Raw genomic sequence first — 56541 nt, 5'->3', positions numbered from 1 at the left:
GTATGGGAGCTGTCTGGCGGTCAAAAGCAGCGGGTGGGCCTGGCCCGCGCGCTGGCTGCCGACCCTCGCGTATTGCTGATGGATGAGCCCTTCGGTGCCCTCGATGCGTTCACCCGTGAGCAGATGCAGGAACTGTTGCTGCAAGTGTGCCGACGTACCGACAAGCCGGTATTTCTGATTACCCACGACATCGAAGAAGCGGTGTTTCTTGCCACTGACCTGATTTTGCTGGCGCCCAACCCCGGCCGCATTGTTGAGCGTCTGAGCCTGGATTTTGGCCAGCGCTACAACGCCGGCGAATCGGCACGTTCGATCAAGTCCGACCCTCGCTTTATTGAAACCCGTGAGCACGTGCTTGATCGCGTGTTTTCACAACGCGGTGCCGCCCAGCGGCAGGAGCGCGCATGAGCAGTTATGAAGCAGTCGCCGCCAACCCGGTTGCCGCGGCCCACACCCCACGCCCGGTCAAGCGCAGCCTGAGCACACGCTGGATCAGCGTGCTGACCCTCGTCACCCTGATCGCCGTATGGTGGGCCGTTACCGCTGCCGGGCTGATTGAACCCCTGTTTCTGCCGCCGCCCTCTGCCGTGTTGCAAAAAGGCTGGCTGCTGGCGACCACCGGCTATATGGATTCCACCCTGTGGCAGCACCTGGGCGCGAGCTTGAGCCGTATCGGCCTGGGTCTGGGCTTTGCGATTCTGACAGCAGTGCCGGTGGGCATCGCCATTGGCCACAACCGCATTGCGCGGGGGATTTTCGATCCGCTGATCGAGTTCTATCGCCCAATCCCGCCATTGGCCTATTTGCCACTGATCGTGATCTGGTGCGGTATTGGCGAGCTGTCGAAAGTGCTGCTGATTTACCTGGCGATTTTCGCCCCGATCGCGATTGCCACCGCCACCGGCGTGCGTACCGTTGACCCGGCCAAGGTCCGTGCTGCGCAGTCGTTGGGTGCGACGCGCTGGCAGTTGATTCGCCATGTGATTTTGCCGAGCGCCTTGCCGGATATCTTGACCGGTGTGCGTATCGGTCTGGGCGTGGGCTGGTCGACGCTGGTGGCCGCCGAACTGATCGCCGCCACCAGTGGCCTGGGTTTTATGGTGCAGTCCGCCGCGCAGTTCCTGGTGACCGATGTGGTGGTACTGGGGATTCTGGTGATAGCCATCATCGCCTTTGCCATGGAAATGGGCCTGCGCGCCCTGCAACGCAAGCTGGTGCCGTGGCACGGCCAGGCTCACTAACAACAGAACTCGACGCTGATTAATCGGCGCGCTGATTAAGAGAGAGATCATGAGCCTGACCATTACCCCGATTAGCTCTGCCCTGGGCGCCCAGATTGAGGGTGTCGACCTGACTCAACCGCTGAGCCTTGAGCACCGTGATGCCATCGAGCAAGCCTTGCTTGAGCATCATGTGGTGTTTTTCAAGAACCAGTCGATTACACCGCAGCAGCAGGCCCGTTTTGCCGCCAATTTTGGCGACCTGCATATTCACCCGATCTACCCCAACGTGCCTGGCCAGCCGGAAGTGCTGGTGCTGGACACCGCCGTGACCGACGTGCGTGACAACGCGGTATGGCACACCGACGTGACCTTTTTGCCAACCCCGGCCATGGGCGCGGTATTGAGTGCCAAGCAACTGCCGGCTTTTGGTGGTGACACTTTGTGGGCAGCCGGTATTGCCGCTTTTGAAGGGTTGTCGAAACCGTTGCAGGTGCTGCTCGATGGACTGACCGCAACCCACGATTTCACCAAGTCATTCCCGCTGGAGCGCTTTGGTTCGACCCCGGAAGATTTGGCACGCTGGGAACAGACCCGAAAAAATAACCCGCCGCTGTCGCACCCGGTTATCCGCACCCACCCGGTAAGCGGGCGCAAGTCGTTGTTCGTCAACGAAGGTTTCACCACGCGCATCAATGAACTGTCTGAAGCAGAGAGCGAAGCGATCCTGAAGTTGCTGTTTGCCCATGCCACCCGCCCGGAATACACCATTCGCTGGCGCTGGCAGGAGAACGATGTGGCGTTTTGGGATAACCGCGTAACCCAGCATTACGCCGTGGACGATTACCGTCCGAACCGCCGTGTGATGCACCGTGCAACGATTTTGGGTGATGCTCCGTTCTGATGGGCGCGGGATGACGTGTAGCCGCTGACGAGCGCAGCGGCATGAACACTGCAACTGTGGGAGCGAGCCTGCTCGCGAAGGTCGTTCGCGAGCAGGCTCGCTCCCACAATAGGGCTTGACCTGCAACAGAGTATCTACAGGTTTACCGTCGGGCTCTTGCGTTTCGGCAAAAACGGCGGCAAATACAACCCCAGATAAGCATCCACCACGCGCATGCCTTCTTCGGCCATACGCGGGGTGATGCTGTCGTGCAGCTGGATGGAGCGTGCATACACGCGGTCGCCCAGCTCCATCGCCAGGGCAAACACGTCCACGTCCTGTGGCAGTGCTGGCAATTCAAAGTGGCGCATAAACAGCGCGTGCATCAATTGCCCCAGCTCAAGGTCGTGCTGGCGGTCGGCTTGTGTGACTTCGGTAAGGCCATGCTGGGCGAGAATTAACTGCCGGGCGGCTGCATCTTCGTTGTAGATCGTCAGCATTCGGTGTTCAACAATGTGCGAAAGATCACGCCAGTCTTTCAACGCATCATGCTCGATCGGCGCCTGCAGACAGGCGCGGAAGGCTGCGTGAATATCACCGGTCAGCGCCTCAAGGAGCGCGGGTACGCCCGCGAAAAAGTGATAGACCGACGACGGCGGGATTTGTGCGTGCTCTGCCACGTTGTAAATCGACAGGCTGGATACGCCCTGCGCCGTCAGCAGCCTGCGGGCAGCGTCAAGTATCGTGTCGATGCGGCCCTGGCTGCGAGCGCGTGGCTTTCGGGGTGTGGCGCGGCTGGACATCAGCGTCTCCTCAAGGGCAGCCGGCATTGTAGACCTGTGAGCATGAAAAAACGCCGCGGGCTGTAAGGCCGGCGGCGTTTTTCGTGGACTGCAATCGCTTACACGGTATGCAAGTACCAGTTGTATTCGAGATCGGAGATGGAGTGTTCAAACTCTTCCAGCTCGCTCTCTTTACAGGCGACAAAAATATCGATGTATTTCGGGTCGATATATTTGGCCATGACTTCGCTGTCATCCAGCTCACGCAATGCATCGCGCAGGTTGTTCGGCAGGCTTTGCTCGTTTTGCTCGTAGCTGTTGCCTTCGACGGGTGCGCCCGGTTCGATCTTGTTGGTCAGACCGTGGTGAACACCGGCCAGCACAGAGGCCATCAACAGATACGGGTTGGCATCGGCACCGGCAACCCGGTGTTCGATCCGTACCGAGTCGGCCGAGCCGGTCGGAACGCGAATGGCCACGGTACGGTTGTCCAGGCCCCAGCACGGCGAGTTGGGCACATAGAACTGTGCGCCGAAACGACGGTAGGAGTTCACGTTGGGGCAAAGGAACGCCATCTGTGCCGGTAGGGTCTCGAGCACACCGCCGATCGCGTGACGCAATGCGGCGTTCTGCTCGGGATCCTCGCTGGCAAAAATATTTTTGCCGTCTTTGTCCAGAATCGAAATATGAACGTGTAGCCCGTTGCCCGCCTGGCCCGGATAAGGCTTGGCCATGAATGTGGTGTCCATCTCATGGTCGTAGGCGATGTTTTTGATCAGACGCTTGAGCAGTACCGCGTAGTCGCAGGCCTTGATGGGGTCGGCAACGTGGTGCAGGTTCACTTCGAACTGCGCCGGGGCACTTTCTTTAACGATGGCGTCAGCCGGGATGCCTTGCTCTTTGGCACCTTCCAGAATGTCCTGGAGGCAGTCGACGTATTCATCGAGGTCGTCGATCAGGTAAACCTGAGTCGAATGCGGGCGTTTGCCGGAGATCGGCGAACGTGGTGGCTGCGGGCGACCGTTAACGTTCTCCTGGTCGATCAGGTAGAACTCCAGCTCGAAAGCGGCACAAATGGTCAGGCCCAGCTCGTCAAATTTGGTAACAACTTGACGCAGTACTTCGCGAGGGTCGGCGAAGAAAGGTTCACCTTCAAGTTCGTGCATCGTCATCAGCAGTTGCGCGGTAGGGCGCTTTTGCCAGGGTTCGTTGCACAGGGTGTCGGGGATGGGATAACAGATTCTGTCTGCGTCACCGATATCCAGACCCAGGCCGGTGCTTTCCACCGTTGAGCCATTGATATCCAGTGCAAACAGAGAGGCAGGCAGGTTGATGCCTTTCTCGTAAACCTTGTGCAGGCTGGTGCGTTCGATGCGCTTGCCGCGCACCACACCATTCATATCCGCAATGAGAAGGTCTACGTACAGAACCTCAGGATGATCCTTAAGGAACGCGTTCGCTTCGTTAAGCTGAACGGCACGCGGGGGTACCGACATGATGCAACACCTTTGTTGTTAAAAATATCAATCATTGAGCGCTACGGGATTCAGTCAACCCGAACGGCATACCGAAGTCAAGCAGCCTCTTTTTTGCCCTGAAAAAGCGCCGGAAGGCCATTTTTGACGCTTTTTGGGGCGTATTTGTTCTGTTTTGACGGGTGGCGCCCGCAGGCTTGAGCGGGCCGTGTTGTATTTTTTACGGGGGTGTTGTGTAAAAAAATGAACAAGGCTAAGCTCGATTCAAACCCATAACAGCAATAATACCGGGGTGTTACATGTCACGCCTGCCGTTAATCGGCGTCACCGCCTGCACCAAGCAGATCGGTTTGCATCCTTATCACATCACTGGCGATAAGTACGTGCGAGCAGTTGCAGTGGCCGCCAAAGGCTTGCCCCTGATCATTCCGTCACTGGCGGAACTGATTGATCCGACCGATATTATTGACGGTCTGGACGGCCTGCTCTTTACCGGGTCGCCTTCCAATATTGAACCCCACTTGTATCACGGCCCCGCCAGCGCACCAGACACGCTGCATGATCCCGAGCGTGATCGCACCACCCTTCCGCTGATTCGTGCTGCATTGGCAGCGGGCGTTCCGGTGCTCGGCATTTGCCGCGGCTTTCAGGAGTTGAATGTAGCTCTGGGTGGCTCACTTCACCAGAAATTGCATGAAGTCGAAGGTTTTATCGAACATCGCGAAGACCCCAGTGCCCCTGTTGAGGTGCAATATGCACCGAGCCACGCCATGCACGTCCAGCCGGGCGGAGTGTTGGCAGCTTTGGGCTTGCCCACTGAGTTCGAGGTCAACTCGATTCATACCCAGGGTATCGATCGCCTGGCCCCCGGTTTACGCGCAGAAGCCCTTGCACCGGACGGTCTGGTCGAAGCCGTGTCGGTCAAAGACGGCAAGGCTTTTGCTTTGGCGGTTCAGTGGCACCCCGAATGGCAGGTAAGCTCCAACCCGATTTACCTCGCCATCTTCCAGGCATTTGGAGATGCCTGCAGACGGCGCGCAACACAACGCGACGCAGATGCGTCAGTAAACGCCTGACTTATTCAAGTCAGGACACTCAGCCCAGAGGCATTTATGAGTAACAACCTCGACCAGCTCACCGATTGGTTGAAAGACCACAAGATCACAGAAGTCGAATGCATGATCGCCGACCTTACCGGGATTACTCGCGGCAAGATCTCGCCGACCAACAAGTTCATTGCCGAAAAGGGCATGCGCCTGCCCGAGAGCGTATTGCTGCAAACCGTAACGGGCGACTATGTCGAAGACGACATTTATTACGAACTCCTCGATCCGGCCGACATCGACATGGTCTGCCGTCCCGATCAGAACGCAGTCTTTGTGGTGCCGTGGGCGATTGAGCCAACTGCTCAGGTGATTCACGACACCTACGACAAGCAGGGCAACCCGATCGAGCTGTCGCCGCGCAACGTGCTTAAAAAGGTCCTCAAACTCTACGCCGACCACGGCTGGCAGCCGATTGTGGCGCCGGAGATGGAGTTTTACCTGACCAAGCGCAGTGACGACCCGGATTACCCGTTGCAGCCGCCTGTGGGCCGCTCCGGCCGCCCGGAAACCGGTCGTCAGTCCTTCTCCATTGAAGCGGCCAACGAATTCGACCCGTTGTTCGAAGACGTATACGACTGGTGCGAACTGCAAAAGCTGGATCTGGACACGTTGATCCACGAAGACGGCACGGCGCAGATGGAAATCAACTTCCGTCACGGCGACGCACTGTCCCTGGCCGACCAGATTCTGGTGTTCAAGCGCACCATGCGCGAAGCCGCGCTCAAGCACGATGTCGCCGCCACGTTCATGGCCAAACCCATGACCGGCGAGCCTGGCAGTGCCATGCACTTGCACCAGAGCATCATCGATATCAACACCGGCAAAAACATCTTCTCCAATGAAGATGGAACCATGAGCGACCTGTTCCTTAACCATATCGGCGGGCTGCAGAAGTTCATTCCAGAGCTGTTGCCGCTGTTTGCTCCGAATGTGAACTCGTTCCGCCGTTTCTTGCCTGATACCTCGGCGCCGGTAAACGTGGAGTGGGGCGAGGAGAACCGTACCGTGGGTTTGCGCGTACCGGATGCCGGGCCGCAGAACCGTCGTGTCGAAAACCGCCTGCCGGGCGCCGATGCCAACCCGTACCTGGCCATTGCCGCCAGCCTGCTGTGTGGCTACATCGGCATGGTCGAAGGTATCAACCCGAGTGCGCCGGTAGTGGGCCGTGGGTACGAGCGCCGCAACCTGCGCTTGCCGTTGACCATTGAAGACGCCCTGGAGCGTATGGAAAACAGCAAGACGGTCGAGAAGTACCTGGGCACCAAGTTCATCACCGGCTACGTGGCAGTCAAACGTGCCGAACATGAAAACTTCAAGCGCGTCATCAGTTCGTGGGAGCGGGAATTCCTGCTGTTCGCCGTCTGACACGCTGGAGGGGCGAGCCAGGAAGGCGCCGCCCCTCCTCTACTGACTAAAGGAGAGCCGTATGACCAACAAGAACCCGCAAACCCTCGAATGGCAACAACTGAGCAACGATCACCACCTGGCACCGTTCAGTGACTTCAAACAGTTGAAAGAAGTCGGCCCACGCATCATCACTCACGCCAAGGGCGTGTACCTGTGGGACAGCGAAGGCCACAAGATTCTCGACGGCATGGCCGGCCTGTGGTGTGTTGCCATCGGCTATGGCCGTGACGAGCTGGCTGAAGCGGCCAGCAAGCAAATGCGTGAACTGCCGTACTACAACCTGTTTTTCATGACCGCCCACCCGCCGGTCCTTGAACTGTCCAAAGCCATCGCCGAGATCGCACCTGAAGGCATGAACCATGTGTTCTTCACCGGCTCAGGCTCTGAGGGCAACGACACCATGCTGCGCATGGTTCGCCATTACTGGGCGATCAAGGGCCAGTCGAATAAAAAGACCATCATCAGCCGCAAAAACGGCTACCACGGTTCTACAGTGGCCGGTGCCAGCCTGGGCGGCATGACCTACATGCACGAACAGGGCGATTTGCCGATTCCGGGCATTACCCACATCCCGCAACCGTACTGGTTCGGAGAAGGGGGCGATATGTCCCCGGAAGAGTTCGGTATCTGGGCAGCCAACCAGCTCGAAGAAAAAATCCTCGAACTGGGCGTCGACACTGTCGGTGCCTTTATTGCCGAGCCGATCCAGGGCGCGGGCGGTGTGATCGTGCCGCCAGCCACCTACTGGCCACGCATCAAGGAAATCCTGGCCAAGTACGACATCCTGTTCGTGGCCGATGAAGTGATTTGTGGTTTTGGTCGCACCGGCGAGTGGTTCGGCAGTGATTTCTACGACCTCAAGCCGGACATGATGACCATCGCCAAGGGCCTGACCTCGGGCTACATCCCGATGGGCGGCCTGATCGTGCGCGACGAAGTGGTGGCGGTGCTGAATGAGGGCGGCGATTTCAACCACGGCTTCACCTACTCGGGTCACCCGGTAGCCGCCGCCGTGGCACTGGAAAACATCCGCATCCTGCGCGAAGAAAAAATTGTCGAGAAGGTGCATGCCGAAACGGCACCGTATTTGCAAAAGCGTCTGCGTGAACTGAACGATCACCCGTTGGTGGGCGAAGTGCGTGGTGTGGGCATGCTGGGTGCCATTGAGCTGGTACAGGACAAAGCCACACGCAAGCGTTACGAAGGCCGTGGTGTCGGCATGATCTGCCGGCAGTTCTGTTTTGATAACGGTCTGATCATGCGTGCCGTGGGTGACACCATGATCATCTCGCCGCCATTGGTGATCAGCAAGGACGAGATCGACGAGCTGGTGACCAAGGCGCGTAAGTGCCTGGATCTGACCTTGGAAACTTTGCAAGGTTAACTGCTAGGCTTTGAGCGCAGGAGAACTGCTGTTTTAAAGCAGGCAATTGCGCTCAGAGCCTTAAGAATCAAGGCTCTTCCCTTGAAAGCCTGCCCCGGATCTTGCCAGACTAGCCGCCGGCTTTAGTCACCTTGAGATCAGGTCGCTGAATCGGTGGTTTAAAAGAACAATTGGAGCATTACAGATGAAGGCATCAGGTTTTAAAAAAGCTGGCAAGACCCTTCTCGCCCTCTCCTTGATGGGTGTGATGGCCGGGGCAGCTCAAGCAGCAGACAAGGTTCTGCACATCTACAACTGGTCCGATTACATCGCACCGGACACGGTTAAAAAATTCGAAGATCAGACCGGTATCAAGGTGGTCTACGACGTGTTCGACAGCAACGAGACCCTTGAGGCCAAGCTGCTGGCGGGCAAGTCCGGCTACGACATCGTCGTGCCTTCCAACAATTTCCTGGCCAAGCAGATCAAGGCCGGGGTTTACCAGGAGCTGGACAAGTCCAAGCTGCCCAACTGGAAAAACCTCGACCCGGCGTTGCTCAAGGCCGTTGGCGATGCCAGCGACAAAGACAACAAACATGCGTTCCCGTACATGTGGGGCACCATCGGCATCGGCTACAACCCGGAGAAGGTCAAGGCCGCGCTGGGCGTGGACACCATCGATTCCTGGGACGTGCTGTTCAAGCCGGAGAACGCTGCCAAGCTTAAAAGCTGCGGCATAAGCTTCCTCGACTCGCCGACCGAAATGATCCCGGCCGCCCTGCACTACCTGGGCTACCCGACCGATTCGCAAGACAAGAAACAACTGGCTGAAGCCGAAGCGCTGTTCCTAAAGATTCGCCCTTCGGTCGGCTACTTCCATTCCTCCAAGTACATCTCCGACCTGGCCAACGGCAACATCTGCGTGGCCGTGGGTTACTCGGGTGACCTTGAGCAGTCCATTTCCCGCGCCAAAGAGGCCGGTGACAAGGTCAAGCTCAAGTACGCGATCCCTAAAGAAGGTGCCGGCAGCTTCTATGACATGGTCGCCATTCCCAAGGATGCCGAGAACGTCGACGCCGCCTATGCCTGGATGAATTATCTGATGCAGCCTGAAGTGATGGCCGAAATCACCAACAGCGTGCGTTTCCCCAACGGTAACAAGGCTGCAACGCCGCTGGTGAATAAAGATATCTCGGGCGACCCGAGCATTTACCCGTCCGATGAAGTGAAGGCCAAGCTCTACGCCATCAGCGATTTGCCACCGACCACCCTGCGGTTGCTGACGCGCAGCTGGACCAAAATCAAGTCCGGTAAATAACGCCTCGCCCCTTGTAGCCGCTGCCGAAGGCTGCGATTGAGACCGGAGGGCTGATGCCTTCCGGTTTCACAAAAACCGGCGCAATGGTCGGAAAAACAAGGTGTTAGGGCAATTATTCGCGGAAAACTTTGCTGTGCAGGTTTATCGAGGGTAAGTTGCGCGCCGGTTTTGTCTTTGGCGGTTCGACTGCCGTATGACGCGGGCAACTCAGGCCCAACTATTTAGAGGACCATCACGTGTCTATATCTCTGTTTCGCAAGACCTTGCTGGTCGGAGCTGGTTTGACGCTTGCCGTCAGCGTACAAGCGGCACCCACGGTGCACATTTACAACTGGTCGGACTATATCGCGCCGAACACGCTGGCTGATTTTGAAGCCGCGACCGGCATCAAGCCGATTTATGATGTCTTTGATTCCAACGAAACCCTGGAAGGCAAACTGCTGGCCGGGCGTACCGGTTATGACGTGGTCGTTCCGTCTAACCACTTCCTGGGCAAGCAGATCAAGGCGGGTGCGTTCCAGAAGCTCGACCTTGCGCAGTTGCCGAATTATTCCAACCTCGACCCGGCCCTGCTCAAGCGCCTGCAGGCCAATGACCCGGGCAATCAATATGCCGTGCCTTACCTGTGGGGCACCAACGGCATTGGCTACAACGTCGATAAAGTCAAAGAAGTGCTGGGCGTCGACAGTATCGACTCCTGGGATGCGGTGTTCAAACCCGAGAACATGAAGAAGCTCACCAAGTGCGGCGTGGCTTTCCTGGATTCGGCGGATGAAATGCTGCCTACCGTACTCAACTACCTGGGCCTGGATGCCAACAGCACCAACCCCAAGGACTACAAGAAAGCTGAAGAAGTCCTGATGTCGGTGCGTCCATACGTCACCTACTTCCACTCTTCCAAATACATCTCCGACCTGGCCAACGGCAACATCTGCGTTGCGATTGGTTTTTCCGGTGATGTATTCCAGGCCAAGGCGCGTGCCGAGGATGCAAAAAAAGGCGTGAACATCGCCTATATCGTGCCCAAGGAAGGCGGCGCCCTGTGGTTTGACATGCTGGCCATCCCCAAGGATTCCAGCAACGTCAAGGAGGCCCACACATTCATCAACTACCTGCTCAAGCCTGAAGTGATCGCTCAGGTCAGTGACTATGTCGGTTATGCCAACCCTAACCCGGCGGCCGACAAGGTGATGGATGAGTCCATTCGTACCGACGAAGCGGTTTACCCAACCCAGGCGGTGCTGGACAAGACATACGTCTCAACCGAGCTGCCCCCGAAAATACAGCGTCTGATGACGCGTACGTGGACCAAGGTCAAGACGGGCAAGTAATCTCGCCAGACCACCTATCCAAGGCCCGGCCATCAAGGCCGGGCTGCTAAATTTGTTGGGAGTTACGTAATGGCTGTTGCCTCCGGCGCCTATAAGAAAGCCCTCGAGGGCGACCAGACACCTAAGCAGGTGCTGGTCAAAATCGACCGGGTCACGAAGAAATTCGACGAGACGATTGCCGTGGACGATGTGTCCCTGGAAATCAACAAGGGCGAAATCTTCGCCCTGCTCGGCGGATCGGGATCGGGCAAATCCACTTTGCTGCGCATGCTCGCCGGTTTCGAGCGCCCAACAGAGGGTCGTATCTTCCTTGACGGTGTTGATATCACCGACCTGCCGCCCTATGAGCGGCCGATCAATATGATGTTCCAGTCCTATGCCCTGTTCCCGCATATGACCGTGGCGCAGAACATCGCCTTCGGCCTCAAGCAGGACAAGATGTCGACCGCCGAGATCGATGCCCGCGTGGGCGAGATGCTCAAGCTGGTCCACATGAGCCAGTACGCCAAGCGCAAGCCCCATCAGTTGTCCGGTGGCCAGCGCCAGCGTGTTGCCCTGGCCCGTTCGCTGGCCAAGCGCCCGAAGTTGCTGCTGCTGGATGAGCCAATGGGCGCATTGGACAAAAAACTGCGTTCGCAGATGCAGCTGGAACTGGTTGAGATCATCGAGCGCGTGGGCGTGACCTGCGTGATGGTGACCCACGACCAGGAAGAGGCCATGACCATGGCCCAGCGTATTGCGATCATGCATTTGGGCTGGATTGCCCAGATCGGCAGCCCGATCGACATTTACGAAACCCCGGTCAGCCGCCTGGTGTGTGAATTTATCGGCAACGTCAACCTGTTCGACGGTGAAGTGGTCGATGACGCCGAAGGCTATGCGCGGATCAAGTGCCCAGAGCTGGAGAACGACATCTACGTCGGTCACGGCGTGAGCACCTCGGTGGAAGACAAGCACACCACCTACGCGATTCGCCCGGAAAAAATGCTCGTTACCACCGAAAAGCCGACCTGCGAATACAACTGGTCGCGCGGTAAGGTGCATGACATCGCTTACCTGGGCGGGCACTCGGTGTTCTACGTCGAGCTGCCGAGCGGCAAGCTGGTGCAGTCGTTTGTGGCCAACGCCGAACGCCGTGGCGCCCGCCCGACCTGGGACGACGAAGTCTACGTGTGGTGGGAAGACGACAGCGGCGTGGTATTGCGCTCATGAACATGCGAAAACTCAAACGCCGACTGCAACGAATAACCCCCGGTGGCCGCCATATGGTCATCGGAATTCCATTCCTGTGGCTGTTTTTGTTCTTCATGCTGCCGTTCTTCATCGTCCTGAAGATCAGCTTCGCGGAAGCGGACGTCGCGATTCCGCCGTATACCGAGATCTATAGCTACGTTGACCAGAAAATCCAGGTACTGCTGAATCTGGGCAACTACGCCATGCTCGGCGACGATGAACTGTATATCGCCGCGTATCTGGGCTCCCTGAAGATGGCTTTCTTCAGCACCCTGCTGTGCCTGCTGATCGGTTATCCGATGGCCTATGCCATCGCCAATGCCCGTAAAGAGATGCAGACCGTGCTGGTACTGCTGATCATGATGCCGACCTGGACCGCGATCCTGATCCGCGTCTACGCGTGGATGGGCATTCTCAGCAACAACGGCCTGCTCAATGGCTTCTTGATGTCGATGGGCTGGATCAGTGAACCCCTGCAGATCCTCAACACCAATATCGCGGTGTATATCGGCATTGTGTATTCGTACCTGCCATTCATGATCCTGCCGCTGTATGCCAACCTGGTGAAACACGACACCAGCTTGCTGGAAGCCGCGTCAGACCTGGGGTCGAGCACCTTCAACAGCTTCTGGAAGATCACCGTGCCGCTGTCCAAAAACGGCATTATCGCCGGCTGCATGCTGGTGTTTATCCCGGTGGTGGGCGAGTTCGTGATCCCGGAACTGCTGGGCGGCCCGGAAACCCTGATGATCGGTAAAGTGCTGTGGCAAGAGTTCTTCAACAACCGTGACTGGCCGGTGGCGTCTGCGCTTGCCGTGGTCATGCTGGCGATCCTGATCGTGCCCATCATTCTGTTCAACCGCAGCCAGGCTAAAGAGCTGGAGGGCAAGATATGAATCGCTTCCGTTTTTCTAGCTTTATGTTGGTCGCGGGGTTGTTGTTCATCTACCTGCCGATGCTGATTCTGGTGATCTACTCGTTCAACGCCTCCAAGCTGGTGACGGTGTGGGGCGGCTGGTCGTTGAAGTGGTACGTGGGCCTGCTGGACAACACGCAACTGATGGGTTCGGTGATGCGCTCGCTGGAAATCGCCCTGTACACGGCGATTGCAGCGGTGGCACTGGGTACGTTGGCGGCATTTGTGCTGACGCGTATCAGCCGCTTCAAGGGTCGCACGCTGTTTGGCGGCCTGGTGACGGCGCCGCTGGTCATGCCAGAGGTGATTACCGGCCTGTCGCTGTTGCTGCTGTTCGTGGCGATGGCGCAGATGATTGGCTGGCCGCAAGAACGTGGCCTGGTGACCATCTGGATCGCGCACACGACGTTCTGCTCGGCCTATGTGGCGGTGGTGGTGTCGTCGCGCTTGCGTGAGCTGGATCTGTCGATCGAAGAAGCGGCCATGGACCTGGGTGCCAAGCCGTGGAAGGTGTTCTTTTTGATCACCATTCCCATGATTGCGCCCTCCCTGGCGGCCGGCGCAATGATGTCCTTTGCCCTGTCGCTGGATGACCTGGTACTGGCCAGCTTTGTGTCGGGGCCGGGGTCGACGACCTTGCCGATGGAAGTGTTTTCGGCGGTGCGCCTGGGGGTCAAACCTGAGATCAACGCCGTGGCCAGCCTGATTTTGCTGGCGGTGTCACTGGTGACCTTCATGGTGTGGTTCTTCAGCCGCCGTGCCGAAGAGCATCGCAAAAAGGCGATTCAGCAGGCTATCGATGAGTCTGCGGCAGAATCGTGGAAGCAGCCGGACGTGCGTCGTCCGCAGTCGACCAGCGCGGTTTAAGACAGCGTCATAAAAAACCTCGCACCCTGTGACAGGGAGGCGAGGTTTTTTTTTGCCTGAGATCAAGAGCCCCTCACCCCAGCCCTCTCCCGGAGGGAGGGAGCCGATCTTCAGTGAGGCGTACATCTGCTTTTGCTTTTAGTCCCCTCTCCCATTGGGAGAGAGTCAGGGTGAGGGTTTTTTTGATCTTCCTATGGCTTGGCCACCTTCCACGCCCCGTCCATTTTACCGTCACCGGTCATGTCACCGGCTTTCTTGTCCATCACGAAGGTGTACAGCGGTTTGCCGTCATAGGCCCATTGCATGTGGCCGTCATCGCGCTTGATGGCCGTCCACTTGCCCATGTCCATGGCTGTGCTCTCGGCTGCCAGCGGCGGCCAGTTGGCGGCGCACTTGTCATTGCACATCGATTTGCCGCCCGCATCCTTGGCGAAGGTGTAGAGAGTCATGCCTTTGTGGTCAACGAGCATGCCGTCCTTGGTCATCGCCGGTTCAGCCGCATACGCCAACCCGGGCAAGGTGAAGGCTACGGCCAGCAGCAATGTCTTTAGGGAAAACGAGCTAGATGTCATTGGAATCGTCCTTTTTGTGGTTGTACGATTTGAGACTAAAGCGTAGTTCACGAACCGTTAGCGCGCGCCCATCCCCAAAGCTGTCACACGACTGCAATAATTGCGTTATCTAATGCGCCACAAGACAGTTTAATGACGAGAGGATTACGGCATGGTTGGCAGGAGCATTTTGATCGTTGATGACGAGGCGCCGATCCGCGAGATGATCGCCGTGGCCCTGGAAATGGCGGGCTACGATTGCCTTGAAGCCGATAATGCCCAGGATGCCCATGCCATTATCGTGGACCGTAAACCGGACCTGATCCTGCTCGACTGGATGCTGCCCGGCGGCACGTCGGGCATTGAGCTGGCCCGACGCCTCAAGCGCGAAGAGCTGACCGGCGATATTCCCATCATCATGCTCACGGCCAAGGGTGAAGAGGACAACAAGATTCAGGGCCTGGAAGTGGGCGCGGATGACTACATCACCAAACCGTTCTCACCCCGAGAGCTGGTAGCCCGCCTCAAGGCCGTGCTGCGCCGCGCCGGCCCGGCCGATGCAGAGTCGCCCATCGAGATCGGCGGCCTGCTGCTCGACCCCATCAGCCACCGCGTGACCATCGACGGCACCCCTGCCGAAATGGGCCCCACTGAATACCGCCTGCTGCAATTTTTCATGACCCACCAGGAGCGCGCCTACACCCGTGGCCAGTTGCTGGACCAGGTCTGGGGCGGCAACGTGTATGTGGAGGAGCGCACTGTGGACGTGCATATCCGCCGCTTGCGCAAAGCGCTCGGTGAGGCTTACGAAAATCTGGTACAAACCGTGCGTGGTACCGGTTACCGGTTTTCCACCAAGGCCTGATACCGGCTCTCACTGATCCAGCGGCAAGCAAGGACTCGCGCGACGTGAATCAAAACTGGCATGGCACTCTGATCCGTCATTTGTTGCTTTTGGTCACTGGCTGCCTGCTGGTCGGGCTGATCAGTGGCTATTACGGCTGGAGCCTGGCCATTGGCCTGGCGTTCTATCTGGGCTGGACCCTCAAGCAGTTGCTGCGCCTGCACGAGTGGCTGCGCCAGCACAAACCCGACGAAGCACCGCCCGATGGCTACGGTTTGTGGGGCGAGGTGTTCGACAGCATCTACCACCTGCAGCGCCGTGACCAGCGCGTACGCGGGCGACTGCAAGCGGTGATCGATCGCGTGCAAGAGTCCACGGCGGCGCTCAAGGACGCGGTGATCATGCTCGACAGTGACGGCAACCTGGAGTGGTGGAACCTCGCCGCAGAGACCCTGCTGGGTCTCAAGACGCCACAGGACAGCGGCCAGCCAGTGACCAACCTGGTACGCCACCCGCGCTTCAAGGAATACTTCGAGCAAGGTAATTATGGCGAACCGCTGGATATCCCCTCGCCGGTCAACGATCACTTGCGCATCCAGCTCTATATCACCCGCTACGGCAACAACGAACACCTGATGCTGGTGCGCGACGTGACGCGCATTCATCAACTGGAGCAGATGCGCAAAGACTTTATCGCCAACGTGTCCCATGAACTGCGTACGCCGTTGACGGTGATCTGTGGCTATCTTGAAACCCTGCTCGATAACGTCGACGACGTAAACCCGCGCTGGAAGCGCCCCCTGTCGCAAATGCAGCAACAGGGTGAACGCATGCAGACCCTGCTCAACGACCTGCTGTTGCTGGCCAAGCTGGAGGCCACGGACTACCCCTCGGATAACCAGCCGGTGGCCATCGACAGCTTGCTGCGTTCGATCAAGAGCGACGCCCAGGCGTTGTCCGGTCAGCGCAACCAGACGATCACCCTGGACGTGGAAGCCGATTGCGCGCTCAAGGGCAGCGAAGCCGAATTGCGCAGCGCGTTCTCCAACCTGGTGTTCAACGCCGTCAAATACACCCCCGATGGCGGCAGCGTACGCATTCGCTGGTGGGCAGACAGCGCAGGCGCCCACTTGAGCGTGCAGGACTCGGGCGTGGGCATCGACAACAAGCATTTGCCGCGCCTGACGGAACGCTTCTACCGTGTCGACTCCAGCCGCAACGCCAGCACCGGCGGTACCGGGCTGGGCCTGGCGATCGTCAAGCATGTGTTGCTGCGCCACCGCGCGCGGCTGGAGATCAGCAGCGTATTGGGACACGGCAGCACCTTCACCTGCCATTTCGCACCGGGCCAGGTGACAAAACCCCAGCCAAAGACACTTATTGACTAGGCCCTGTAGCCCTTTCCCACTAGGCAAGGGCTACATCAGCCGTTACATTGTTTGGCCATACCTCCCTATCTGTAACGACGGAACCCGTAAAACTCCATCATGGACCCTTCCCCTGGCTTGACCCTCGCGACACTCTTCGCCGACTTCGGCATGATTCTTTTTGCTTTGATCCTGGTTTTGCTCAACGGTTTTTTCGTTGCGGCCGAATTTGCCATGGTCAAATTGCGCTCCACCCGGGTTGAGGCGATAGCCGAAGACAACGGCTGGCGCGGGCAGATCCTGCGCACCGTGCATAACCAGCTCGACGCCTACCTGTCTGCCTGCCAGCTGGGTATCACCCTGGCCTCGCTGGGCCTGGGCTGGGTCGGCGAGCCGGCGTTCGCCCATATCCTGGAGCCGCTGCTGGGCGCCATCGGTGTCTCGTCGCCTGAAGTGATCAAGGGCGTATCGTTCTTTACCGCCTTCTTTATCATTTCCTACCTGCACATCGTGGTCGGTGAGCTGGCGCCCAAGTCCTGGGCCATCCGCAAGCCAGAGACCCTGTCGCTGTGGACCGCCGTGCCGCTGTACCTGTTCTACTGGGCCATGTACCCGGCGATTTACCTGCTCAACGCCAGTGCCAACGCGATTTTGCGTATTGCCGGCCAGGGTGAGCCCGGTGCCCATCACGATCACGCTTACAGCCGTGAAGAACTCAAGCTGATCCTGCACTCCAGCCGTGGCCAGGATCCGAGCGACCAGGGCATGCGCGTGCTGGCTTCTGCCGTGGAAATGGGCGAGCTGGAAGTGGTCGACTGGGCCAACTCCCGCGAAGACCTGGTGACCCTGGATTCCAAGGCGCCGCTCAAGGACATCCTGGCGCTGTTCCGTCGCCACAAATTCAGCCGCTACCCGGTCTATGATGCCGACACCAACACCTTCGTCGGTTTGCTGCACATCAAGGATCTGCTGCTGGAACTGGCCGACCTGGACCACTTGCCCGAAACCTTCAACCTTGAAGAACTGACCCGACCGCTGGAGCGGGTGTCGCGGCATATGCCGCTGAGTCAGTTGCTTGAGCAGTTCCGCAAGGGCGGCGCGCACTTTGCCCTGGTTGAAGAAGCTGACGGCAAGGTGGTGGGCTACCTGACCATGGAGGACGTGCTGGAAGTGCTGGTAGGTGATATCCAGGACGAACACCGCAAGGCCGAGCGCGGCATTCTGTCGTATCAGCCTGGCAAGCTGCTGGTGCGCGGCGACACGCCGTTGTTCAAGATTGAACGCTTGCTGGGTGTGGACCTTGACCACGTTGAAGCCGAAACCGTCGCGGGCCTGATCTACGACACCCTCAAGCGGGTTCCGGCCGAAGAAGAACAACTGGAAGTCGAAGGCCTGCGCATCATCATCAAAAAGATGAAAGGTCCGAAAATCGTCCTGGCCAAAGTCCTCAAGCTGGATTAAATCCCGCTCTTTGTAGCAGCTGCCTCGTTCCTTCGGCAGCTGCTACAAGGATTTATGCAACTCTCCCTTCTGTAAGAACTTTTGCCAGCGAAAGCTGGCTGAAAGCTTCCCTCTCTAGCATCGAGTCATTACCGGCAACAGACCGGTTGGCCTGCCACGCGTACAACCCGCGGTCAGCGCCTTACTACAACAATAAGGGTGACTTTCATGCTGACCTTCCTTGGCTTTGCCATGGTCATTACATTCATGTACCTGATCATGACCAAGCGTCTTTCCGCCCTGATCGCCCTGATTCTGGTGCCCATCCTGTTTGCCGTTTTCGGCGGTTTTGCCCCGAAAATCGGCCCGATGATGCTCGAAGGCATCACCAAGCTGGCCCCTACCGGGGTGATGCTGATGTTCGCCATCCTCTACTTTGCCCTGATGATCGACTCCGGTCTGTTTGACCCGGCAGTGCGCAAGATCCTCAAGCTGGTCAAGGGTGATCCGCTGAAAATCTCGGTGGGCACGGCGGTGCTGGCGCTGGTGGTGTCCCTGGATGGCGACGGCGCGACCACCTACATGATTTGCGTAGCGGCCATGCTGCCGCTCTACAGCCGTATCGGGATGAGCCCGCGGATCATGGCCGGCCTGATCATCCTGGCCGGCGGCGTGATGAACATGACGCCCTGGGGCGGCCCGACTGCACGGGCGGCCAGTGCGCTGCACGTCGATCCTTCGGATATTTTTGTACCGATGATCCCGGCCATGCTCGCCGGCTGCGCAGCGATCCTGGTCATCGCCTGGTTCTACGGCAAGCGCGAGCGTGCGCGTCTGGGCGAATTGCACCTGCACGGCGATGAAGTCGACCACAGCGAAATCAGCGTGTCGCAGTATCCAGATGCACGTCGACCTAAACTGATCTGGTTCAACGGTGCATTGACCCTGGCGCTGATGATCGCGCTGATTGCCGGCCTGCTGCCTCTGCCCGTGTTGTTTATGGTCGCGTTCAGTATCGCGATGATCGTCAACTATCCTTGCCTGCAACAGCAAAAAGACCGTGTAGCGGCCCATGCTGGCAGTGTCCTGGCAGTGGTTGGGCTGATTTTTGCCGCGGGTATCTTCACTGGCATCCTGTCGGGCACCGGGATGGTCGATGCCATGTCCAAAAGCCTGTTGGCCGTGATTCCGCCTGCGCTCGGGCCGTATCTGGCGGTGATCACCGCGCTGGTGAGCATGCCCTTCACCTTCTTCATGTCCAACGATGCGTTCTACTACGGGGTACTGCCTGTATTGGCCGAAGCGGCCAGCCACTACGGCATCACTGCCGCCGAAATGGCCCGTGCCTCAATTGTCGGCCAGCCAGTGCATTTGCTCAGCCCGCTGGTGCCCTCGACCTACCTGCTGGTAGCCCTGGCCGGTATCGAGTTTGGCGATCACCAGCGTTTCACCCTCAAGTGGGCGATTCTGGTGTGCCTGTGCATCATGGTCGCCGCGCTGCTGCTGGGCACATTCCCGCTGTTCAGTACGCTGTAACACAGCAATCGCGTAGCAGCTGCCGAGGAACGAAGGCTGCGTTCGAGCGCGAAGCGGTCGTAAAGTCTGAGCCTATGGTGTGCCTGACACACCGCAATCGCCGATTTTACGACTGCTGCGCAGCCGGACGCAGCCTTCGTTCCTCGGCAGCTGCTACGAGGTATTAATCTTTCAACCCTGCCCCTGCTATGCGATGCTGGCGCTCTGCTCAATTGCCGACTACATCTTAAGAAACATCTGTAGGAACGGCCCGCAGCTATCTGATCCTTAGACACATCTACCACAGGGAGCCAGCATGCTGACCCTGCTCAATCTGCTTTCCGCCGTGGCCTTGCTCATCTGGGGCACGCATATCGTCCGTACCGGCATCTTGCGGGTCTACGGTACCAACCTGCGCCATGTCATCGGGCAAAACGTCTCCAGGCGCATGTTTGCCTTTGTCGCGGGGATCGTGGTTACCGCCATGGTGCAGAGCAGCAACGCCACGGCCATGCTGGTCACTTCCTTTGTCGGCCAGGGGCTGATGGCGCTCACTCCCGCGCTGGCCACCATGCTCGGTGCGGATGTCGGTACGGCCTTGATGGCGCGGGTGCTGACCTTCGACCTGTCGTGGCTGTCGCCGCTGTTGATTTTTCTGGGTGTGATTTTCTTTTTGACCCGCAAGCAAACCCGTGCCGGGCAACTGGGGCGGGTGGGCATTGGCCTGGGCTTGATCATCCTGGCGTTGCAATTGATTGTCGAAGCCGCCACACCCATCACCCATGCTCAAGGCGTGAAGGTGATTTTTGCTTCTTTGACCGGCGATATTCTGCTCGATGCCCTGGTTGGCGCCCTGTTCGCCATGGTGTCTTACTCAAGCCTGGCGGCCGTGCTGCTGACCGCCACATTGGCGGGCGCGGGGGTTATCAGCCTGCATGTGGCCATCGGCCTGGTGATTGGCGCCAATATCGGCAGCGGCATACTGGCGTTTCTCAGTACCAATATGCAGAACGCAGCGGGCCGGCAGGTGGCATTGGGGAGCCTGCTGTACAAGCTGATCGGCCTGTTGTTGATCATGCCCGTGCTCGACCCGCTGGTGGCCTGGATGGACAGCCTGAGCTATAGCGCCCAGGAGTTGGTGATCGGCTTCCATCTGCTCTACAACACCGCCCGCTGTTTCTTGATGTTGCCGACAGTAGGCCTGATGGCGCGCATTTGCGCCTGGCTGCTGCCTGAGCGCGAGCAAACCAACGGTGTCGCCAAACCGCGCCACCTGGACCCCGCCGCCCTCGATACACCGAGCCTGGCGCTAGCCAATGCAGTGCGCGAAACCCTGCGCATTGGCGACCTGATCGACACCATGTTGGTCAATATGCTCGACGTTCTACGCGGCAAGCAAACGGCTATCACCGCGGAAATGCGCACGTTGAGCGATGAAGTCGAAGTGCTCTACAGCGCGGTAAAACTCTATCTGGCACAAATGCCTCGGGAGGATTTAAGCGAGCAGGACAGTCGGCGCTGGGCTGAAATCATCGAACTGGCGATCAACCTCAAACTTGCCAGTGATGTAATCGAACGCATGCTGCGCAAAGTCCAGCAGCAGAAAACCTCCCAGCGCCGGTCATTTTCAGAAACAGGGCTGGAGGAGCTGGTGGGCCTGCAAACCCAGTTAATCGATAATTTGCGTCTTGGGCTGACGGTGTTTCTCAATTCCGACCCGCAGAACGCCCGCCAATTGCTGCGTGAAAAACGCCGCTTTCGCGCCCAGGAGCGGCGTTTGGCCCACGCTCACGTAAGTCGCTTGCAGCGTAAAGTCACACAAAGTATCGAGACCAGTTCTATGCATCTGGAGCTGATCGCGGACATGAAACGCCTTAACTCGCTGTTTTGCGGCAGCGCCTACGTGGTGCTGGAGACCTCTGAAACCGGGGCCCTGGAGCTGGATGACGCAGCCGACACGCAACATTCGCCTTGAACGTTGTACGTCGGGCTGTTGTCAGCCGTTATGCAGCGACTAAGCTGCACGGGCTCAAGGATTCGAGAATTCAGGGATTTTTTATGCGTTGCCTGCTGTTTATCTGCTTGCTGCTTGGCGCTGCCCAAGGCTTTGCCCTGGATCGCTACAGCGTTGAGGGCTATCAACTGCCCAATGGTCTGCAACTGATCCTCAAACCCAACAACGATCGCGATCATGTGGCTATTCGGCTGGTGGTGGGGGTGGGTATGGATGACTTTTCCTGCGCCGATCAGCAATTGCCCCATCTGCTGGAACATTTGCTCTTCAGCGGCATCGACGACACCGGTGAAGGGGGGCTGGAGGAGCGCATGCAAGCGTTGGGGGGCGAATGGAACGCTTTTACCAGCAGCGCCGATACCACCTTTGTAATCGAGGCTCCGGCAAAAAATCAGCGCAAGATTCTCGACCTGCTGCTGGGGTTGCTGACCCGCACCCAGCTGACCGAACAACGTATCAGCGACGCCAAACAGGTGGTCGAGCGCGAAGACGGCGGCCATTATTCGCACTTGCAGCGCTGGCTGGACCGTCAGGACCTGGGCCACAGCGCCAGCAACCAGCTGGCTGTCGAATTGGGCCTGAAGTGCGCCGAGCGGGCCGAAGTGCATGACCTTACCCGCCAGCAGCTAGAGGCTGTACGCCAGAAGTGGTACGCGCCCAACAACATGACGCTGATTATCGTCGGCGACCTTGACCGTTTCTTGCCAGCTTATCTTGAGCGAGCCTACGGTGCCCTCGAGCCGGTTGACCCCAGCGAGCACCGTCCCCTGGCCGCCATCGATGCCAAGGCCGACGCAGAGCGCGAGCTGGTGCGCGGTGTGGTCGGCGATACGGCAACCCTGCACTGGTTGCTGCCCGAACCGGTTATCGAAGGGCAATCCGATGAAACCTGGACCCTGCTGCGCGATTATCTGGAGTGGGCGCTGTACAGCGAACTGCGGCTCAAGCACGGCTTGTCTTACGGCCCCTGGGCTGAGCGCGAGGTGTTTGGCGGCGTGAGTTTTCTGAGTCTGAATGCGGATCTTGAACGCGAGAACGTGCCCAGGGCCCGTGAGGTGATGCAGCAACTCACGTCACGGCTGCTCAAGGACGGGCTGGATCCGCAGGTGTTTGCCCGACTCAAGCAAACGGCCATTTCCCGTCAGGCGTGGACGGTGCAAGGCAGCAGTGCGCTGGCTGATTACTACTGGGCCTCGCTGGGAGACTACGATGAAGGCCGTTTTGCCGACCCTGCCCGGCAGTTGCAGGCCATTAACCTGGAGCAGGCAAATGCCGCACTGCGCGAGTTATTTGCCGAGCCCGGGTACATTCGCATCGAAAAGCCGCTATTCAGCTATCACGGCTTGAGCATGGCCATTTTGGGCGGGTTGCTACTGTTGATCAGCGCCGCGGTGGGTTGGCGCCTCTGGCGCCGGCGTTAAGGCTTGATTGCCGGAGTCGCAAACGTTTTGATACCGTAAAATCATTGCCTATTCGCGGCTGGTTGATCCAGCCGCCAGCGTGCGGAGTATTCATCGTGAGTGATCGTTCCAATCCTTGGCAATTGCAGGCCATCGTCTGCCAACTGCGCGCGGCGCGAAACCAGTGGCGTACGCAAAACGGCCGCGTCAGTGGCGAACAGGGCGGTCGCGAGCTGCCGTCGCGTGCTGCAATGGCCGATATTCTTGAAGCTCTTTGCGGTGCTTTGTTTCCGATGCGTTTGGGCCCGGTGGACCTGCGTGAAGAGAGCGAAGATTTCTACGTGGGCCACACCCTGGACGTAGCCCTCAATGCGTTGCTGACCCAGGCCCGGCTGGAGTTGCGTTATGTCGCGCGTCAGGGCGGGTTGCCGGATGAGGGAGTGGATGCGACGGCGACCTTGCTGATTCAGGACTTTGCCCTGGCTTTGCCGGGTTTGCGCAGCATTCTCGATACTGACGTACTGGCCGCTTACCACGGTGACCCGGCGGCGCGCAGCGTCGATGAAGTGCTGCTGTGCTACCCGGGAATTCTGGCGGTGATTCATCACCGGTTGGCGCACCACCTGTACCGTGCCGGGCTACCGTTGCTGGCGCGGATCAGCGCAGAAATCGCCCATTCGGCCACGGGGATCGACATTCACCCCGGCGCGCAGATTGGCCGCAGTTTCTTTATCGATCACGGCACGGGCGTGGTGATTGGTGAAACTGCGATTATTGGCGAGCGTGTGCGGATTTATCAGGCGGTGACGTTGGGTGCCAAGCGGTTCCCGGCGGATGAGTCGGGACAGCTGCAAAAAGGCCATCCACGTCATCCGATCGTTGAGGATGATGTGGTGATTTATGCGGGAGCGACGATTTTGGGGCGTATCACCATTGGTCAGGGTTCGACCATTGGTGGCAACGTATGGTTGACCCGCAGCGTACCGGCAGGCAGCAACCTGACCCAGGCTAACCTGCTGCATGATGACGGGACGCAGAAGTAATACTGTGTAAGCCTCTTGCCCTCACCCCAGCCCTCTCCCGGGGGGGAGAGGGAGCCGATGTGTGGTGACATCCCCCAATCAGTCCCCTCTCCCTCCGGGAGAGGGGCTCTTGATCTAGCGGGCGCTACGTACACCTTCAGCCAGCGCTGCACACAAACTCAGCACACCATCCACCGCCTGTTCAGGCGTCGCTGCATTCTCGATCTTGTCGATCAGGGCCGAGCCCACCACCACGCCATCGGCCAGGCGGGCAATTGCCGCAGCCTGTTCAGGGGTACGGATACCAAAGCCCACGCTGATCGGCAAATCAGTATGCCGACGCAGACGCGCGATAGCCGCGCCCACCTGTTCCGTGGTGGCCGAACCGGCACCGGTCACGCCCGCCACCGAAACGTAATACACAAAGCCCGAACTGCCAGCCAATACGGTCGGCAGGCGCACGTCGTCTGTGGTTGGCGTGGTCAGGCGGATAAAGTCCAGGCCTGCAGCCTGCGCCGGGTCGCACAGCTCGCTGTTGTGCTCGGGTGGCATGTCGACCACGATCAGGCCGTCTACGCCCGACTCTTTGGCTTCGGCGATAAAACGCGCCACGCCATAGTGGTGGATCGGGTTGAAATAGCCCATCAGCACCAGCGGAGTGTCGTTGTTACCGGTACGAAATTCACGAACCATCTGCAGGGTTTTTGCCAGGTTCTGCTTGGCACCCAACGCACGGATGTTGGCCAGTTGAATCGCCGGGCCGTCGGCCATCGGATCGGTGAAGGGCATGCCCAGTTCGATCACATCGGCGCCTGCTGCCGGCAAGCCTTTGAGGATGGCCAGCGAGGTGTCGTAATCCGGGTCACCGGCGGTGACAAAGGTCACCAGCGCCGCGCGGTTTTGTTCCTTGAGAGCGGTAAAGCGCGTTTGCAGGCGGCTCATCAGTGTTGCTCCTGTTGAGACTGTTCCATGTGGTGCATCACGGTTTGCATGTCTTTGTCGCCGCGACCCGAAAGGTTGACCACCATCAGGTGATCGGCCGGCAGGGTCGGTGCTCGCTTGAACACTTCGGCCAGCGCGTGGGCGCTTTCCAGGGCCGGGATGATGCCTTCAAGGCGGCAGCATTTGTGGAAGGCATCCAGCGCCTCAGCGTCGGTCACCGAGGTGTATTGGACACGACCGATATCGTGCAACCAGGCGTGTTCAGGGCCGATGCCCGGGTAGTCCAGGCCTGCGGAAATCGAATGGGCGTCGATGATCTGGCCATCGTCGTCCTGCAACAGGAAGGTACGGTTGCCGTGCAGCACGCCCGGTTCGCCGCCATTGAGGCTGGCTGCGTGCTTGCCGGTTTCGATACCGTAGCCGGCGGCTTCTACGCCGATGATTTCAACGCTGGTGTCATCCAGGAACGGGTGGAACAGGCCCATGGCGTTGGAGCCACCGCCGATGCATGCCACCAGGCTGTCCGGCAGGCGGCCTTCCTGTGCTTGCATCTGGTCGCGGGTTTCCTTGCCGATCACGGCCTGGAAGTCGCGCACCATCGCCGGGTAAGGATGCGGGCCAGCCACGGTGCCGATCAGGTAAAAGGTGCTGTCAACGTTGGTCACCCAGTCACGCAAGGCTTCGTTCATTGCATCTTTGAGGGTGCCGGTGCCGGCCACCACCGGGATCACTTCGGCGCCCAGCAGCTTCATGCGGAACACGTTGGCCTGCTGGCGCTCGATGTCGGTGGTGCCCATGTAGATCACGCACTGCAGGCCAAAGCGCGCAGCCACGGTGGCAGTGGCCACGCCGTGCATGCCGGCGCCGGTCTCGGCGATGATGCGTTTTTTGCCCATGCGCCGTGCCAGCAGGATCTGGCCGATGCAGTTGTTGATCTTGTGGGCGCCGGTGTGGTTCAGCTCTTCGCGCTTGAGGTAGATCTTGGCGCCGCCACAGAACTCGGTCAGCCGCTCGGCGAAGTACAGCGGGCTTGGGCGGCCCACGTAGTCGCGTTGGAAGTAGGCCAGCTCCTTGATGAACTCAGGGTCTTTTTTCGCCAGCTCGTACTCGCGATCCAGGTCAAGGATCAGCGGCATCAGGGTTTCAGCCACATAACGGCCGCCAAATGAGCCAAACAGGCCATTGGCATCAGGGCCGGTACGCAAAGTGGATTGAGTCATGTGACGCTCCAGATAAAAAATGGCGAAGGTCTATGGGCCTGACTGTACCCGTGACAGCCCGGGATGAAAACCGATAAGATCGCCGTAACCTGTCAGGAAAACTCACAGATACCATGAGCCGCGATCTCCCCCCTCTTAATGCCCTGCGTGCCTTTGAAGCCACCGCCCGCCTGAGCAGCGTCAGCCAGGCGGCTGAGCAGCTACACGTCACCCACGGTGCCGTCAGTCGGCAATTGAAAGTGCTGGAAGAGCACCTGGGGGTGAGCCTGTTCGTCAAGGAAGGGCGCGGGCTAAAGCTTACCGAAGCCGGTATCCGCTTGCGGGATGCCAGTAGCGAAGCCTTTGAGCGCTTGAGAAATGTATGCGCTGAACTCACGCAAAGCCAGGTTGACGCTCCGTTCGTGCTCGGCTGTTCAGGCAGTTTGCTGGCGCGCTGGTTTATTCCGCGCCTGGGCCGATTGAATGCCGACTTGCCTGACTTGCGCCTGCACCTGTCGGCCGGTGAAGGCGATCTGGATCCGCGTCGCCCCGGGCTGGATGCTTTGCTGGTGTTTGCCGAGCCACCCTGGCCAGCAGACATGCAGGTTTACGAATTAGCCAGCGAGCGCATTGGCCCGGTGGTCAGTCCCCGATATGCGCGGTACGAACAACTGCGCCATGCCCCGGCCAGCGCCTTGCTCGACGAACCGTTGCTGCACACCACTTCGCGGCCGCAGGCATGGCCGAGCTGGGCGCAAAAAAACGCAATTGAGATGAAGGATTTGCAATACGGGCAGGGGTTTGAACACTTGTATTACTTGCTGGAAGCCGCCGTTGCGGGGCTGGGTGTAGCGATTGCTCCCGAGCCGCTGGTGGCCCAGGACCTGCAAGCAGGACGGCTGGCTGCGCCCTGGGGCTTCAATGAAACCCCGGGGCAACTGACGTTATGGTTGCCCAAGCGCGCCGCAGACGGACGCGCCAGGCAACTTGCGCAATGGCTCAAGGCAGAGCTTGCGCGCAGCGCAGATTAATTGCCGCGCTTGCACAACAGGAAGGCTGCCAGCAGACCCAGTGCGCCGATGGCAACGCCAGCGGTGGCATACGGATGCTCTTGGGCGTATTCACGGGTAGCGATCGCGGTTTCGCGGGTTTTGTCCTTCACTTCTTCCAGCGCATCGCTGAGCAGATGACGTGAATGCTTGAGCGCGTTCTCGGCGTTGTTCTTGAGGATGCCAAGGGTCTTTTTGGACTCGTCCGAAGCGTCGTGCTTGAGGCTTTCAAGAGACTTGAGCAGGCTCTCGATCTCTGCTTCCATGCTTTGCAATGAGGCTTTACGTAAAGAGTTGCTAGCCATTAGGGCTCTCCTGCATTGATGAGTGAGGTGCTTGTTAAGTCGGACTACAGGGGCGTGAGAAAGTGCAGTTAACCTGAACTTTTCCTTTTAGATTGCCTACAAAGTATTTAGCACATTCGCTGCTAGGCTTTGATTTACGACAAAGGAGAACGTTATGTCTGACCATCACACCTACAAGAAAGTCGAATTGGTAGGCTCGTCCCCGACCAGCATAGAAGACGCCATCGGTAATGCACTGGCCGAAGCCAACAAAAGCATCAAGCACCTTGAATGGTTCGAGGTGATCGACACCCGCGGCCATATCAAGGACGGCAAGGTGGCGCACTATCAGGTAACGCTCAAAATCGGCTTCAGGATTGCCAGCAGTTGATTTGAGGCAAGGTTTTGCCCCGTGGACTGGCCGTTTGCCATAAAGTCCGCTACACAGTCTGGGTGCAATGCGGCATGTTCGCATTGCACCCTTTTTGTTTTGACCGGGGAATGTGACCGATGAAAAAGCTTTTATTGGCTGTAGGTTTGCTGAGTCTGGCAGGAACGGCGTTCGCGGCGGGCAAGCCGTGCGAAGAACTGAAAAGCGAAATCGCGGCGAAGATTGAAGCTAACGGCGCCAGACATTATTCGCTGACGGTTGTGGAAAAAGGTGCTGCCGCTGACGGCAAGGTAGTGGGCTCTTGCGAAGCCGGCACCAAAGAAATTGTCTACAAGCGCGGGTAAGTCCAGCGCAGTAGTAGATCTTGTGGGAGCGGGCTTGCTCGCGATGCGCACGCTGCGGTGTTTCAGATCAATCGCGTCGATACCATCGCGAGCAAGCCCGCTCCCACACTTCCCTTTGCGTCAGGCCCCTTTCATCACCTGCGACAGCAATTCATACGAGTGAATGCGGTCTGCGTGTTCGTACAGATCACAGGTAAAAATCAACTCATCGGCCTGGGTCTGCTCGACCAGCACGTCCAGCTTGGCCTTGATCTTCTGCGGGCTGCCGACCATCGCCAGGCCCAGGAAACTCATCACCGCCTCTTTTTCGTGGGGCAGCCACAAACCGTCCATCGTCGCCACCGGCGCGCGCTGCACCAGACTCTGCCCGCGCATCAGCGCCAGGATTCGCTGGTACACCGAGGTGGCCAGGTACTCGGCCTGCTCGTCGGTATCAGCAGCCACCAGCGGCACGCCCAACATCACGTAGGGCTTGTCCAGCACGGCAGAAGGCTTGAAGTGGTTGCGATAAACGCGAATCGCTTCATGCATCAACCGTGGTGCGAAATGTGATGCAAAGGCGTAAGGCAAACCCAGTTCACCGGCCAATTGTGCACTGAACAGACTGGAGCCCAGCAGCCAGACCGGCACATTGGTGCCAGTGCCCGGCATGGCGATGATCCGTTGGTCGGGAGTACGTGGGCCCAGATAGCGCATCAGCTCGGCCACATCCTGCGGGAAATCATCGGCACTGCCCGAACGCTCACGACGCAGGGCGCGGGCGGTCATCTGATCCGAGCCGGGCGCGCGGCCAAGGCCCAGGTCAATGCGTCCCGGGTACAGGCTTTCGAGGGTGCCGAACTGCTCGGCGATAACCAGCGGCGCATGGTTGGGCAGCATCACGCCGCCCGAGCCGACACGGATGGTTGACGTACCGCCGGCGAGATAACCGATCAACACCGAGGTCGCCGAACTGGCAATCCCATCCATGTTGTGGTGTTCCGCTACCCAGAAACGGTTGTAGCCGAATTTTTCCACATGCTGTGCCAGATCCAGCGAATTACGCAACGACTGGGCTGCACTGCCGTTTTCGCGGACAGGGACCAGGTCGAGGGTCGAGAATTTGATGTCAGACAGTCGTTTCATCAGCCGGCTACTCCAGGTGGGATGCAGGTCAGGGTGCTCGCATAACCTGCCAGTACTTACAGCAATATGGGCATATACCCGAGTTTCAATGGTCGACTGGGAATTGAGCTACTAAAAATGAAGATTGGTCCGACAGGGTGAACTTTGTGGGGCGAACTACCCTCACTAGTTCATTCAAGGCGTGAAACCTTCGCGCCGTTCTTCAGGAGGCACGCATGAGTATTAAAAAGAAAGCATCGGCTCATTGGGCAGGCGACCTTAAAACCGGCATTGGCTCCATCTCCACAGAAACCGGCGTGCTGCGCGAAGCGCCTTATGGCTTCAAGGCGAGGTTCGAAGGCGGTAAGGGCACCAACCCCGAAGAGCTGATCGGCGCAGCCCATGCAGGCTGTTTCTCGATGGCCTTGTCGATGATTCTCGGTGATGCCGGCCTCAAGGCCGACAGTATCGATACCACTGCTGAAGTAACCCTGGATCAAGTGGACGGCGGCTTTGCAATTACGGCCGTGCATCTGGTGCTCAAGGCCAAGGTGCCCGGCGCCACCCAGGCGCAATTCGACGAACTGACCACCAAAGCCAAAGAGGGCTGCCCGGTGTCCAAGGTACTGAACGCCAAAATCACCCTCGACGCGACGCTGGTGAGCTGACACCACCTGTGTGCCCCGCTAACCGCTAGCGGGGCACAATCGATACCCGGCTGCGACAGATCAGTCCTGCGCTGTGCGATATGTGATCGAATGGTCGTTACTCGCGTCAGATCATGACTTTGCGTTCTGCCTCAAGGGAGTCTCACCATGAAACGTTTTGCTCTAGCTGTAGTTTGCTGCGCCTTGGCCACCTCGGCTCTGGCGGCGCCCAAGCCGTGCGAAGAACTGAAAGCCGAAATCGAAGCCAAGATCCAGGCGAACAATGTGTCGTCCTACACCCTCGAAATCGTGAGCAATGAAGAAGTTCATGACGAGAACATGGTGGTTGGTTCGTGTGAAAGCGGCACCAAGAAAATCATCTACCAGAACAACGACCGTCAGCCTTCAAGGTAAGCAGTTGACCAGCCGCTCCTCGGCGACCACCTTGCCCGTTGCGTCGTACAGCCGGGCGTAGGCGTTGAAGCCCAGTGAGCGGGCCTGTAGCCGGTAACGCTGGCCGGGCTGGAAGTTGTCGTAATCGACGGTGACGTAACACAGGCGTTCCTGTGGATCACTGAACATACCCATGCCGCCGACAAACACCTCGAAATCGAAGCGCACCATCAACTCGTGGCTACCTGGCGTTACTTGAAAATAGCGGCCATCGGCCTGTCGCTTGTTATCCAGACGCTCGGCCATTACCAGCTTGCCGGTTTGGGTTTCAAGGTCGACCCAGGCCATTGTGGGATCAGCCGGGGGGATTGGCGTGCTGGTACAGGCGCTGAGCAGACAAGCAGCCAGCAACCACAAAAGCGTGCGCATGATGATGTCCAAAAAAAGTGTTACGCAAGCATAGCGTGCATTATGGTCACATCACTCGCCTACTGGATCGCTTTATGACCTCGCGTGTTCGCGGCTTGTTGGTTCTTGCCTTGCCGCTTCTGCTCAGCGGTTGCTCCAGTGCGGGCTACTACTCGCAATTGGCCACCGGCCAATGGAATTTATTGCAGGCCCGTGAACCCGTGAGCAAGGTGATTGTTGATCCCCGGCGCCCGACAGCGTTGCGTGAGCAATTGGCAAAAGCCCAGGCTGCGCGCTCCTTCGCCAGCGAGCATTTACACCTGCCGGACAACCAGAGCTATCGTCTGTATGCCGACCTGAAACGGCAGTATGTGGTGTGGAATGTCTTCGCCACCCCGGCGTATTCCCTCGACCCTGTCACCCATTGCTTTCCCATAGCCGGGTGCGTGGCCTACCGGGGTTATTACAGCCAGGGAGCGGCGCGAGGCGAGGCGGCCCTGCAACGCCAGCAGGGCATGGACGTGTTTGTCAGCGGCGTTGAAGCCTATTCCACCCTGGGATGGTTTGATGACCCGATCCTCAATGGCATGCTCAATTGGGGTGATGAGCGCTTGGCCACACTGATCTTTCACGAGCTGGCCCATCAGCAGTTTTATGTGAAGGACGACACTGAATTCAATGAGTCTTTTGCCAGTTTCGTGGAACAGGAAGGCACCCGCCAATGGCGCGTCGAACAAGGCTTGCCACCCTCCGACGGCAGCCATGTGCAGCAACGTGAACAATTTATCACCCTGGTGCTCGACACTCGCCAGCGCTTGAAGACCCTTTATGCACAGCCGTTGCCTGCAGCCGAAATGCAGCAGCGTAAAACCGCTGCATTCGAACGAATGCGCCGTGATTATCGTCAGTTACGGGATGAGCAATGGGCGGGAAATCCGCGCTATGACGCGTGGGTCAATGGCCCTCTCAATAACGCCAAATTGTTGCCCTTCGGTCTTTACGATCAATGGGTGCCTGCCTTCTCAGCCCTGTTCAAGCACGTGGGCGGCGACTGGCCGAGTTTTTATGCCGAAGTTGAACAGCTGGGTAAATTGCCCCCCGAACAGCGCAAGGCTGCCTTGTATAAATGGGCAGAACGCTGAGCTTTTTGAGGCTGCACTACATAGATAGCCCCCCTGAAATCCCTGTCTCAATAGGCTGAGAACCCACCGATACTCAGCCCGAAATGAAGCAGAACTTTCAAGGAATGCTGCCATGGAGCCAACCAACCCGCTGTTGAGCGCGACCCTTCTGCCCCTTTACAGCAAGGTACGTCTAGAACATCTCAAGCCGGCAATCGAACACATTGTTGCCGACAACCTGCAGTCAATCAGCCGAATCGTCAGTGCCCAGTCCCAACCCACATGGTCGGGTCTGGTGTTGCCGATGGAAGCCCTGACGGCGCGGCTGGATGAAGCCATTGCCGTCATCACGACACTGGGGCAGGTACCAAGAGAAGTGTCATGGGAAACAGACATCGGCCAATGTTTTCTGGCTGCCTACAATTACAAGGCGCAAGTCTTGCAAAATCGCGAGCTTTATCTGGCCTGCAAGGCTTTGGCAGAAAGCCCTGAAGCCATGCAATTTGATCGCTCGCAGCAGGCTCTATTGGGCAAGATACTGCGCGACTACCGGTTGGCTGGGAGTGAGCTGTCAGCCTCTGGCAGAGGCGAACTCATCGAGCTCAACCACGAGATATCCCGACAGGAATGGGTTTTTTACGAAAACGCACGACAATCCAGAAAATCCTGGAGCAAGCTGGTTACCGATGAGTCCTTGCTTGCGGGGCTTGCGAGTGAACTCAAGGGGCAGTTGGCAGACATTGCCACGGACGCCGACCTGCAAGGCTGGCTGATAACTCTTCAGGAGCGCGCTACCTACACCGCGATCATGCGCTCATGCGAAAACAGGGCGCTGCGCGAGGAGTTGTTCACGGCCTACAACACGCGGGCTTCCGAGCAGGGCCCCGCAGGCGGGCAATATGGCAATGGCCCGGTGCTCCATGATCTGCTCAGGCTGCGTCAGCAGAAGGCGCGCCTGCTGGGGTATGACAGCCATGCCGAGCTGAGCCTGCAGGGCAAGACGGCAACCTCGGTTGATGAGGTGCTGAGTTTTCTGCGCACTCGAATTGAACGCAAGTCGGCATTTTTTTCAACTCAAACCGCAGAGCTGCATGCCCTGGCGTCGGCCATGCAATACGACGGACTCAAACCATGGGATCTGTTGTTTCTGGCGCAAAAACGCGCTCTTCAACTAAGCCCGCTGGCGGGCGATCAATTGAAATCATATTTTGCGTTCACACGTGTATTTGAAGGCATCGTGTTACTCGTCAAGCGCCTCTTCGCGGTCGATCTGGTCGAACAGGTATCGTTTGATACATGGCACCCGGACGTTCGTTTGTTTGAAGTGGCCGAGTCAGGTGTTCGGATGGGGCATCTTTATCTCGACCCTTACCTTCGTGAATCCAAGCCGAATATGTGCTGGATGCAGTCGGCACGTAACCGCAGAATCAATCAGCAAGGGGACCTGACCACCCCGGTGGCCATTCTCTATGGCAACTTCTCACCCGAATCCCCTGGCTCCCCATCACTGCTGACGCCGCAGCAGTTAACCCTGCTTTTCCATGAGTTGGGTTGTTGCATGAAGCAACTGCTGACCCGCAGTCCCTACGGTGCATTTTCTCGCGTGGATGTACTGAATGCTGAGGCGTCCGGGTTTTCAGGCAAATGCGCTGAAAAGTGGTGCTGGTCACGGGACGGTCTGCGCTGGTTGGCCAGGCATGCCCAGCATGACAGTGAGCTGACCTATGAGCAGATAGACCAAGTACTTGAAGCGCGCAGTGCCGAGCGTTGGCTTGAAACGGCCCGCGAGCTTGGGCTTGCGCTGTTTGATTTTGAACTGCACCGCACCTGGGGCGATGGCCGCAGCGTGGAAGAGATCTGGCGCAGTGCACACAATGAACTCCAGCCGTTACCGTTGGCGCAGAACGACCGATCTGCCAACACTTTCGATGCGATCGTCTCGGGCCATGATGGCGCTTATTTCGTCAATGAATGGGCCGAAGCGATGGCTGAGCAGGTTTTTGCAAGGTTTGAACAGCAAGGTGTGTTTAACCCGCAAACGGGCTTGGCCTATCGCGAAGCCTTCCATGCACCGGGCATCGAACGCCCGCTGCATGAGTCTTTCGAGGTGTTTATGGGCCAGCCGCCCGCGAGCGTGTAGGTATCTTCAGGACTTGAGCCAGTTCTTCACCACGCATGAAGCAAAAGGGCTGGTACTGCAGGCGCCGCTGCTCAGGGCTGCGCGCAACTGTGGGATATCCGCCTTCATCATGTAGCTCTCGCCATCTTTGTGGTGCGAGTTTTCGCCAAAGCCGCCCTGGGTCATTTCTTTCAGGGCGTCTTCCTTGCTCCAGTCCTGCACGACCACGCGGTACATCGCCGCCATCAGCCCGGTACGGTCCGAACCGTGCTTGCAGTGCATCAATACAGGGCCCTGTGCTTGTGCCGTCTGGATGGCACGCAGCGCGGCCAGCACATCGGTGTCATCTACATGGTTGGTGCGATAAGGCAGTTGGACTTGAGCGACGCCTGGAGTCTTGAGCCAGGAACTGTCGGCATCAGGCAAGAAGTTGATGACGGTGGTTATCTGTAATTTTTCCAGCAGCGGCTGCGCGGCACTGTCAGGCAGTGCGCTGCGGTACAGGGTCGGGGACATTTGATAGAGGTTGTATTGCGTGGCAATGGGCTGTGCCCACTGTACAGGCCGGGCCTGGGCTGTTTCGTCGGCCAAGGCCTGAGGCACAGAAAACGCTGCCAGCAAGGTCAGGCACAGAGCAGGAAAAAACCGGGCTTTGTGCATATCAGTTCGACCATTTACAAAGAATTTGGAAGTTGAAACGCTAGATTGAGGGATGACTTATCAAAACTGTGTCAGGCATTTGTCAAAAAAGCGTGAGGGCGCAGCCAGTGATGGCCTGATGCTATTGGTGCGGCAAATTTACGCATGAAACGATTCATCTGGTCGCCTGGCCTGTTAGTATTTGTAACCAAACTTTGCCTGCGTTTTTTTTCTCAGGTCGATTTCGACCCGTATCGCTGCCAAAACGAAAAGCTGCCCATGAGCGGCTGTAATCCGTGAATGCCTGATGAGGTGCCCCGCATGTCTGAGCAAGACAACCCCCGGCGTGAGTTTTTGCGCAAAACCCTGACCCTGATTCCAGTGGTCACCGTTGCGAGCACGGGCCTGGGTGGTTCCGTTCTGATGGCTACGCCAGACGCTCAAGCCGCACCGGTCGCTGCGCCGCCCGTTGCCGCATCAGGCCCGGCCTATGAACCAACGTACTTCACGGCTGAAGAGTGGGCGTTCGTTAACGCCGCCGTCGCGCGTCTGATCCCGGCTGACGAGCAAGGCCCGGGGGCGCTCGAAGTTGGCGTTCCGGAATATATCGACCGTCAGATGAACACGCCTTACGCCAGCGGCGCGCTGTGGTTTATGCAGGGGCCGTTCAATGCCGACGCTGCGCCGGAAATGGGCTGGCAGAGCAAACTGGTGCCAAAACAGATCTATCGCCTGGGCATTGCTGCCACGGAGGAGCTCTGCAAAAAAGCCTATAACTCAACATTTGCTGGGCTAGACAGCGCTACCCGAGACGAAGTGCTCAAACAGCTGGAAGCCGGCACGCCTAAATTCGATAGCGTCCCGGCCAAGATGTTTTTCAGCTTTTTGCTGCAAAACACCAAGGAAGGCTTCTTTTGCGACCCTATTCACGGTGGCAACAAAGGCATGATCGGCTGGACCATGATCGGCTTCCCCGGCGCGCGCGCTGATTTCATGGACTGGGTAGAACGCAACGAGCAATACCCCTTCCCGGCAGTTTCCATTCGCGGCGAGAGGGCTTGAGCATGTCGACCGTTATGAAAAAAGTTGATGCAGTAATCGTTGGTTTCGGTTGGACCGGCGCGATCATGGCCAAAGAGCTGACCGAAGCCGGCCTGAATGTTGTGGCCCTGGAGCGCGGTCCGATGCAGGACACCTATCCAGACGGCAACTATCCACAGGTCATCGACGAACTTACCTACAGCGTGCGCAAAAAGCTGTTCCAGGACGTCTCCAAAGAAACCGTCACCATTCGCCATAGCGTCAATGACGTGGCCCTGCCCAACCGCCAGTTGGGCGCTTTCCTGCCGGGTAACGGTGTGGGCGGTGCAGGCTTGCACTGGTCGGGTGTGCACTTTCGGGTCGACCCGATCGAACTGCGCATGCGCAGCCATTACGAAGAGCGTTACGGCAAGAACTTTATCCCCAAGGACATGACCATCCAGGACTTCGGCGTCAGCTACGAAGAGCTGGAGCCGTTCTTCGACTATGCCGAAAAGGTTTTTGGTACGTCGGGTCAGGCCTGGACCGTCAATGGCCAACGGGTCGGTGAAGGCAAGGGCGGCAACCCTTATGCGCCGGACCGTTCGGACCACTTTCCGTTGGTGTCGCAGAAGAACACCTACTCCGCACAGCTGTTTCAGAAAGCGGCCAATGAGGTTGGCTACAAGCCTTATAACCTGCCGTCGGCAAACACCTCCGGGCCATACACCAACCCCTATGGCGCGCAGATGGGGCCGTGCAACTTCTGCGGTTTTTGCAGCGGTTATGTCTGCTACATGTATTCCAAGGCATCGCCCAACGTAAACATTCTTCCTGCCCTGAAGCCGTTGCCGAACTTCGAGCTGCGCCCGAATGCCCATGTGATCCGGGTCAACCTGGACAGCAGCAAAACCAAGGCTACCGGCGTGACCTATATCGATGCCCTGGGCCGAGAAATCGAGCAGCAGGCCGATCTGGTGATCCTGGGCGCGTTCCAGTTCCACAATGTGCGTCTGATGTTGTTGTCGGGCATTGGCAAGCCGTATGACCCGAAAACCGGCGAAGGTGTTGTCGGTAAAAACTTTGCTTACCAGAACATGGGCACCATCAAGGCCTACTTCGACAAAGACGTGCACACCAATAACTTTATCGGTGCAGGCGGCAATGGCGTGGCAATTGATGATTTCAACGCCGACAACTTCGACCACGGGCCGCACGGTTTTGTCGGTGGCTCGCCGATGTGGGTCAACCAGGCCGGTAGCCGGCCGATTGCAGGCACGTCCAACCCGCCGGGTACGCCGGCCTGGGGCAGCGCGTGGAAGCGTGCAACCGCCGATTACTACACTCACCAAGTGTCGATGGACGCCCACGGTGCGCATCAGTCCTACCGTGGCAACTACCTCGATCTGGACCCGGTGTATCGCGATGCCTACGGCCAGCCGTTGCTACGCATGACGTTCGACTGGCAAGAAAACGACATCAAGATGAACCGTTTCATGATGGAAAAAATGGGCAAGATCGCCGAAGCGATGAACCCCAAGGCCATTGCGCGTATCGGCAAACAAGTGGGTGACCACTTCAATACGTCGTCGTACCAGACCACCCACCTTAACGGTGGAGCGATCATGGGGACCAACCCGAAAACCAGTGCACTGAACCGTTACCTGCAAAGCTGGGACGTGCACAACGTGTTTGTGCCGGGTGCATCGGCTTTCCCACAAGGTTTGGGCTACAACCCTACGGGGCTGGTGGCTGCATTGACCTATTGGTCGGCGCGGGCAATCCGTGAGCAGTATCTGAAGAACCCCGGCCCACTGGTTCAGGCATAAGGAGCGATGACCATGAAAGCACTTGTTATCGCAACCCTGAGCCTGCTCGCCAGCTTTTCGGCGGTGGCCGCTGAAAGCGACCCGCAGGCGTTGATCAAACAAGGTGAATATCTCGCCCGTGCCGGTGACTGCGTGGCGTGCCATACGGCCAAGGGCGGCAAGCCGTTCGCCGGTGGCCTGGCGATGGAGACGCCGATCGGCACCATTTATTCGACTAACATCACGCCAGACAAAAACGGCATTGGCACTTACAGCTTTGAAGATTTCGACAAAGCCGTGCGTCACGGTGTTGCGCAGAACGGCAGCACGTTGTACCCGGCCATGCCGTATCCGTCCTATGCTCGGGTCAACGAGGCCGATATGCGGGCGTTGTATACCTACTTCATGAAGGGCGTTAAACCTGTCGAGCAAGCGAACCAGGAAGCCGATATCCCGTGGCCGTTGAGCATGCGCTGGCCGCTGGCGATCTGGCGCTGGCTGTTTGCCCCTGCGGTTGAAGATTTCAAGCCGCAAGCCGGGCAGGACGCGGTAGTTAGCCGTGGGGCGTATCTGGTGGAAGGCTTGGGCCACTGCGGTGCATGCCATACGCCACGGGCCCTGACCATGCAGGAAAAAGCCTTGAGTGCCAGTGATAGCCCGGCATTTCTGTCAGGCAGTGCCCCGCTGGAAGGCTGGATCGCGAAGAACCTGCGCGGTGATCACAAGGACGGTCTGGGCAGCTGGAGCGAAGACCAGCTGGTGCAGTTCCTCAAGACCGGCCGCAGTGATCGCAGTGCGGTATTTGGCGGCATGAGCGATGTGATCGTACACAGCATGCAGTACATGTCCGACGCTGATCTGACGGCCATTGCCCGTTACCTGAAGTCGTTGCCAGCGGTGAATCCGGCTGACAAACCGCATCAGTACAACCCGGCAGTGGCGGATGCCCTGTGGAACGGTGATGACAGCAAGCGTGGCGCTGCGGTGTACATCGACAACTGTGCGGCTTGCCATCGTACCGACGGTCACGGCTATACCCGTGTGTTCCCTGCCCTGGCGGGCAACCCGGTATTGCAGTCGGCCGACCCGACGTCGTTGATACATATCGTGCTTAAGGGAGGGACGTTGCCTGCAACGCATACAGCGCCATCGACGTTCACCATGCCCGCTTTCGACTGGCGTTTGTCGGATCAGGAAGTGGCCGATGTGGTCAATTTCATCCGCACCAGTTGGGGCAACCAGGCGGCTGAGGTGAAGGCCGGGGATGTGAAGGCGATTCGTTAACCCTTAGTATTCGGTGGGAGCGGGCTTGCTCGCGATGCAGACAACTCGGTATGCCTGACTTACCGAGTCGCTCCCATCGCGGGCAAGCCTGCTCCCACATTGGGTATTCAGGGCTGTCTTGCAGACATCCCGAACCACTTCTGCGACAACGCCTCCAGCCTCCCGTCTGCCTTGATCCGCTGCAAGGCCTTGTCCAGGCTGGCCTGGAACGCCGGGTTGCCTTTCTGGAAGGGGATTACCAGGGCAACTTCCTCATCTGTGACCGGCGTTTTCTGCGCCACCGTGACCAATGGCCCACGTTCGACAAACCCATTGCCCTGAGCTACGCCTAAAGTCTGGCCTTGAAACATTGCAAGGCTGTTGAGTGAGCGCGGCTGCTCTTGCCGGGCAATCGTCTGCGCTGGCAGATGGCTGTAAGGTTCGCTGAAATCGAACCGATCCTGGAGTTCCTGGGTCAAAGCCACATGATTGATCGCGACATCGTATTTGCCGCTCTCAACCCCTGACAGCAAGTCAGCGTTATCGGTGACCAGAATGGAGGAATGTACTTCCAGTTCCTGAGCCAGCAACTCGGCCAGTTCAACGTCAAAGCCGGTCAGACGCCCGTCCTGCTTGAAGCTGAACGGTGCCATGTCGGCTTCCAGGGCTATGCGCAGTTCACCACGGTCGTTGATGTCGTCGATCAGTTCGGCCTGAGCAAAAGGGCTCGCCAGTGGCAGTAAAAGCATCAGGCCCGGCAATAAACGCATGGTCACTCCTTTGGTTGGGATGCAAGCGAATCGCATTTAACGTTCGCTTTGCTTTATGTTGGTCACTTGCGGGGTTGGACAACGGTTTGGCTCTAAGTTGTCAGGCACCGAAGAATTTTGCAAAAAACCGGAGAAAAAAATGAAAGCTCTACTGTCTCGTGTTGCGCTGGCTTCTGTATTGATGGGCGCTTCGGTCATGGCCACAGCGGCTGGCCTGGAATCGGAGCCTGCACCAAAAGGCGCCAAAGTGTTTATCGTCGAACCTAAAGACGGTGCCACGGTTGATCAAACTTTCACCGTTAAATTCGGTATTGAAGGCATGCCTCTGGCGCCTATCACTGAGGCCACGCCGCATGCGGGCCATCACCACCTGCTGATCGATGTCGACCAGTTGCCGGCCGAGAACGCACCGATCCCGGCCGATGCCAACCATATCCATTTCGGCAAGGCCCAGACCGAAACCCAGGTCACCCTGCCACCTGGCAAGCACACCCTGCAACTGGTGCTGGGTAACCAGGTTCATGTGCCGTTCAAGCCAAGCATCGTGTCGGAAAAAATCACGGTTAATGTGAAATAAGCTTTTTCGACGCATAAAAAAGGGAGACCCGAGGGTCTCCCTTTTTAGTGAGAGGCGTTTAGAACAACACGCGGCAGCGAATAGTGCCGTTGATGGTCTGCAGCTTCTCTTGCGCCAGGTCCGAAGACTCGGCGTCGACGTCGATCACTACATAGCCAACTTTCTCGTTGGTTTGCAGGAATTGGCCGGAGATGTTGATCCCGTTTTCGGCGAAGATCTTGTTGATCTCGCTCATCACGCCCGGGATGTTCTGGTGGATGTGCAGCAGGCGGTGCTTGCCAGGGTGGGCCGGCAGGGCCACTTCCGGGAAGTTCACGGACGATACCGAGGTACCGTTGTCGCTGTACTTGACCAGTTTTTCTGCCACTTCCAGACCGATGTTGGCTTGCGCTTCAGCGGTAGAACCGCCGATGTGCGGGGTCAGGATCACGTTGTCCAGGCCACGCAGCGGGCTTTCGAACACGTCGTCGTTGGAGCGCGGCTCAACCGGGAACACGTCGATGGCGGCGCCGATCAGGTGCTTGTCCTTGATTGCGTCAGCCAGTGCGTCCAGCTCAACCACGGTGCCGCGAGCGGCGTTGATCAGAATGCCGCCCTTTTTAATGGCACGGATTTCTTTCTCGCCGATCATCCACTGGGTGGCTGCGGTTTCCGGTACGTGCAAGGTGACGATGTCGGACATGCCCAACAGTTCGTGCAGATTGCCGACCTGGGTGGCGTTGCCCAATGGCAGCTTGGTCACGGTGTCGTAGAAGAACACCTGCATGCCCAGACCTTCAGCCAGAACCGACAGCTGAGTACCGATCGAGCCGTAACCCACGATACCCAGCTTTTTGCCGCGGATTTCGAAGGAGTTGGCTGCGCTTTTGATCCAGCCGCCACGGTGGCAGGAAGCGTTTTTCTCAGGGATGCCACGCAACAACAGGATCGCTTCAGCCAGCACCAACTCGGCCACCGAACGGGTGTTGGAGTAAGGGGCGTTGAAAACAGCGATACCGCGTTCGCGAGCAGCGTTGAGGTCGACCTGGTTGGTGCCGATGCAGAAACAACCAACGGCGACCAGTTTCTTGGCGCAATCGAACACTTCTTCGGTCAGCTGGGTACGAGAACGGATGCCGATAAAGTGGGCATCAGCGATCTTTTCCTTCAGCTGGGCTTCAGGCAAGGAACTGGTGATGTACTCAATGCTGGTGTACCCGGCGGATTTGAGCACTTCAACAGCGGATTGGTGGACGCCTTCCAAAAGAAGGAACTTGATCTTGCTCTTATCGAGAGAAGTCTTGCTCATCTGCGTAAACCTGTGTCCCAGAGAAAAAATGGCAGGGAATGGACAGCGAGAGCTGACCTGGCCGGCGTGAAAACCGGCCCCGAGAATCGTCCTGTGGCTCGATTCTGCGAGGGGGTCGTATGCTAGCATAAGCGCCCCGCTAAACACCCATTCCTGCGACGTGAAGCGTTCTCAGGATGACCATGAATTGTTCGAGAGTTCTGTTGATGACCCATCCTGCCTTGATTGATGAGCTGAAGACCCTGGTAGAGCCTGGCAAGGTTTTGACCGACGCCGACTCCCTTAATGCTTACGGCAAGGACTGGACCAAGCATTTCGCTCCCGCCCCGTTGGCCATTGTGTTCCCGAAAACCACCGAGCAGGTGCAGGCCATCGTGCTGTGGGCCAACGCCCATGACGTGGCACTGGTGCCGTCGGGTGGCCGTACCGGTCTGTCGGCTGCTGCCGTGGCCGCCAATGGCGAAGTAGTGGTGTCGTTCGACTACATGAATCAGGTGCTGGACATCAACCTGACCGATCGCACCGTGGTCTGCCAGCCTGGGGTGGTCACCGAGCATCTGCAGAACCTGGCCGAAGAAAACGGCCTGTACTATCCGGTGGACTTCGCTTCGGCTGGCTCCAGCCAGATTGGCGGCAATATCGGCACCAATGCCGGCGGCATCAAGGTGATTCGCTACGGCATGACCCGTAACTGGGTGGCCGGCATGAAAGTGGTCACCGGCAAGGGCGATGTGCTGGAGCTCAACAAGGACCTGATCAAGAACGCCACCGGCTATGACATGCGCCAGCTGTTTATCGGTGCCGAAGGCACCCTGGGCTTTGTGGTGGAAGCCACCATGCGCCTGGACCGTGCGCCGAAAAATCTGACGGCGATGGTGTTGGGCACGGCAGATTTCGATTCGATCATGCCGGTACTGCACGCCTTCCAGAACAAGCTCGATCTGACGGCTTTCGAGTTCTTCTCCGACAAGGCGCTGGCCAAGGTCATGGGTCGTGGCGACGTGCCTTCCCCGTTTGAAACCGACTGTCCGTTCTATGCGCTGCTGGAATTCGAGGCGACCACTGAAGAGGTTGCCAATGCGGCCCTGGAAACCTTCGAGCACTGCATGGAAGAAGGCTGGGTACTTGATGGCGTGATGAGCCAGAGCGAAACCCAACTGCAGAACCTGTGGAAACTGCGCGAGTACATCTCGGAGACCATTTCCCACTGGACGCCATACAAAAACGACATTTCGGTCACCGTGTCGAAAGTCCCGGCATTTTTGAAAGAAATTGACGCGATCGTCGGCGAACACTACCCGGATTTCGAAATTGTCTGGTTCGGCCACATTGGCGACGGCAACCTGCATTTAAACATCCTCAAGCCTGAAAACCTGAGCAAGGATGAGTTCTTCGCCAAGTGCGCGACGGTGAACAAGTGGGTGTTTGAAACCGTTGAGAAATACAACGGCTCGATCTCTGCCGAGCATGGCGTGGGCATGACCAAGCGTGACTACCTGACCTACAGCCGTTCGCCGGTTGAGATCGAGTACATGAAAGCGCTCAAGGCCGTGTTCGACCCTAAAGGCATCATGAACCCCGGCAAGATTTTTGCGGTTTAAAGTTAACTGTATTCAATAGCGGAGTCGGTCAATGAGCTATCAGCACCAGTATGTCGACGGTACCCGGATCCACTTTCCCATCGGTAAAGTGGTGTGCATCGGCCGCAACTATGCCGAGCACGCCAAAGAGCTGGACAACCCGATCCCGACCGAGCCCCTGCTCTTCATCAAACCGGGCAGTTGTGTCGTGCCACTGGAAGGCGGCTTTGCGATCCCCACCGAGCGCGGTTCGGTGCATTACGAAGCCGAAATTTCGGTACTGATCGGCAAGCCCCTGTCGAACAACCCGAGCGCCGAAGAAGTGCTGGATGCGATCTCCGGTTTTGCCCCTGGCCTGGACCTGACCCTGCGCGACAAACAGGCCGAGCTCAAAGGCAAAGGCCTGCCGTGGGAAATTGCCAAGTCGTTCGATGGCGCCTGTGTGCTGGCTCCTTTCGTACAGAGCAGCACTTTTGCTGACCTGGCCGATATCGGCATTCGTTTGACCATCAATGGCGAAGTGCGTCAGGACGGAAATAGCGCCCTGATGCTCAACCCGATCGTACCGATGATCCAGCACATGGCTGCGTGCTTCTCGCTACAAGCCGGTGATGTGATCATGACTGGCACACCGGTGGGCGTCGGCCCACTGAATGTGGGCGATGAGCTGGTGCTGGAGCTGACGGGCGTTAGCCGCTTCGAGAGCCGCGTTCGTTAGTCCGGGCCTGGCAATTGAAACAGCCTGTGGCAACGGCCACAGGCTTTGGCATTACACCGCCATTGGCGCGGTCATTGGCGCGTGGTGCTGGTAGCCTTCGAGGCTGAAGTCGCCCGGCTCGATCATGCCCAGCCACTCCGGCTGGTACACGCCGGTCTTGGCGAATTCCGGTACGCGGTCCGAGATTACCAGTTTGGGCATCGGGAACGGTTCGCGGGTGAGCTGCTCGTTAAGCATGTCCAAGTGGTTTTCGTACACGTGGGCATCGCCGATAAAGTAGGTGAACCAGCGTGGTGTATAGCCGGTCAGGCGGCCGATCAGGCTCAGCAGCGCAGCGCCTTCGGTCAGGTTGAACGGTGTCCCCAGGCCCAGGTCGTTGGAGCGGATGTAGAGGGTCAGGGAAATCTCCCTGGTCTCGACATTCGGGTGGAACTGGTACAGCAGGTGGCACGGTGGCAGGGCCATTTCGTCGAGCTGGGCGCAGTTCCAGCCGTGGAACAGGATACGGCGGCTGCCCGGGTCATTGATGATGGTGTCGACGCACTGGCGTACCTGATCGATGGCCTTGTACAGCACCACATAGGCCTGGCCGTCTTCTTCGCCTTCGGCAATCTGACGATAGCCCTGGCTCAGGCACAACTCGATAGCGGCCACATTGCTGCGATCAACTTGCTTGTAGGCCGGCCATTTGCGCCATTGCACACCGTAGATCTCGCCAAGGTCGTCTTCGCCCTGACGGAACGGGTTGGCCAGCCACTGGGCGTTTTCGTTGGCGTTCTGGTCCCACACCTTGCAGCCCAATGCGCGGAAGTCTGCAGCGCTATTGACCGGGCGCAAGAAACCGCACATCTCGCCAATGGCCGATTTGAACGCCATGCGCCGGGTGGTGATGGCCGGGAAGCCTTCCTTGAGGTCATAGCGCAGCATGGCGCCGGGCAGACTGATGGTTTTTACGCCGGTACGGTTGGCTTGCAGGGTGCCGTTTTTAATGACGTTGGCAACGAGGTCGAGATATTGCTTCATGGTTTTCCTACCGTTTGAATGCGGGGCTCTATAAGCCCCGCCATTCGAATGTATTACGCAGCTTTTTGAGCCGCTGGATCGCGGTGGTAAGCCCACCAGATCAGGAACAGGCCGCCCGCGATCATCGGGATACAGAGAATTTGCCCCATCGTCACCCAGCCGAACGCGAGATAACCCAATTGGGCATCCGGCACACGGACGAATTCGACGATAAAGCGGAAGATGCCGTAGAACAGGGCGAACATCCCGGAAACCGCCATGGTTGGACGGGGTTTGCGCGAGTACAGCCAAAGAATCAGGAAGAGTGCCACACCTTCGAGGGCGAACTGGTAAAGCTGCGACGGATGACGCGCCAGTTGTTGTGGGTCGGTAGGGAAGATCATCGCCCACGGCACATCGCTGGCCTTGCCCCACAGTTCGGCGTTGATAAAGTTGCCGATGCGCCCTGCACCCAGGCCAATGGGCACTACAGGGGCGATAAAGTCCATGATCTGGAAGAATGACTTGCCGTTGCGCTTGCCAAAACCCCACACCGCCAGCATCACGCCGATCAGGCCGCCGTGGAACGCCATGCCGCCTTTCCACACTTCAAAAATCAGCAGCGGGTTGGCGATATAGGCGCTCAGGTCGTAAAACAGCACATAGCCCAGGCGCCCGCCGACAATCACGCCCATGGCCACCCAGAACACCAGGTCGGAGAGTTTCTCCTTGGTCCAGGTCGGGTCGAAGCGGTTGAGGCGGCGTGACAGGATCAGCCAGGCAGCGCCAATGCCGATCAGGTACATCAAGCCGTACCAATGGATTTTCAGCGGGCCGATGGCCAGTGCCACCGGATCAATCTGCGGGTAAGGCAGCATTGCGACTCCTTGTTAGATCAGGAAACTCAAGCCGACACAGAACAACAGTGCGGCAAACAGCCGTTTCAGCAGGCGTGGCGAGAGCTTGTGGGCCAGTCGCGCACCGAAACGGGCGAAAAACATGCTGGTCAGGGCGATCCCGAGCAGCGCGGGCAGGTAGACAAAACCGAGACTATGCGCGGGCAGGTCGGGGTTGTGCCAGCCAATGATCATGAAACTTGCTGCACCTGCCAGTGCAATCGGCAGCCCGCAGGCTGACGACGTGGCCACGGCCTGCTGCATCGGCACGCTACGCCAGCTCAGAAATGGCACGGTCAGCGAGCCGCCGCCGATGCCGAAAATCGCCGAAGCCCAGCCAATCACCGTACCGGCCAGGGTCAGCCCGATCTTGCCAGGTACCGTGCCAGTGGCCTTGGGTTGCAAGCCCAGGGCCATCTGAATGGCGATCACCACGGCGAACACACCGATGATTTTCTGCAAATGGGGGCCGGCAATGGCTTCTGCGGTTAACGCACCGATGCCCGCACCGATCAGGATGCCCAGCGTCATCCAGAGCACCAGAGGCCAGCGCACGGCGCCTTTTCGATGGTGCTCGCGAATCGAGTTGATCGAGGTAAAAATGATCGTGGCCAGTGACGTGCCAACGGCCAGATGGGTCAGCACCTCGCTGTCAAAACCCTGCAAGGTGAAGCTGAACACCAGCACCGGCACGATGATCAACCCGCCGCCGACCCCGAACAGCCCGGCCAGCACCCCCGCAAAACCTCCCAGTACCAGATAGAGCAGAAATTCCATGACGCCCCCCCCCAAATTTGATCCGCATGGTAACGGAGCAAGGGCTTTGGCTCCACTGCGCTGCACGGTATGGCGCGAGCCGCCCGAGCAATCTATAAGTAGTGTGGTTAAAAAAACATTAAGGACTGCCCATGTGTCTGATTGTCTTCGCCTGGCGCCCCGGCCATGCACAGCCTTTGGTCGTTGCGGCCAACCGCGATGAATTCTATGCCCGCCCCGCCAAACCCCTGGCGCAGTGGGCCAATGCGCCACAGGTATATGCCGGGCGCGACCTTGAAGCGGGAGGAACCTGGCTGGGCATCGGCGCCGATGGACGCTTTGCGGCCCTGACCAATATCCGCGAACCGCACAAGCCGCCTTCACGGCGCTCACGGGGCGAGCTGGTGGCTGACTTTCTCACCGGCCACCAGTCAATTGCCGAGTATTTCACCCAGGTAGGCCGACGTTCTGTCGACTATGCCGGTTTTAATCTGCTGTTGGGCACCGCAGATCAGCTCTGGCATTTCAATTCCGGGGACCTGGCGCCGCAACCGCTGAGCGCGGGGATTTATGGTTTGTCCAACGGCGGGCTGGATACGCCGTGGCCCAAACTGCTCAAAGCCAAGGCCGCGCTGGCCGAGGTGCTGGACAACCCGCAGCCACAAGCGCTGCTGGCGTTGCTCAAGGACCCGCAGACGGCCCCGTTCAGCGAACTGCCGGACACCGGCGTAGGTCTGGCCACGGAGAGTCTGCTGTCGAGTGTGTTTATCACCAGCCCCAGCTATGGCACCCGTGCCAGTACCGCGCTTATTGTGAATGCAGACGGGTCAAGGGTGATGGTGGAACACAGCTTCGGGCCGCATGGGGGGCGGTTGGGAGAGGTAAGGCTGGTGGTGTGACGCTAGCCCTCACCCCAACCCTCTCCCTCCGGGAGAGGGTTGGGGTGAGGGCGCTTTTCAGTAAGGCTTGATCGCCGCCGGGTTCATCATGCGGGTCAGGCCCATGTTTTTCAGCGCCAGTTGAATGGTGCTGCGAATGACCTGCGGGTTGTCGATGGTCATCACTTCGGCCAGCAGTTCCTTGGCGCGACTCAGGCTGACCTGACGCAGCATCCATTTCACTTTCGGCAAGTTGGTGGCGTTCATCGACAGGCTGTCAAAGCCCATCGCCATCAACAAGATCGCCGCCGCCGGGTCACCGGCCATTTCTCCACAGATGCTCGCCGGCTTGCCTTCGGCATGGGCGTCACGCACCACCGACTGCAGGGCCTGCAGCACCGCCGGGTGCAGATAGTCGTACAAGTCCGCCACGCGTGGGTTGTTGCGGTCCACAGCCAGCAGATACTGGGTCAAATCGTTGGAACCCACCGACAGAAAGTCGACCTGACGGGCCAGCTCCTTGGTCTGATAAACCGCCGCCGGGATTTCGATCATCACCCCAATAGGCGGCATCGGCACGTCGGTGCCTTCGTCGCGCACTTCACCCCAGGCGCGGTGCAACAGGTGCAGGGCTTCTTCGAGTTCGTGGGTGCCCGAGATCATCGGCAGCAAGATGCGCAGGTTGTTCAGGCCTTCACTGGCCTTGAGCATGGCCCGGGCCTGCACCAGAAAGATTTCAGGGTGGTCGAGGGTCACGCGAATCCCGCGCCAGCCCAGGAACGGGTTTTCTTCCTTGATCGGGAAGTAAGACAGTGACTTGTCGCCGCCGATGTCCAGGCTGCGCATGGTCACCGGTTGCGGATGGAAGGCAGATAATTGCTCGCGATAAATCGCCAGCTGCTCCTTTTCGCTGGGAAAGCGCTGGTTGATCATGAACGGCACTTCGGTGCGGTACAGACCTACGCCTTCAGCGCCACGCTGTTGTGCGCGCGCCACATCGGCCAGCAGGCCGGTATTGACCCACAGCGGCATGCGATGCCCGTCAGGGGTGATGCAGGGTAGCTCGCGCAGGGCATCAAGCCCCAGGGACAGCTGGCGCTCTTCCTCGACCACCTCGGCGTATTGCTTGCGCAGCACTTCGCTGGGGTTGGTATAGACCTCGCCGTGGTAGCCGTCGACGATCATCTGGATGCCGTCGACCCTGGAGTACGGCAGGTCGACCACGCCCATCGCCGTCGGGATACCCATGGCGCGGGCCAGGATGGCAACGTGGGAGTTGCCCGAACCCAGTACCGACACCAGGCCTGCCAGCTTGCCTTCGGGCACTTCTCCGAGCATGGTGGCCGTCAGCTCTTCGCTGACCAGAATGGTGTTGTCCGGGTAGACCATGGTTTGCTGGCGATCATGCTGCAAATAGGCCAGCAGACGACGGCCAAGGTCACGCACATCCGACGCCCGCTCACGCAGGTAGTCGTCGTCCATCAGTTCGAAACGGTTGACGTGATCGGTCACGACCTGGCGCAGCGCGCCCTGGGCCCATTGACCGGTCTTGATGACATTTTTGACTTCGCTGCCCAGCGACGCATCGTCGAGCATCATCAGGTACACATCGAACAATGCCTGTTCTTCGGGGCGCAACTGGGTGGCGAGTTTCTTGGACACCGCGCGCATATCGTTGCGCACGCCTTCCAGGGCGGTCTTGAACAACGCAATTTCGGCGGGGATATCGGTGATGGTCTTGTCGGGCACCACATCCAGATCCGCGGGTGGCAGCATCACCACGGCGGTACCCACGGCAGCGCCCGGCGAACCCGGTACGCCGACGAACTTGGCTTCCTGGATGCCCTTGCCCTGACGGCCCAGGCCACGAATCGAACCCGTGGCTTCGGCGTGGGCAATAACCCCGGCCAACTGGGCGCTCATGGTCACCAGGAAGGCTTCTTCACCTTCGTCGAACTGACGGCGCTCCTTTTGCTGAATGACCAGGACCCCGACCACGCGCCGGTGGTGGATGATCGGCGCGCCCAGGAAAGAGGCATAGCGCTCCTCTCCGGTTTCGGCAAAGTAGCGATAGCGCGGGTGATCGGCGGCGTTTTCGAGGTTCAGAGGCTCTTCACGGGTGCCCACAAGGCCGACAAGGCCTTCGTTGGGCGCCATGCTGACTTTGCCGATCGAGCGCTTGTTCAAGCCCTCGGTGGCCATCAGGACAAAGCGGTTGGTCTCTGGATCAAGCAAATAGACCGAGCAGACCTGGCTGCTCATGGCCTCTTTGACGCGCAACACAATAATCCCCAACGCCGCCTTGAGATCCTTGGCGGAGTTAACTTCCTGGACGATCTTGCGCAGCGTATTGAGCATGGCTCGGGGTCGAACTCCGTGTCAGGCGCGCGTTAAAAGGCGCGGGGCAAGCTCTTTGAGAGCGCGACGGTAGACCTCGCGCTTGAATGTCACCACCTGGCCCAACGGGTACCAATAACTGACCCAACGCCAGCCATCGAACTCCGGTTTACCGGTCAAATCCATCCGCACCCGTTGCTCGTTGGAGACCAGGCGCAGCAAAAACCACTTTTGCTTCTGGCCGATGCACAGCGGTTGGCTGTGGGTACGTACCAGGCGTTGCGGCAAACGATAACGCAACCAGCCTCGCGTGCAGGCGAGTATTTCTACATCTTCGCGTTCAAGGCCAACTTCTTCGTTCAGCTCACGGTACAAGGCGTCTTCCGGCGTTTCGTCAGGGTTGATGCCACCCTGTGGAAACTGCCAGGCGTCTTGATTGATACGGCGAGCCCAAAGTACCTGACCAGCGTCATTTGTCAGAATAATCCCGACATTAGGGCGGAAACCATCGGGGTCGATCACGGCAACAACCTCGCAAACGCATGTCGCCGCATTGTTCCACAAAGGTTGTGAAAGCAGCAACGCGCCTTCCTGCCTTATGTGCACTCTTGTTAAAAGACCGTATTCTTGTGGCCTTTTCTCAGGCAACTCAACGGGTAACCTCAATGCGTCTGGCTTTATTCGACTTGGACAACACCCTCCTGGGCGGTGACAGCGATCACGCCTGGGGCGATTACCTGTGCCGCCGGGGCATTCTCGACGGCGACGCCTACAAGGCGCGCAACGACGCGTTCTATCAGGACTACCTGGCCGGCAAGCTGGACAACGCCGCCTACCTTAATTTCAGCATGGAAATCTTTGGCCGCCATGACATGGCGCAACTGGATCAATGGCACCGCGAATTCATGCGCGACTGCATTGATGGCCTGATGCTGCCCAAGGCCCATGCCCTGCTGGCCAAACACCGTGAAGCCGGCGACACCCTGGTGATCATCACTGCCACCAACCGCGTGATCACGGCCCCCATTGCCGAAAAACTCGGCGTGGAACATTTGATTGCCACCGAATGCGAAATCATCGATGGCCGTTACACCGGTCGCAGCACAGACGTACCGTGCTTCCGTGAAGGCAAGGTGACACGCCTGAACCGCTGGATCGAAGAAAACGGCTACAGCCTGGAAGACAGCTACTTCTACAGCGACTCGATGAACGACTTGCCGCTGCTGGAGCAGGTTGACCATCCGGTGGCGGTCGATCCGGATCCGAACTTGCGGGCGGAGGCCATCAAGCGTGGCTGGGAAGTCATCTCGCTGCGCGACTGACACACAACCTGTGGGAGCGGGCTTGCTCGCGATAAGATCGCCGCGGTTTTTCTGCAAGACCGCAGTGATGCCATCGCGAGCAAGCCCGCTCCCACACAAGCACGTGTGCTTAAACCGGCTTGGCGCCCATCAATCCCGCGATGGCGATAAAGCAGACTGCACAAAAAATGGCCAGCACCAGGGTAAACCACGGGTATCTGGCCATTCGCCCCAAGCGCAGACGGTTAAGGCGCACCACCAGCCACAGCCAGCTCAGGCTGCCCAGCAGATACAGGCAGCTGCCCGCCAGCAGCCATATCTGGCTCAACGGCCAACCGGCCAGATGCACCAGAAACCAGCCACTGACGGGCAACGCCAGCAGACACAGGCCCATCAGCGCCCAAACATAACTCCAGGGCCGCTGCACCACTCCGCCAGACAGGTTTTTATCCCCTGCCCGCCAGCGGCGAATCACCACAACCAGCAAGGCAATGGCGCTGACAAACAGCAGCAGTGTCGACACGCCATGCAGCAGTTTTAACGCTGTGAACGTTTCCATTTGATTAATCCCTTGAGCCGTTCAATCAGCGTAGCGCCTATCAGCCAAGAAACAGCTGGTAGGCAGGGTTATCGCTCTCATCCCAGTACGGGTAGCCGATTTCTTCCAGCGCCGCCGGCACCAGGTGGCGCTCGTCCGCCGGTACCTGCAGGCCGGCCATGACCCGGCCATCCGCCGCGCCGTGGTTGCGGTAATGGAACATCGAGATGTTCCAGCGCCCGCCCAGCTTGTTGAGGAAGTTGAACAGCGCCCCCGGCCGCTCCGGGAACTCGAAACGGAACAGCAACTCATCGCTGACCTTCGCAGCATGGCCGCCAACCATATGACGGATATGCAACTTGGCCAGCTCGTTCTCGGTCAGGTCGACCACCGGGAAGCCCTGCTCAGTCAGACTGGCCAGCAGCGCGCTGCGGGGATCGTTCTCGGGGTGGGTCTGCACGCCAACGAAAATGTGCGCTTCGCTGCCAGTGTGGTAGCGGTAGTTGAACTCGGTGATCTGACGCTTGCCCACGGCCTGGCAGAACGCCTTGAAGCTACCCGGCACCTCAGGAATGGTCACCGCAATGATGGCTTCACGACCTTCACCCAGCTCGGCCCGCTCGGCCACATGACGCAGTCGGTCAAAGTTGACGTTGGCACCGGAGTCGATTGCCACCAGGGTCTGGCCGCGCACGCCGCGCTGCTCGACGTACTTCTTGATTCCGGCCACGCCCAGCGCACCGGCAGGTTCGGTGATCGAGCGGGTATCGTCGAAGATATCCTTGATGGCTGCGCAGATCTCGTCAGTGCTGACGGTGATCACTTCATCCACATAGTCCTTGCAGATATCGAACGTGTGCTGGCCAATCTGCGCCACGGCCACGCCGTCGGCGAAAATCCCCACGGTTGGCAGCACCACGCGCTCGCCCGCCGCCATCGCGGCTTGCAGGCAGTTGGAGTCATCGGGCTCGACACCAATGATCTTGATGTCCGGGCGCAGGTACTTCACATACGCCGCAATACCGGCAATCAGCCCGCCGCCGCCCACCGGTACGAAGATCGCATCCAGCGGCGCCGGGTGCTGGCGCAGAATTTCCATCGCCACGGTGCCCTGCCCGGCAATGGTGTGCGGGTCATCGTAGGGGTGAACGTAGACGTAGCCTTCTTTCTCGACCAGTTGCAGCGAGTAGGCCAGCGCCTCGGGGAACGTGTCGCCATGCAGCACCACAATGCCACCACGGGAGCGCACGCCTTCGACCTTGATCTCGGGGGTGGTCTTGGGCATCACGATGGTCGCTTTGACCCCCAGCACCTTGGCCGCCAGGGCCAGGCCCTGGGCGTGATTGCCCGCTGACGCCGTGACCACGCCGCACGCGCGCTCGGCGTCGGTCAGGTGCATCAGTTTGTTGTAAGCGCCACGAATCTTGAACGAGTACACCGGCTGCAAATCTTCGCGTTTGAGCAAAATCTGGTTGCCCAACCGCTGGGTAAGCTGGTTGGCAGCTTGCAGTGGGGTTTCTACGGCAACGTCATAAACGCGCGAGGTGAGGATCTTCTTAACGTACTGTTCGAGCATCGGAAAGCTTCACTGGGCGGGTTGGCAGGGACCAAGGAGTCTACCCCAGCGTTTGCGCAGGCGACCATACGAATCCAAAGGTTTTAAAGCCTTGGGTTATACTCAGCTCCTTTCTTTTTCCCCCTTCCCGCCCCGGAGCCCGCATGACCCAGGATCAACTCAAACAGGCCGTAGCCCAGGCTGCTGTCGACTTCATCCTTCCAAAACTGGATGACAAGAGCATCGTCGGGGTCGGTACCGGCTCCACTGCCAACTGCTTTATCGATGCCCTGGCCCAGCACAAGGGCGCATTCGACGGCGCGGTTGCGAGCTCCGAAGCCACCGCCGCGCGTCTCAAGGGCCACGGCATTCCGGTGTACGAACTGAACACGGTCAGTGATCTTGAGTTCTACGTTGATGGCGCCGATGAAAGTGACGAAAACCTCAACCTGATCAAGGGCGGTGGCGCAGCCCTGACCCGCGAAAAAATCGTCGCCGCCGTGGCCAAGACCTTTATCTGCATCGCCGATGCCAGCAAGCTGGTTCCGGTGCTGGGCGCATTCCCGCTGCCAGTCGAAGTTATCCCGATGGCCCGCAGCCACGTGGCCCGCGAGCTGGTAAAACTGGGCGGCGATCCGGTGTACCGCGAAGGTGTGGTTACGGACAACGGCAATATCATCATTGACGTGTTCAACATGCAGATCACCAACCCGGTTGAGCTGGAGCGTCAGATCAACGCCATCGTCGGTGTTGTGACCAACGGTCTGTTCGCCGCCCGCCCGGCCGACCTGCTGTTGCTGGGCACGCCTGAGGGCGTGAAAACCCTGAGCAAGTAACTGCGCCAGCAGGAAAATTTCAACTGTGGGAGCGAGCCTGCTCGCGAACGAACTTCGCGAGCAGGCTCGCTCCCACAAGAGAAAATGATCGGCCATTTCTCATCTACAAAGCCGGTTTTTTGAACACGTAAAACAGATTCGGCTCGCTCACCACATAGATAGTCCCTTCATCGTCCATCGCGACGCCTTCTGCCTGTGGCACTGAGCGGGTCAGACCGTGCTTGCCCTTCTTCAGCGACAGTGTGCTGATCGGTTGCCCGTCCAGGCCCAGTTCAAGTAGCAATTTCGACTCATCTGACAGTGCCAGCAAATGCCCGGTGCGTTCGTCAAACTGCAAGCTCGACAAATCCCTTACAAACAACCGTGCATCCCGTCGCGGATTGCTCACAACATGGGTGGCATAAGGTTGCTGGGGGTTGGCTTGAGGGAAGCCGCGCACTTCATAAATCAGCATGGGGTCGCGCTCCTTGGCTACAAACAGGCGCTTGCCCACCGAGTCATAGGCCAAACCTTCAAAGCCCTTGTTGCCCGACTGATTGATCCCCAGCGTCAATTGCTCGGCATCCCGGGCATCCAGAACCCGGGTGTTGTCGTCGACCTTGACCTTGATCAGGCGCTGTTGACGTTCATCGGTAATGACGTAGGTATTCTCGCCAATAAATTCGACTGCCTCGGCATCGCCGAACCCGACCAGTGCAATGCGGCGCAAGACCCGACCATCAAGGGACAGCTCGATCAGCTCGGCTTTCTTGTTGGTCACGGTAAACAGGCTTTTACGCAATGGATCGAAGGTCAGTGCCGAGACATCATCCTCAAGCCCTTCGATGACCTTGCCCTGCAGTACGGCGCGGTAGTCTCCCAGGTTGATTGCATCAGGATTGGCGGGGTGCCACATCTGGCTGATCTGGAACCAGGTCCGTTCAAACAGGCGAAAATGTTGCGCGGCAAAGCCGGCGGCCAGCAAGGCCACCAGCGTTATACAGAGAGTAAAAACGGTAGTGCGGTTGACACGGCGCATGGGTCGAACTCTAAACAGATCAGGCCAATGAAATACCACGGCTGTCTGAATTGAACCTTAAACCTCAACGGGCAACATGTCTTGCGCGGGCGCGGGATTTATTTGGCCACCTTCTCGAAGCGATAAAACAGGTTCGGTTCGCTCACCATATACAGCGTGCCGTGTTCATCAATCGCGACACCTTCGGCCCGGGGAATGGTGTTCTTCAGGCCATTGAAGCCACCGAGCAAGGTGATGAAGCTGACCTGCTCACCCAGCTCATCGAGCTCCAGCAGCATGTGCGAATCGGCCGACAGTACGAGTGTATGGCCTGTACGCGGATCGATGCTCAGGGCCGACAGGTTACGCAGATCCAGCTCATCGCTTGGCACTTTCTGCTTGCTGCCGGTTAGCACCTGGCTACCGTCGCTCTTCCATACAAACAACTGCGGCGGACGCTCTTCACCCAGCAGCAGTTGTTGGCGGCGAGGGTCCCAGGCAATGGCTTCGAAGGCCTTGTTCTGGTTTTTCGAAGGCCCCAGGTCGTACTTGGGGAAGTCGGCAATATTCAGGGACTTGGTGTCCGCGTCGATGTTGATGATGCTCAGCATATGCTCACGCTCATCGACAATGGCCAGCAGGCCGTTCTCCATGACTGTCAGGCCCTCCGGGTTGCTCCAGCCCACCAGCGGAATTTTGCGCAGTACGTCGCCATCCAGAGTCAGTTCCACGAGAAAAGGGTTTTTACCCATCACCGAGAACAGTGTTTTGGTCAGCGGGTTATAGGCTAGGTCCGATGCCTCGTCCTTTTCCATTCCTGGCAACACCTTGGCATCAATCACCGCCCTGTAGTCAGGTAGCCATATGCTTTCGTTCTGCTCGGACGGGCTCTCAAACCGCTCCAGTACCCACAACGCACCGCGGTCATCCCAATGCATGATCCACGCGAGCCCGTAGACCAATACCCCCACCAGTAATACCCAGGAATACCAGCGCATGCTGAAACGTGAGGACCGGGGAACAGGCGGTATCAGCTGTGGGTTTGTTGCCATTTGAGTGGGCTTCCGAAATGTTGGGCCAGATCTAAATATCACAAAGCGGGCTGACCAGCTGCCTCGTGCATGGCGATTATGCAGACGGAGTGTGAAATAAATGGCAAAAACGCAAAAAAATCATGCTGGCTGAGGTCCCGAGTGATTGGGCGCGTGCAAAGGCCTGGTGAGAGAGGACCATTAAACAGCCTGTAAACTTAGACTGATGACTCATCGCTCATCGCCAGAACTACTTGTCATGCAACTTTAAAGTACTCTTTCAGTAGGAACATTCTGAATAATTCAGGGACATTTATATTACTTATGTTCGCCCTTGACACTCATACCCACAGACTCTTATCTAATAAAAATAATCGAGCCCAGCCACTTGTCAAAAAGCAAATATTTATCGCGTTAACCATGTGCGGCCAGTACTCGGTGCTGAAAGCGAGGGCCGGTCTGCGCAGACGTGTACCGTTCCCTTACATACTGGAAAGGAATCTTTAAATATGCCCTTTACCTCATGTTTCAACAAACTCCCTCCGCCCGTACTTTCAAACCCCGCAAGGCATACTGTGTGCGCGCGCGCGGCCGAGCACTTGCTTATTACAATAAACCCGGCGGTTGCAGGAGCTGAGTGCAACACGGTTATTGAATTGAAGCCGGAGCATCATGCCGCATAGCCAAGGCTTCCTG

Annotated in this window: 54 protein-coding genes (1 of these 54 only partly in view); 34 read left to right on the top strand and 20 right to left on the bottom strand. The window is 58.4% G+C overall.

Annotation, left to right across the window (positions count from 1 at the left end; all coding sequences use genetic code 11):
* The 3 genes in view from tauB to tauD are tightly spaced (at most 49 nt apart) and all read left to right on the top strand, a layout consistent with a single transcriptional unit that may run on beyond the window.
* Positions 1 to 408: the 3' portion of a taurine ABC transporter ATP-binding subunit gene (tauB, locus tag GHN92_RS05720; RefSeq protein WP_094999608.1), read on the top strand. Its footprint begins 387 nt before the window's first position; 408 of the gene's 795 nt are visible here — the last part of the coding sequence; its start codon lies off the left edge, out of view; the stop codon is at positions 406 to 408.
* On the top strand, positions 405 to 1241 hold the full coding sequence (gene tauC, locus GHN92_RS05715; protein ID WP_153379668.1) for a taurine ABC transporter permease TauC: 837 nt from the start codon (positions 405 to 407) through the stop codon (positions 1239 to 1241). The genes tauB and tauC overlap by 4 nt, the downstream gene beginning before the upstream one ends.
* A gap of 49 nt (positions 1242 to 1290) precedes the next feature.
* Positions 1291 to 2124, top strand: a complete 834-nt coding sequence (gene tauD, locus GHN92_RS05710) for a taurine dioxygenase (protein WP_095017913.1) — start codon at positions 1291 to 1293, stop codon at positions 2122 to 2124.
* A gap of 134 nt (positions 2125 to 2258) precedes the next feature.
* On the opposite strand, the gene GHN92_RS05705 is transcribed toward tauD, so the two are convergent.
* Together GHN92_RS05705 and GHN92_RS05700 are read right to left on the bottom strand one after the other, a co-directional pair.
* Positions 2259 to 2906, bottom strand: a complete 648-nt coding sequence (locus tag GHN92_RS05705) for a TetR/AcrR family transcriptional regulator (RefSeq protein ID WP_095017912.1) — start codon at positions 2904 to 2906, stop codon at positions 2259 to 2261.
* Between the two features lie 98 nt (positions 2907 to 3004).
* Entirely contained in the window at positions 3005 to 4381 is a 1377-nt protein-coding gene (locus tag GHN92_RS05700) for a glutamine synthetase family protein (protein ID WP_094999612.1), read from the bottom strand.
* Positions 4382 to 4659: 278 nt separating this feature from the next.
* On the opposite strand from GHN92_RS05700, the gene GHN92_RS05695 reads away from it, so the two are divergent.
* The 8 genes from GHN92_RS05695 (at position 4660) to GHN92_RS05660 (ending at position 13901) form a co-directional block, all read left to right on the top strand.
* Entirely contained in the window at positions 4660 to 5436 is a 777-nt protein-coding gene (locus GHN92_RS05695) for a gamma-glutamyl-gamma-aminobutyrate hydrolase family protein (RefSeq protein WP_095017911.1), read from the top strand.
* 36 nt (positions 5437 to 5472) lie between these two features.
* The gene (locus tag GHN92_RS05690; protein WP_094999614.1) at positions 5473 to 6831 is read left to right on the top strand and encodes a glutamine synthetase family protein; all 1359 of its coding nucleotides are present in this window, start codon (positions 5473 to 5475) and stop codon (positions 6829 to 6831) included.
* 61 nt (positions 6832 to 6892) lie between these two features.
* Positions 6893 to 8257: an aspartate aminotransferase family protein gene (locus tag GHN92_RS05685; RefSeq protein ID WP_153379666.1), complete on the top strand. Its 1365-nt coding sequence runs from the start codon at positions 6893 to 6895 to the stop codon at positions 8255 to 8257.
* Between the two features lie 184 nt (positions 8258 to 8441).
* Positions 8442 to 9554 (top strand): polyamine ABC transporter substrate-binding protein, encoded by a 1113-nt coding sequence (locus tag GHN92_RS05680; RefSeq protein ID WP_095017910.1) that lies wholly within the window; start codon positions 8442 to 8444, stop codon positions 9552 to 9554.
* A 236-nt stretch (positions 9555 to 9790) separates the two neighbouring features.
* Entirely contained in the window at positions 9791 to 10885 is a 1095-nt protein-coding gene (locus GHN92_RS05675; protein WP_094999617.1) for a polyamine ABC transporter substrate-binding protein, read from the top strand.
* 69 nt (positions 10886 to 10954) lie between these two features.
* Positions 10955 to 12097 carry an ABC transporter ATP-binding protein gene (locus GHN92_RS05670; protein WP_094999618.1) on the top strand — a complete coding sequence of 381 codons (1143 nt, stop codon included), beginning with the start codon at positions 10955 to 10957 and terminating at the stop codon, positions 12095 to 12097.
* The gene (locus GHN92_RS05665; protein WP_029611643.1) at positions 12094 to 13014 is read left to right on the top strand and encodes an ABC transporter permease subunit; all 921 of its coding nucleotides are present in this window, start codon (positions 12094 to 12096) and stop codon (positions 13012 to 13014) included. The genes GHN92_RS05670 and GHN92_RS05665 overlap by 4 nt, the downstream gene beginning before the upstream one ends.
* Positions 13011 to 13901, top strand: coding sequence for an ABC transporter permease subunit (locus GHN92_RS05660; protein WP_016782811.1), 891 nt, complete (start codon positions 13011 to 13013; stop codon positions 13899 to 13901). Before GHN92_RS05665 ends, GHN92_RS05660 begins: the two co-directional genes overlap by 4 nt.
* Positions 13902 to 14092: 191 nt before the next feature.
* Here the strand turns inward: GHN92_RS05660 and GHN92_RS05655 are convergent, their stop codons facing one another.
* Positions 14093 to 14473 (bottom strand): hypothetical protein, encoded by a 381-nt coding sequence (locus GHN92_RS05655; RefSeq protein ID WP_094999620.1) that lies wholly within the window; start codon positions 14471 to 14473, stop codon positions 14093 to 14095.
* 151 nt (positions 14474 to 14624) lie between these two features.
* On the opposite strand from GHN92_RS05655, the gene phoB reads away from it, so the two are divergent.
* The 7 genes from phoB to epsC all read left to right on the top strand — a co-directional run bounded on the left by phoB (position 14625) and on the right by epsC (position 24075).
* Positions 14625 to 15317, top strand: coding sequence for a phosphate regulon transcriptional regulator PhoB (gene phoB / locus GHN92_RS05650; protein ID WP_094999621.1), 693 nt, complete (start codon positions 14625 to 14627; stop codon positions 15315 to 15317).
* 44 nt (positions 15318 to 15361) lie between these two features.
* A complete protein-coding gene (gene phoR, locus GHN92_RS05645; RefSeq protein ID WP_094999622.1) occupies positions 15362 to 16684 on the top strand; it encodes a phosphate regulon sensor histidine kinase PhoR in 1323 nt (440 codons plus the stop codon).
* A gap of 99 nt (positions 16685 to 16783) precedes the next feature.
* Entirely contained in the window at positions 16784 to 18124 is a 1341-nt protein-coding gene (locus tag GHN92_RS05640; RefSeq protein ID WP_094999623.1) for a hemolysin family protein, read from the top strand.
* 207 nt (positions 18125 to 18331) lie between these two features.
* Positions 18332 to 19639, top strand: coding sequence for a CitMHS family transporter (locus tag GHN92_RS05635; protein WP_094999624.1), 1308 nt, complete (start codon positions 18332 to 18334; stop codon positions 19637 to 19639).
* A gap of 295 nt (positions 19640 to 19934) precedes the next feature.
* Positions 19935 to 21593: a Na/Pi cotransporter family protein gene (locus tag GHN92_RS05630; RefSeq protein ID WP_094999625.1), complete on the top strand. Its 1659-nt coding sequence runs from the start codon at positions 19935 to 19937 to the stop codon at positions 21591 to 21593.
* Between the two features lie 83 nt (positions 21594 to 21676).
* Positions 21677 to 23053, top strand: a complete 1377-nt coding sequence (locus tag GHN92_RS05625) for a pitrilysin family protein (RefSeq protein WP_095020610.1) — start codon at positions 21677 to 21679, stop codon at positions 23051 to 23053.
* A 95-nt stretch (positions 23054 to 23148) separates the two neighbouring features.
* Positions 23149 to 24075: a serine O-acetyltransferase EpsC gene (gene epsC / locus GHN92_RS05620; protein ID WP_094999627.1), complete on the top strand. Its 927-nt coding sequence runs from the start codon at positions 23149 to 23151 to the stop codon at positions 24073 to 24075.
* A gap of 114 nt (positions 24076 to 24189) precedes the next feature.
* On the opposite strand, the gene trpA is transcribed toward epsC, so the two are convergent.
* Both trpA and trpB read right to left on the bottom strand, forming a co-directional pair.
* Positions 24190 to 24996, bottom strand: a complete 807-nt coding sequence (gene trpA, locus GHN92_RS05615; RefSeq protein ID WP_095038471.1) for a tryptophan synthase subunit alpha — start codon at positions 24994 to 24996, stop codon at positions 24190 to 24192.
* Positions 24996 to 26216: a tryptophan synthase subunit beta gene (trpB, locus tag GHN92_RS05610; RefSeq protein WP_095020612.1), complete on the bottom strand. Its 1221-nt coding sequence runs from the start codon at positions 26214 to 26216 to the stop codon at positions 24996 to 24998. Before trpB ends, trpA begins: the two co-directional genes overlap by 1 nt.
* A 113-nt stretch (positions 26217 to 26329) precedes the next feature.
* On the opposite strand from trpB, the gene GHN92_RS05605 reads away from it, so the two are divergent.
* On the top strand, positions 26330 to 27226 hold the full coding sequence (locus GHN92_RS05605; RefSeq protein WP_153379664.1) for a LysR family transcriptional regulator: 897 nt from the start codon (positions 26330 to 26332) through the stop codon (positions 27224 to 27226).
* On the opposite strand, the gene GHN92_RS05600 is transcribed toward GHN92_RS05605, so the two are convergent.
* Positions 27223 to 27549, bottom strand: a complete 327-nt coding sequence (locus tag GHN92_RS05600) for a YqjD family protein (RefSeq protein WP_016782799.1) — start codon at positions 27547 to 27549, stop codon at positions 27223 to 27225. The genes GHN92_RS05605 and GHN92_RS05600 overlap by 4 nt on opposite strands.
* 154 nt (positions 27550 to 27703) lie before the next feature.
* Here GHN92_RS05600 and GHN92_RS05595 point away from each other — a divergent pair, with 154 nt between their 5' ends.
* Positions 27704 to 27919, top strand: a complete 216-nt coding sequence (locus tag GHN92_RS05595; protein ID WP_094999631.1) for a dodecin — start codon at positions 27704 to 27706, stop codon at positions 27917 to 27919.
* Between the two features lie 119 nt (positions 27920 to 28038).
* Complete coding sequence (locus tag GHN92_RS05590; protein ID WP_094999632.1) at positions 28039 to 28263, top strand: DUF1161 domain-containing protein; 225 nt, start codon at positions 28039 to 28041, stop codon at positions 28261 to 28263.
* A 120-nt stretch (positions 28264 to 28383) separates the two neighbouring features.
* Here the strand turns inward: GHN92_RS05590 and GHN92_RS05585 are convergent, their stop codons facing one another.
* Positions 28384 to 29388, bottom strand: a complete 1005-nt coding sequence (locus GHN92_RS05585; RefSeq protein WP_095020613.1) for an LLM class flavin-dependent oxidoreductase — start codon at positions 29386 to 29388, stop codon at positions 28384 to 28386.
* Positions 29389 to 29603: 215 nt separating this feature from the next.
* Here GHN92_RS05585 and GHN92_RS05580 point away from each other — a divergent pair, with 215 nt between their 5' ends.
* Both GHN92_RS05580 and GHN92_RS05575 read left to right on the top strand, forming a co-directional pair.
* A complete protein-coding gene (locus tag GHN92_RS05580; RefSeq protein ID WP_094999634.1) occupies positions 29604 to 30035 on the top strand; it encodes an OsmC family protein in 432 nt (143 codons plus the stop codon).
* A 147-nt stretch (positions 30036 to 30182) separates the two neighbouring features.
* Entirely contained in the window at positions 30183 to 30428 is a 246-nt protein-coding gene (locus GHN92_RS05575; RefSeq protein WP_094999635.1) for a DUF1161 domain-containing protein, read from the top strand.
* Here GHN92_RS05575 and GHN92_RS05570 read toward each other — a convergent pair.
* Positions 30420 to 30836 (bottom strand): hypothetical protein, encoded by a 417-nt coding sequence (locus GHN92_RS05570; RefSeq protein ID WP_133144125.1) that lies wholly within the window; start codon positions 30834 to 30836, stop codon positions 30420 to 30422. The genes GHN92_RS05575 and GHN92_RS05570 overlap by 9 nt on opposite strands.
* A 74-nt stretch (positions 30837 to 30910) precedes the next feature.
* On the opposite strand from GHN92_RS05570, the gene GHN92_RS05565 reads away from it, so the two are divergent.
* Positions 30911 to 31957, top strand: a complete 1047-nt coding sequence (locus GHN92_RS05565; RefSeq protein ID WP_150629114.1) for an aminopeptidase — start codon at positions 30911 to 30913, stop codon at positions 31955 to 31957.
* Positions 31958 to 32069: 112 nt separating this feature from the next.
* The gene (locus GHN92_RS05560) at positions 32070 to 34076 is read left to right on the top strand and encodes a M3 family metallopeptidase (RefSeq protein ID WP_094999638.1); all 2007 of its coding nucleotides are present in this window, start codon (positions 32070 to 32072) and stop codon (positions 34074 to 34076) included.
* Positions 34077 to 34082: 6 nt separating this feature from the next.
* Here GHN92_RS05560 and GHN92_RS05555 read toward each other — a convergent pair whose 3' ends face one another.
* The gene (locus GHN92_RS05555; protein ID WP_153379662.1) at positions 34083 to 34715 is read right to left on the bottom strand and encodes a dual specificity protein phosphatase family protein; all 633 of its coding nucleotides are present in this window, start codon (positions 34713 to 34715) and stop codon (positions 34083 to 34085) included.
* A 300-nt stretch (positions 34716 to 35015) separates the two neighbouring features.
* Between GHN92_RS05555 and GHN92_RS05550 the strand changes: the two genes are divergently transcribed.
* The 3 genes from GHN92_RS05550 to GHN92_RS05540 are packed head-to-tail and all read left to right on the top strand — an operon-like array spanning position 35016 to position 38806.
* The gene (locus GHN92_RS05550; RefSeq protein WP_153379660.1) at positions 35016 to 35756 is read left to right on the top strand and encodes a gluconate 2-dehydrogenase subunit 3 family protein; all 741 of its coding nucleotides are present in this window, start codon (positions 35016 to 35018) and stop codon (positions 35754 to 35756) included.
* Positions 35757 to 35758: 2 nt separating this feature from the next.
* Positions 35759 to 37543 (top strand): GMC family oxidoreductase, encoded by a 1785-nt coding sequence (locus GHN92_RS05545; RefSeq protein WP_094999640.1) that lies wholly within the window; start codon positions 35759 to 35761, stop codon positions 37541 to 37543.
* A 12-nt stretch (positions 37544 to 37555) separates the two neighbouring features.
* A complete protein-coding gene (locus GHN92_RS05540) occupies positions 37556 to 38806 on the top strand; it encodes a cytochrome c (protein ID WP_153379658.1) in 1251 nt (416 codons plus the stop codon).
* A 107-nt stretch (positions 38807 to 38913) separates the two neighbouring features.
* Here the strand turns inward: GHN92_RS05540 and GHN92_RS05535 are convergent, their stop codons facing one another.
* A complete protein-coding gene (locus GHN92_RS05535; RefSeq protein WP_094999642.1) occupies positions 38914 to 39555 on the bottom strand; it encodes a transporter substrate-binding domain-containing protein in 642 nt (213 codons plus the stop codon).
* 139 nt (positions 39556 to 39694) lie between these two features.
* Between GHN92_RS05535 and GHN92_RS05530 the strand changes: the two genes are divergently transcribed.
* On the top strand, positions 39695 to 40132 hold the full coding sequence (locus GHN92_RS05530; RefSeq protein WP_094999643.1) for a DUF4399 domain-containing protein: 438 nt from the start codon (positions 39695 to 39697) through the stop codon (positions 40130 to 40132).
* A 58-nt stretch (positions 40133 to 40190) separates the two neighbouring features.
* Here the strand turns inward: GHN92_RS05530 and serA are convergent, their stop codons facing one another.
* Positions 40191 to 41420, bottom strand: a complete 1230-nt coding sequence (gene serA, locus GHN92_RS05525) for a phosphoglycerate dehydrogenase (RefSeq protein WP_083369705.1) — start codon at positions 41418 to 41420, stop codon at positions 40191 to 40193.
* A gap of 206 nt (positions 41421 to 41626) precedes the next feature.
* Here serA and GHN92_RS05520 point away from each other — a divergent pair, with 206 nt between their 5' ends.
* Positions 41627 to 43021: an FAD-binding oxidoreductase gene (locus GHN92_RS05520; protein ID WP_094999644.1), complete on the top strand. Its 1395-nt coding sequence runs from the start codon at positions 41627 to 41629 to the stop codon at positions 43019 to 43021.
* A 31-nt stretch (positions 43022 to 43052) separates the two neighbouring features.
* Positions 43053 to 43718, top strand: a complete 666-nt coding sequence (locus GHN92_RS05515; protein ID WP_094999645.1) for a fumarylacetoacetate hydrolase family protein — start codon at positions 43053 to 43055, stop codon at positions 43716 to 43718.
* Between the two features lie 51 nt (positions 43719 to 43769).
* Here the strand turns inward: GHN92_RS05515 and GHN92_RS05510 are convergent, their stop codons facing one another.
* Genes GHN92_RS05510 through GHN92_RS05500 form a run of 3 tightly spaced genes read right to left on the bottom strand, consistent with a single transcriptional unit; the run spans position 43770 to position 46393 of the window.
* Positions 43770 to 44741, bottom strand: coding sequence for a thymidylate synthase (locus tag GHN92_RS05510; RefSeq protein ID WP_095020616.1), 972 nt, complete (start codon positions 44739 to 44741; stop codon positions 43770 to 43772).
* Positions 44742 to 44794: 53 nt separating this feature from the next.
* On the bottom strand, positions 44795 to 45598 hold the full coding sequence (gene lgt, locus GHN92_RS05505) for a prolipoprotein diacylglyceryl transferase (RefSeq protein ID WP_094999647.1): 804 nt from the start codon (positions 45596 to 45598) through the stop codon (positions 44795 to 44797).
* 12 nt (positions 45599 to 45610) lie between these two features.
* Positions 45611 to 46393, bottom strand: a complete 783-nt coding sequence (locus tag GHN92_RS05500; RefSeq protein WP_150629411.1) for a sulfite exporter TauE/SafE family protein — start codon at positions 46391 to 46393, stop codon at positions 45611 to 45613.
* 131 nt (positions 46394 to 46524) lie between these two features.
* Between GHN92_RS05500 and GHN92_RS05495 the strand changes: the two genes are divergently transcribed.
* Positions 46525 to 47271 carry an NRDE family protein gene (locus tag GHN92_RS05495; protein ID WP_094999649.1) on the top strand — a complete coding sequence of 249 codons (747 nt, stop codon included), beginning with the start codon at positions 46525 to 46527 and terminating at the stop codon, positions 47269 to 47271.
* A 57-nt stretch (positions 47272 to 47328) separates the two neighbouring features.
* On the opposite strand, the gene ptsP is transcribed toward GHN92_RS05495, so the two are convergent.
* Positions 47329 to 49608 (bottom strand): phosphoenolpyruvate--protein phosphotransferase, encoded by a 2280-nt coding sequence (gene ptsP / locus GHN92_RS05490; RefSeq protein WP_094999650.1) that lies wholly within the window; start codon positions 49606 to 49608, stop codon positions 47329 to 47331.
* Between the two features lie 21 nt (positions 49609 to 49629).
* A complete protein-coding gene (locus tag GHN92_RS05485) occupies positions 49630 to 50109 on the bottom strand; it encodes an RNA pyrophosphohydrolase (RefSeq protein WP_019828104.1) in 480 nt (159 codons plus the stop codon).
* A 143-nt stretch (positions 50110 to 50252) separates the two neighbouring features.
* Here GHN92_RS05485 and GHN92_RS05480 point away from each other — a divergent pair, with 143 nt between their 5' ends.
* Positions 50253 to 50909, top strand: a complete 657-nt coding sequence (locus tag GHN92_RS05480; protein ID WP_094999651.1) for an HAD family phosphatase — start codon at positions 50253 to 50255, stop codon at positions 50907 to 50909.
* A 109-nt stretch (positions 50910 to 51018) separates the two neighbouring features.
* On the opposite strand, the gene GHN92_RS05475 is transcribed toward GHN92_RS05480, so the two are convergent.
* Positions 51019 to 51447, bottom strand: coding sequence for a DUF2269 family protein (locus GHN92_RS05475; RefSeq protein ID WP_095017898.1), 429 nt, complete (start codon positions 51445 to 51447; stop codon positions 51019 to 51021).
* Positions 51448 to 51487: 40 nt separating this feature from the next.
* Entirely contained in the window at positions 51488 to 53002 is a 1515-nt protein-coding gene (ilvA, locus tag GHN92_RS05470; RefSeq protein WP_094999653.1) for a threonine ammonia-lyase, biosynthetic, read from the bottom strand.
* A gap of 143 nt (positions 53003 to 53145) precedes the next feature.
* Between ilvA and rpiA the strand changes: the two genes are divergently transcribed.
* On the top strand, positions 53146 to 53817 hold the full coding sequence (rpiA, locus tag GHN92_RS05465) for a ribose-5-phosphate isomerase RpiA (protein ID WP_048361307.1): 672 nt from the start codon (positions 53146 to 53148) through the stop codon (positions 53815 to 53817).
* Positions 53818 to 53920: 103 nt separating this feature from the next.
* Here the strand turns inward: rpiA and GHN92_RS05460 are convergent, their stop codons facing one another.
* Both GHN92_RS05460 and GHN92_RS05455 read right to left on the bottom strand, forming a co-directional pair.
* Positions 53921 to 54835, bottom strand: a complete 915-nt coding sequence (locus tag GHN92_RS05460) for an SdiA-regulated domain-containing protein (RefSeq protein WP_095024834.1) — start codon at positions 54833 to 54835, stop codon at positions 53921 to 53923.
* A 98-nt stretch (positions 54836 to 54933) separates the two neighbouring features.
* Positions 54934 to 55866, bottom strand: a complete 933-nt coding sequence (locus GHN92_RS05455; protein WP_094999655.1) for an SdiA-regulated domain-containing protein — start codon at positions 55864 to 55866, stop codon at positions 54934 to 54936.
* Positions 55867 to 56541 lie beyond the last annotated feature (675 nt).

Origin of the sequence: Pseudomonas sp. FSL R10-2964 (genome assembly GCF_009600035.1) — a bacterium.
GTDB classification, from domain to species: Bacteria; Pseudomonadota; Gammaproteobacteria; order Pseudomonadales; family Pseudomonadaceae; genus Aquipseudomonas; species Aquipseudomonas bubulae.
The sequence above is the reverse complement of the archived record's forward strand: the minus strand, read 5'-3'. Positions and strand labels throughout refer to the sequence as shown.

Excerpts from the sequence above, each read along its gene's own strand:
- GHN92_RS05545 (WP_094999640.1), top strand. The coding sequence starts at position 35,759 with ATGTCGACCGTTATGAAAAAAGTTGATGCAGTAATCGTTGGTTTCGGT.
- GHN92_RS05475 (WP_095017898.1), bottom strand. The coding sequence starts at position 51,447 with ATGGAAACGTTCACAGCGTTAAAACTGCTGCATGGCGTGTCGACACTG.
- tauC (WP_153379668.1), top strand. The coding sequence starts at position 405 with ATGAGCAGTTATGAAGCAGTCGCCGCCAACCCGGTTGCCGCGGCCCAC.
- GHN92_RS05580 (WP_094999634.1), top strand. The coding sequence starts at position 29,604 with ATGAGTATTAAAAAGAAAGCATCGGCTCATTGGGCAGGCGACCTTAAA.
- GHN92_RS05585 (WP_095020613.1), bottom strand. The coding sequence starts at position 29,388 with ATGAAACGACTGTCTGACATCAAATTCTCGACCCTCGACCTGGTCCCT.
- GHN92_RS05700 (WP_094999612.1), bottom strand. The coding sequence starts at position 4,381 with ATGTCGGTACCCCCGCGTGCCGTTCAGCTTAACGAAGCGAACGCGTTC.
- GHN92_RS05560 (WP_094999638.1), top strand. The coding sequence starts at position 32,070 with ATGGAGCCAACCAACCCGCTGTTGAGCGCGACCCTTCTGCCCCTTTAC.
- GHN92_RS05665 (WP_029611643.1), top strand. The coding sequence starts at position 12,094 with ATGAACATGCGAAAACTCAAACGCCGACTGCAACGAATAACCCCCGGT.
- ptsP (WP_094999650.1), bottom strand. The coding sequence starts at position 49,608 with ATGCTCAATACGCTGCGCAAGATCGTCCAGGAAGTTAACTCCGCCAAG.
- GHN92_RS05590 (WP_094999632.1), top strand. The coding sequence starts at position 28,039 with ATGAAAAAGCTTTTATTGGCTGTAGGTTTGCTGAGTCTGGCAGGAACG.
- GHN92_RS05630 (WP_094999625.1), top strand. The coding sequence starts at position 19,935 with ATGCTGACCCTGCTCAATCTGCTTTCCGCCGTGGCCTTGCTCATCTGG.
- trpB (WP_095020612.1), bottom strand. The coding sequence starts at position 26,216 with ATGACTCAATCCACTTTGCGTACCGGCCCTGATGCCAATGGCCTGTTT.
- GHN92_RS05690 (WP_094999614.1), top strand. The coding sequence starts at position 5,473 with ATGAGTAACAACCTCGACCAGCTCACCGATTGGTTGAAAGACCACAAG.
- ilvA (WP_094999653.1), bottom strand. The coding sequence starts at position 53,002 with ATGCTCGAACAGTACGTTAAGAAGATCCTCACCTCGCGCGTTTATGAC.
- GHN92_RS05625 (WP_095020610.1), top strand. The coding sequence starts at position 21,677 with ATGCGTTGCCTGCTGTTTATCTGCTTGCTGCTTGGCGCTGCCCAAGGC.
- GHN92_RS05635 (WP_094999624.1), top strand. The coding sequence starts at position 18,332 with ATGCTGACCTTCCTTGGCTTTGCCATGGTCATTACATTCATGTACCTG.
- GHN92_RS05500 (WP_150629411.1), bottom strand. The coding sequence starts at position 46,393 with ATGGAATTTCTGCTCTATCTGGTACTGGGAGGTTTTGCGGGGGTGCTG.
- GHN92_RS05535 (WP_094999642.1), bottom strand. The coding sequence starts at position 39,555 with ATGCGTTTATTGCCGGGCCTGATGCTTTTACTGCCACTGGCGAGCCCT.
- GHN92_RS05705 (WP_095017912.1), bottom strand. The coding sequence starts at position 2,906 with ATGTCCAGCCGCGCCACACCCCGAAAGCCACGCGCTCGCAGCCAGGGC.
- GHN92_RS05605 (WP_153379664.1), top strand. The coding sequence starts at position 26,330 with ATGAGCCGCGATCTCCCCCCTCTTAATGCCCTGCGTGCCTTTGAAGCC.
- GHN92_RS05695 (WP_095017911.1), top strand. The coding sequence starts at position 4,660 with ATGTCACGCCTGCCGTTAATCGGCGTCACCGCCTGCACCAAGCAGATC.
- GHN92_RS05570 (WP_133144125.1), bottom strand. The coding sequence starts at position 30,836 with ATGCGCACGCTTTTGTGGTTGCTGGCTGCTTGTCTGCTCAGCGCCTGT.
- GHN92_RS05595 (WP_094999631.1), top strand. The coding sequence starts at position 27,704 with ATGTCTGACCATCACACCTACAAGAAAGTCGAATTGGTAGGCTCGTCC.
- GHN92_RS05520 (WP_094999644.1), top strand. The coding sequence starts at position 41,627 with ATGACCCATCCTGCCTTGATTGATGAGCTGAAGACCCTGGTAGAGCCT.
- GHN92_RS05565 (WP_150629114.1), top strand. The coding sequence starts at position 30,911 with ATGACCTCGCGTGTTCGCGGCTTGTTGGTTCTTGCCTTGCCGCTTCTG.
- GHN92_RS05550 (WP_153379660.1), top strand. The coding sequence starts at position 35,016 with ATGTCTGAGCAAGACAACCCCCGGCGTGAGTTTTTGCGCAAAACCCTG.
- GHN92_RS05495 (WP_094999649.1), top strand. The coding sequence starts at position 46,525 with ATGTGTCTGATTGTCTTCGCCTGGCGCCCCGGCCATGCACAGCCTTTG.
- tauD (WP_095017913.1), top strand. The coding sequence starts at position 1,291 with ATGAGCCTGACCATTACCCCGATTAGCTCTGCCCTGGGCGCCCAGATT.
- serA (WP_083369705.1), bottom strand. The coding sequence starts at position 41,420 with ATGAGCAAGACTTCTCTCGATAAGAGCAAGATCAAGTTCCTTCTTTTG.
- GHN92_RS05655 (WP_094999620.1), bottom strand. The coding sequence starts at position 14,473 with ATGACATCTAGCTCGTTTTCCCTAAAGACATTGCTGCTGGCCGTAGCC.
- GHN92_RS05555 (WP_153379662.1), bottom strand. The coding sequence starts at position 34,715 with ATGCACAAAGCCCGGTTTTTTCCTGCTCTGTGCCTGACCTTGCTGGCA.
- GHN92_RS05670 (WP_094999618.1), top strand. The coding sequence starts at position 10,955 with ATGGCTGTTGCCTCCGGCGCCTATAAGAAAGCCCTCGAGGGCGACCAG.
- GHN92_RS05640 (WP_094999623.1), top strand. The coding sequence starts at position 16,784 with ATGGACCCTTCCCCTGGCTTGACCCTCGCGACACTCTTCGCCGACTTC.
- lgt (WP_094999647.1), bottom strand. The coding sequence starts at position 45,598 with ATGCTGCCTTACCCGCAGATTGATCCGGTGGCACTGGCCATCGGCCCG.
- GHN92_RS05510 (WP_095020616.1), bottom strand. The coding sequence starts at position 44,741 with ATGAAGCAATATCTCGACCTCGTTGCCAACGTCATTAAAAACGGCACC.
- GHN92_RS05460 (WP_095024834.1), bottom strand. The coding sequence starts at position 54,835 with ATGCGCCGTGTCAACCGCACTACCGTTTTTACTCTCTGTATAACGCTG.
- trpA (WP_095038471.1), bottom strand. The coding sequence starts at position 24,996 with ATGAGCCGCCTGCAAACGCGCTTTACCGCTCTCAAGGAACAAAACCGC.
- GHN92_RS05680 (WP_095017910.1), top strand. The coding sequence starts at position 8,442 with ATGAAGGCATCAGGTTTTAAAAAAGCTGGCAAGACCCTTCTCGCCCTC.
- GHN92_RS05600 (WP_016782799.1), bottom strand. The coding sequence starts at position 27,549 with ATGGCTAGCAACTCTTTACGTAAAGCCTCATTGCAAAGCATGGAAGCA.
- rpiA (WP_048361307.1), top strand. The coding sequence starts at position 53,146 with ATGACCCAGGATCAACTCAAACAGGCCGTAGCCCAGGCTGCTGTCGAC.
- phoB (WP_094999621.1), top strand. The coding sequence starts at position 14,625 with ATGGTTGGCAGGAGCATTTTGATCGTTGATGACGAGGCGCCGATCCGC.
- GHN92_RS05540 (WP_153379658.1), top strand. The coding sequence starts at position 37,556 with ATGAAAGCACTTGTTATCGCAACCCTGAGCCTGCTCGCCAGCTTTTCG.
- GHN92_RS05575 (WP_094999635.1), top strand. The coding sequence starts at position 30,183 with ATGAAACGTTTTGCTCTAGCTGTAGTTTGCTGCGCCTTGGCCACCTCG.
- GHN92_RS05480 (WP_094999651.1), top strand. The coding sequence starts at position 50,253 with ATGCGTCTGGCTTTATTCGACTTGGACAACACCCTCCTGGGCGGTGAC.
- GHN92_RS05530 (WP_094999643.1), top strand. The coding sequence starts at position 39,695 with ATGAAAGCTCTACTGTCTCGTGTTGCGCTGGCTTCTGTATTGATGGGC.
- GHN92_RS05455 (WP_094999655.1), bottom strand. The coding sequence starts at position 55,866 with ATGGCAACAAACCCACAGCTGATACCGCCTGTTCCCCGGTCCTCACGT.
- GHN92_RS05685 (WP_153379666.1), top strand. The coding sequence starts at position 6,893 with ATGACCAACAAGAACCCGCAAACCCTCGAATGGCAACAACTGAGCAAC.
- GHN92_RS05660 (WP_016782811.1), top strand. The coding sequence starts at position 13,011 with ATGAATCGCTTCCGTTTTTCTAGCTTTATGTTGGTCGCGGGGTTGTTG.
- GHN92_RS05515 (WP_094999645.1), top strand. The coding sequence starts at position 43,053 with ATGAGCTATCAGCACCAGTATGTCGACGGTACCCGGATCCACTTTCCC.